Genomic DNA, 56,219 nt, shown 5'->3' on the forward strand with positions numbered 1-56,219 from the left:
CGCGATCGAGATCGCCTTGCCTTCGGCGGTGTATTTGGCGATGCGCGCCAGGGCGTCATCGAGATCTTTGGCCTGCTCGTCGACGTAGCGGCTTTTCAAGCGGAAATCGATGCTCACCTGCTGGCATTCGATGTTCAGCGAGCAGGCACCGGCCAGGGTGGCCGCCAGTGGCTGAGCACCGCCCATGCCGCCGAGGCCTGCGGTCAGCACCCACTTGCCCTTGAGGTTGTCGTTGTAGTGCTGACGACCGGCTTCGACGAAGGTTTCGTAGGTGCCCTGAACGATGCCCTGGCTGCCGATGTAGATCCAGCTGCCGGCGGTCATCTGGCCGTACATGGCCAGGCCCTTGGCGTCGAGTTCGTTGAAGTGTTCCCAACTCGCCCAGTGCGGCACCAGGTTGGAGTTGGCGATCAATACGCGCGGGGCGTTGCTGTGGGTCTTGAACACGCCGACCGGTTTGCCCGACTGCACCAGCAGGGTCTCGTCGTCGTTCAGATTGGTCAGGCTTTCGACGATCTTGTCGTAGCACTCCCAGTTACGCGCAGCGCGACCGATGCCACCGTAAACCACCAGCTCTTTCGGGTTCTCGGCCACTTCCGGGTCGAGGTTGTTCATCAGCATGCGCAGCGGCGCTTCGGTCAGCCAGCTCTTGGCGGTCAGCTTGTTGCCGCGTGCAGCGCGGATCTCGACGTCACGGTACTTAGTAGGTTTTGTGTCAGTCACGAAAAAGACTCCTCAGCGATCAATTCAAACCAACCCTGGCAGTGGGCAAGCAGCCTGTGCGCCTCAATGCGCGACAAGCGAATCAGTGGACGCTGCGGACTTATACGCATACGTCTTTACTTGTACATACAAGCATATGCAATCAAGCGGCCAACTCACTGAAGAGCTGTTCAAGAAAAATCGCGAACAGGGCTACAGAGCGCTGGAAACAAGGGTTGTGGCGCGGATGAAATTTTTTGCGGGGGAGAATTGAGGTCGCGGAAGATCGTTACGAACCCGTGGCTTTGCGCCACGCTGGGGCGTTCGGTAACAAGTTGGTGCGCTGAGGGAAACAGGAATTGAAATGCAATTGTGGTGAGGGGATTTATCCCCGATGGAGCGCGTAGCGGTCCCAAAAGGTCTGCTGCGCCGCCATCGGGGATAAATCCCCTCACCACAGGAGTGTTACCAAAGTTGGATCAGCGCGCGGTCAGCTCAATCACGCAGCAGCCCGCATTGACCGCGACTTCAAGCAGGCCGGTGTTACCGTCCAGCTGCAGGCAATCATGCCGACCCAGTTGCGCAGTGCTGTCACCGACCTGCACTTGCAGTAACTCACTGACACTGAACACCAGCACCGTCGTCGCCGAGCTGAAAAACCGCTGCTCGCCTTCCAGCCACTGCAACCGCGCGCTGTACCGCTGCGGCGCGTAGATCAGGTTGAAGTCGCGGATCGCGCCGCCGAGCAAGGTGCAGGACACCTGGCTTTCGCCGCTGAAGGCAAACGGGTCCAGCGGTAACAGCGGCCGCGTGTCATCACCATCGACGCACAGGGTCATGCCATCGCCCTGCAATACCGTGATCACCCGCTGGTAACCGGCAAAGGTCGAGAAACCACCGGACTCGGCGATGTCGGCAATCGACAGGCGCCAGCCGAAACCATCGAGGCCGGCACCCGCATCACGGGTAATCTCTTCGGTGCTGCCGCCGCCGTTTTTCCACGGCATGCGCGGGTAACCCTCGGCGCGTAAAACCTTCAAACCATTCATTTATGAAAGCGTCCTTCCAGACGATGACGGGAACCTGGGTGAATCAAACGCGCGGCGGTCACCGGCTGACGCCCCGACCACGTGCGGCGACGGATCAGCAGGCAAGGCTCGCCTTTTTCGATCTGCAGCAACTTGCACTCGGACGGCTCGGCGAGGATCGCCTCGACGACGTGCTCGCCTTCGGTCAGTGGCGCGACCTGATTGAGATAGGCGTAAGGCGTCTGCAAGGTGAAGTCCTGCTTGAGGTATTCCGGGGCGACCAGCGCGTTGACGAAGCGGTCTTCGATTTGCACCGGAATATCGTTTTCGTAATGCACGATCAGCGAGTGGAAGACCTTCTGCCCTTCGCGCATGTCCAGTGCCAGCGCACGCTCGGAGCCGGCGGCCTCTTCTTCGAGGGTGATCACCTGACAGGTGTGGCGATGGCCACGGGAGGCGATTTCGTCGGCGATGTTGTGCACTTCGAACAGAGCGGACTGGCTCTTCGGTTCAGCGACAAACGTGCCTACACCTTGCATGCGCACGAGCAGGCCGTCGGCGGTCATTTCACGCAGCGCGCGGTTGATGGTCATGCGGCTGAAACCGAGCTGGCTGACCAGTTCGCTTTCCGATGGCACGCGGTAGTGCGGTGGCCAGTTACCGCTGTCGATCTGCTGGGTGATCATCTGTTTGACGCGGGCGTACAAGGGCGCCGGACTGTCGCCCAGGTTCGCGGCCAACGGAGAGACTGGAGGCGGAGTCGGCACGGTTGATCCCTGTTCATTGGATGAAGGTTGCTAGCTTGCCGGAGTTTACCGGGCAGGCAAACGTCTGTATATGTATATACAAATAACACACGATGGGGTGCTGAACCATGTCCGCTTTCTTTGCCGAACGCGCGCTGCTGCCTAACGGATGGGCCAATAATGTACGTCTTGAGGTCAATGCCGATGGCGTGTTGACCCAAATCCTGGCCGATTCCACCGCAGACGGCGCCGAACGGCTGAGCGGTCCGCTGCTGCCGGGCATGCCCAATCTGCACTCCCACGCCTTCCAGCGCGCGATGGCCGGGCTGGCCGAAGTGGCCGGTAATCCCAACGACAGTTTCTGGACCTGGCGTGACCTGATGTATCGCCTCGTCGGAAAAATCAGCCCGGAGCAGCTCGGTGTGATCGCCCGTCAGCTGTACATCGAGATGCTCAAGGCCGGTTACACCTCAGTTGCTGAATTCCACTATGTGCACCACGACAACAACGGTCAGCCGTATACCGATCCGGCCGAGTTGGCACTGCGCATCAGTCAGGCAGCGAGCGAAAGCGGCATCGGTCTGACCCTGCTGCCGGTGCTGTACAGCCATTCCGGATTCGGCGGCCAAACGCCCAATGATGGGCAGCGCCGCTTTATCAACAGCACCGAAAACTACCTGAAGCTGCAATCGCGCCTGCAACCGCTGCTGGCTCAGCAAAAAGCGCAATCGCTGGGTCTGTGCTTCCACTCGTTGCGCGCGGTTACCCCGCAGCAGATCAGCGAAGTGCTGGCCGCCAGCGACAAGCAGTGCCCGGTGCACATTCACATCGCCGAACAGCAGAAGGAAGTCGATGACTGCCTGAGCTGGAGCGGTCGCCGTCCGCTGCAATGGCTCTACGAAAACACCGAGGTCGATCAGCGCTGGTGCCTGGTTCACGCGACCCACGCCAACCCGGAAGAAGTCACGCTGATTGCCAAAAGTCGCGCCATCGCCGGCCTGTGCCTGACCACCGAAGCGAATCTGGGCGACGGGATTTTCCCGGCGGTGGATTTCCTCGCTCAGGGTGGGCGCATGGGCATCGGTTCCGACAGCCATGTGTCGCTCAGCGTGGTCGAGGAATTGCGTTGGCTGGAATACGGCCAGCGTCTGCGTGATCAGCGGCGTAACCGTTTGTATGGCGCGGATCAACCGATGGTCGGGCGCACGTTGTATGACGCGGCGCTGGACGGCGGTGCCCAGGCTTTGGGACAGCCGATTGGTGCGCTGCAAGTCGGCAAACGTGCCGACTGGATCGTGCTCGATGGCAATGATCCGTATCTGGCCACGGCCAGTGGTGACGGGATTTTGAATCGCTGGCTGTTCGCTGGCGGCGATCGCCAGGTGCGCGACGTGTTGGTCAATGGCCAATGGGTGGTGCGCGATGGCCGGCATGCGGGCGAAGAGGAAAGCGCACGCGCCTTCACCCAGGTTCTGCGCGAACTTTTAGGCTGATACAAAACAAAATGTGGGAGCGGGCTTGCTCGCGAAAGCGGCGTATCAGTCAATATTTCAATCGACTGACACGCCCTCTTCGCGAGCAAGCCCGCTCCCACATTTGATCTTCGAAGACTTAGTTCGAAGTCTTCGCCATCTGCCGATCCGACGCCCGCCAGATCAGTCGCGTGGTGTCGTAACCCTGCTGACGGGCCTTGCTCAGCAGCTCCTCACGCACCACACCGTTGACGGTCGGCGTGCGCGACAGCAACCACATGTACTTGCGACTCGGGTCGCCGACGATGGCGGTCTTGTAGTCGTCGCTGACGTACAACACCCAGTATTCGCCTTTCGCCACACCCGGAATCAAGCGCGAGAACCAGGTATCGAACTCGACCCACAACTTGTCGGTCTTGCCCGGCACCTGTGGATAAGCCTTGCCTTTGGCTTCTTCCCACTGCCAGTCGGAGGTCAGGCAGCGATTGAGCACATCGACATTGCCGTCGGGTCTGAGCGAGTAGTGGGCTTCGGACTGCGCGCAGTTGCGCTGGAAGTACATCGGCAGGCGCGCCAGTTCATACCAGGTGCCCTGATAACGCTTGAGATTGACACTGTGAGCCGTCTTGGGCGCCAGCGGATCTTCACCGTGGGTGGCGCAGCCGGCCAGTACCAGGCCGGCAAAAAGGACGAACAATAACCGCTTCATTATTTTTCTCCCGTGGGCGCATAGCCCCGGTTTACTTCAGGCCTTGGCCGGAAAACATCAGCACTTTGTCACCGGCGTACTGCACGCTGATAAAGCTGTTTTTATCGCCCCAGGTGCAACTGGACATGCCGAGCGCACCCGAACAGTCGGTGGGTTTGCCGAGCAGCGTCTCAACCTCGGCCTTGGCCATGCCGGCCGAAAGCTTGGAATAGTTTTCCTGATTGACCTTGCTGCACGCGGCCAACAGCACGCAAAAAGTCAGAAGGGCGATAGATCGCAGCGACATGAAGTAACTCCTGGAGCGGAAGGGGGATGGCATGGTGCCAACCAGAAGCTTAGAAGAGAAAACCCTCATCTGGTTCCCTTCAGAAAGGGCTATTTATCGCTCCGCTCGTCTGGCATTTACCGGTAAATCAGACACTTTATGCGGCTATTGAGCATTTCGTCGCATTTCATCAAAGACGCCTAATCTTTGGCGCGCGGCGGTCGAAATAAGAGCAGCGCAAAGCCCCCGAGTGTGGCAAATTGCCGCCCTTTCTCGACCAGCCCCTTCGCGGTAGTTCATTCGATGACCAGAAACATGAAATTCAGCCACAAGATCTTGTTGGCTGCCGCCCTAGTGGTGGCCGTTGCGTTCGCCTGTTTCATTTTGTTCAACGACTATCGACAACGCGAAGCCCTGAACAGCAGTACCGAAGCCTCGATGCAGGAACTGGGCAGCCTGACCACCAGCAACATCCAGACCTGGCTGGAAAGCCGCATCCAGTTGCTGCAATCGCTGTCGCAGCAGGTCGCCGCCGACGGCAGCGCCCCGGCCAGCCTGAAGCGCATCATCGACCTGCCCGCCTACACCGGCAATTTCCAGCTCAGCTACTTCGGCGGCGCTGACGGTGTGATGTTCTCGGTACCCGCCGGCAATCGCGCGCCGGACTACGACCCGCGCGCCCGAGGCTGGTACAAGGCAGCCAACAGCGCCCAACAGACCATCGTCACCGAACCCTACATCGCCGCCTCGTCGGGCAAACTGGTGATCACCGTCGCCACCCCGGTGCAGCGTCAGGGTCAGATGATCGGTGTGGCCGGCGCGGACATCGACCTGACCAGCGTCAGCGCGATCATCAACTCGCTCAACTTTGGTGGCCACGGCCATGCGTTCATCGTCAGCGCCGATGGCAAGATTCTGATTCACCCGGACAGCAAACTGGTTCTGAAAACCCTCGCCGAGGCTTATCCAAACGGCGCACCGAAAGTCAGCCCGGGCCTGAAAGAAGTCGAATTCGACGGCAAGACCCAACTGATCTCCTTCACCCGCGTCAACGGCGTGCCATCGGCAGACTGGTATGTGGCGCTGGTGCTGGACAAGGACACCGCGTTCTCGATGCTCAGCGAATTCCGCACCTCGGCGCTGATCGCCATGATCATCGCCGTGGTGATCATCATCGCCCTGCTTGGGGTGCTGATCCGCGTGCTGATGCAACCGCTGCTGACCATGGGCCGCGCCATGCACGACATCGCCGAAGGTGAAGGCGACCTGACCAAACGCCTGGTGATCCACGGCCACGATGAGTTCGGCGCACTGGGCCTGTCGTTCAACCGCTTTGTCGAGCGTATTCACACCTCGATCCGTGAGGTGTCCTCGGCCACCGGGCAGGTCAACGAAGTCGCCCTGCGCGTGGTCGCGGCGTCGAACTCGTCGATGTACAACTCCGACCAGCAAGCAACCCGCACCAACAGCGTGGCTGCGGCGATCAACCAGCTCGGCGCCGCCGCCCAAGAAATCGCCCAGAACGCCGCCCTCGCCTCGCAACACTCCAGCGATGCGCGCAGCCTGGCGGTCGATGGTCAGCAGGTTGTGGATAAAACCATCCACGCCATGCAGCAGCTGTCGGCAAAAATCAGCGACTCCTGCGGCAACATCGAAACCCTCAACAGCAACACGGTGAACATCGGGCAGATTCTGGAAGTGATCACCAGCATCTCGCAGCAGACCAACCTGCTGGCGCTAAACGCTGCCATCGAAGCGGCCCGCGCCGGTGAGGCTGGCCGTGGTTTCGCCGTGGTCGCTGACGAGGTGCGCAACCTCGCCCACCGCACTCAGGATTCGGCGCAGCAAGTGCAGAAGATGATCGAAGAACTGCAAGTCGGCGCGCGTCAGGCCGTGAGCATCATGACCGAGAGCCAGCGCGAGAGCGAAAGCAGCGTCGGCATCGCCAACCAGGCCGGCGAACGTCTGGGCAGCGTGACCCAACGCATCGGCGAGATCGACGGGATGAACCAGTCGGTGGCTACCGCGACCGAAGAGCAGACCGCCGTGGTCGAGTCGATCAACGTCGACATCAACGAGATCAACACGCTGAACCAGGAAGGTGTCGAGAACCTGCAGGCAACCTTGCGCGCTTGTTCGGATCTGGAGCAGCAGGCGGCGCGGTTGAAGCAGCTGGTAGGCAGCTTCAGGATCTAAGGCGCGGCCACTGGCGTCTTCGCGAGCAAGCCCGCTCCCACAGGTTTTTGTGAACGACACAGATCCCCTTTGGGAGGCAGCCTGCTGGCGATGACGGCGTTAGCGACGATTGAATTTTGAGTTGAAATACGCTGGTCAGCTCGCAATGACGCTGGACTGAATTAAGACTAAACTCAGTCCTGTTCAATTTGGCGAGACTCAACCATGAAGCTTTCATCGCAAATCAAACCGATCAGTTACCTCAAAAGTCATACAGCGGAGATCGTCAAGTCGATCACTGAAAGCCGTGAGCCATTGGTCATCACCCAAAATGGTGAAGCCAAGCTTGTAGTTATGGACGTGAAAAGCTTTGAGGAGCAGGAAGACACAATGGCTTTGCTGAAGCTATTGGCAATGGGCAATCGGGAGATTGAGGAAGGCAAGTATCGAGACGCTGAGGATGTTTTCGCGGATTTGGACAGGGCCGACCATCAATGAGTTTAAAGGTCGTTATTCTTCAGTCCGCACAGACAGATCTCAAAGAACTCCGTACCTACCTTATCAAACAGTTCTCGAGTCAGACGTGGCAGAGTACCTACGCTGATCTCAAGACCGCCATTCTTGGTCTCGCAGACCTTCCTTATTCCGGTTCAATCCCCGAGGAAATCGAGAAGCTCAATCTTGGTCAATACCGACAAATCATTTCCGGGATGAACCGAGTCATTTATGAAGTCAGAGAAAAAAATGTCTTCGTTCATATCATTGTCGACTCAAGAAAAAGCCTGCCTTCACTTTTGATGAAGAGACTGTTGAACGGCAATCCTTGAACTCAACAAATCAGAACCGCGACCCAGGCTGACTGAGAAACGCCAACTCCTCAGCCGTAGACTCCCGCCCCAACACCGCATTGCGATGCGGAAACCGTCCAAACCGTGCAATCACTTTACGATGCCGCTCGGCATAGTCCAGATTGTCGGCAAACACCGTCCGCTCGGCTTCCGGCTGTTCAGCTACCAGATCGATAAAACGCGAAACGGCTTCGTTCTGCACCGCGAGGTTTTCGCAGTGTTCGAACACCAGATAAATGAACACCCGCTGAATCGGCTTCAGTTGCCGGTCGAAGTCCGCTGCAATGCCTTGGGCGACGAGTTTTTGCGCGCGCAGATCACCGGAAAAAGCTTTGGGAGAGTCGCGAAAAATCATTCGCGGCAGTTGATCGAGCAGCAGCACCACGGCCAGCCAACCTTCGGGACGTTGCGTCCACTCGGTCAGTTCCCCAGCCAGAGCCTGATCGACAAAGACCCCGAAACGCTCACGCGCTTCGAGGTCTTGGCTGTCTTTCTTGCCGAACCACAACTTGCCCTTGTCAGCCGCAATCTCGTCCGGTGATTCGGCGTGTCCGAACCACCAATCGAGCAACGGCTGCCAGGGCGCGCTCATGGCTTATTCCTTGTGGTAAGCCGTGGCGCGGGCGACTTCTTCTTTCGAGCCGAGGAACACCGCTACGCGCTGGTGCAGGCCTTCCGGCTGAATGTCGAGGATGCGTTGGTGACCGTCGGTGGACGCGCCGCCGGCCTGTTCCACCAGGAACGACATCGGGTTGGCTTCGTACATCAGACGCAGTTTGCCGGGCTTGGATGGTTCACGGCTGTCGCGTGGGTACATGAACAGACCGCCACGGGTCAGGATGCGATGCACGTCGGCCACCATCGCGGCGACCCAGCGCATGTTGTAGTTCTTCTTCAGCGGGCCTTCTTCGCCGGCCAGCAGTTCGCTGACGTAGCGTTGTACCGGGGCTTCCCAGTGGCGCTGGTTGGACATGTTGATCGCGAATTCCTGGGTGGTTTCAGGAATGGTGATGTCTTCGTGGGTCAGCACGAAGCTGCCCATTTCGCGATCCAGGGTGAAGCCTTTGACGCCGTCGCCCAGAGTCAGTACCAGCATGGTCTGCGGGCCGTAGATCGCGTAACCGGCAGCAACCTGCTGGGTGCCTGGCTGCAGGAAGGCTTTTTCGTTCAGCGGCTCGTTCTGGCTCAGGTATTCGTTCGGGCAACGCAGTACCGAGAAGATGGTGCCGACCGGAGCGTTGATGTCGATGTTCGACGAGCCGTCCAGTGGGTCGAATACCAGCAGGTAGGCGCCTTTCGGGTATTTGCCCGGGATCTGGTAGGCATTGTCCATTTCTTCGGACGCCATGCCGGCCAGATGACCGCCCCATTCGTTGGCTTCGAGCAGGATCTCGTTCGACAGCACGTCGAGCTTCTTCTGCACTTCGCCTTGGACGTTTTCAGTGCCCATGCTGCCCAGAACACCACCCAGGGCGCCTTTGGACACGGCGTGGCTGATCTCTTTGCAGGCACGCGCCACCACTTCGATCAGGAAGCGCAGATCGGCAGGAGTGTTATTGCTGCGGGTCTGCTCAATCAAATAGCGACTCAGGGTAACGCGGGACATGGACGGCTCCGGTGGAATGGGGGGCTAAAAACCCGCGCAGTTTACAGGGAGTCTGAAAACGTAGCGAGCGATGACGCCCGGTAACGTGCATTGGGGCGCAATTGCTTGTATCAGACGTGATCGGGTCGAGAGAGTTCAGGTACCGGATTGAGCGTAGTTCGAAACGGGACGGGTGGTGCGTGCGCAACCGCGGCCGATCTGAAATTCTCGTTGGCCGATCAGCCGCCTTCGCGAGCAAGCCCGCTCCCACATTGATCGCGTCCATCGAGGCTACTCGGTCAACTGTGGGAGCGAGCCTGCTCGCGAATGGCCCGCAGCGCCAGCCATGCTCAGGAATTGGTTGGTGGCTTGCGCAACAGACTCGCCGCCATCGCCCCGAGGAACACCACACTCACCAGCAACACCGCCCACAGGCCGATTTTCTTCCAGTTGGTCTCGGCTACTGCCGCCGTAGTCGCCGGCGCAGCCTGAGTGGCAACCACCTCACCCTGCACCGAGGCCTTGCCCAGCGCCGCGAGTTTTTCCGCTTTGAAATCCGGAATCAGCGTGCTCAGTGGCAGGTTCGCGGTTTTCACCGTCGGATTGCCCAGCGCCAGGCTGTAAGGCCCGTCACCCCGTGCGAGGAAAATCACCTGGGTCGCCCGCACCGCGTACTTCAGGCTCGGTGCCTGTTCACCCAGACCGCCGCCACGCTCATCCACGCTCAGTTTCAGCTGCTGCACAGTCTGCCCGTACAACTGCAATTCGTTTTGCACCACGTCCTGACCGTTCTGGGTCAGGCGATACAGCAAACCGTTGCTCAATGTCTGCCACGGCAGGCTGCTTTCGCGGCGGCCCGCGAGTGTGACCGGAGCCAGACTGTTCGGTTGTTTCAGCTCGACTTGCACCCGCTCGACATTCAGGCCCATCGGCAACTGCCAGGTGTACTCACCGGACTTGGTGCTGCTACCCGCCAGCGCTTGCGACCAGACCAACGGCAGCGGCACGTTGCGTGGATCGCTGCTTTTCAGTTGCGCCGACGTGAGGATGGGCGCCGAGGTTGGCGCATCCCACAGCAGACGCAGATAGCGTGCGGATTGCCCCGGCAGCGTCACTTCGTGCTGTTCGATGCGCTCGTCGGAAAAGGTCAGCCGCGCGACCTGCCCCTCGCCCCACGCCTGCCAATGCTGCAAGTCATCACTGGCCTCGATACTGAAACGCTGGAAGCCGTCACGCTCGCTGGTCCAGTCAAGAATCAGTTGCTGCAGCGGCGCCTTGATCGCACTGGCATCGAGCAGCCAACCACGCAGCACTTCTTCACCAGCCTCCAGCTGAGTCGACGGCTGCACTTCCACCAGTGTGCCGGTGGTGGTCGATTGCACGCGCACGTTCGGCGCCCGCTCGCTGGCATCGGCAGCGTTGTACAACGGAAACCACTTCACCTCATGCAACTGCCCGTCGTCGCGGGTCTGCGCCGATTCCCGGGCCAGGGCGTAGGCCTGCGGTTCGCCGGCGGCGTTGAATACGCGCAGGTCGCTGAGATCGGTCTGGCGGGCCTGCAATTGTGCGCTCAGCGGCAGGTCGAGGCGATACCAGGGGCCGTTGCCGCTCACCGTCAGCGGCACCTGCGTGGCGAAGTCCGCCGGTTTTTCCCGGGCGCCGGCAACCATCACCACGCCCAACGCCAACCACCCCAGATTCAGCATGCGACTCAAGATGAAACTCCTTCGGTATCCGGCACGGGTTTGTCCGCCACCGGTTCGGCTTCGACACGTTTCGGTGGCAGCGGTGCGAAATAGCCCACCACCAGCAGCAACACGCCGACGCCGATAAACGAGACGATCCGGGCCAGTCCGCCACGGTTGCTCAATTCGACAAAAATCAGTTTGGCCACCACCAGCGCAATCAACGCCGCGCCGATCAGCCACACTTCGCGCCGGTGACGCAGGTGTCCGCCGATCATCAGCCCCAACGCCATCAAGGTCCAGACGATGGACAACCCGGCCTGCACCAGCATCGATTCGAGCAGCAGATCCAGCTCGAACGGAATGCCCGCCCAATGGTGCGCAGCGCGGGTCACCAGCGCGGTGCAGAAAGCGAACAGCGAAACCCCGGCGACCAGTTGTGTGGCGTACTCGGCGTAATCCTTGCGCAGGGCAAACTGCGTCACCGCATGACGCGACCACACGTACACCCCGAACAAGGCGAACAGCAGGCCCAATTCCAACGGGTTGATCAGCGGCACGTACGGCAGCGGTTCGGCGTTACCGTCGCTGACACCGTTGGCCAGCCAGAACCACGCCAGCATCAGCACTGCCAGCGGCGCGGCAGCGTACAAACGATATTCCCGCGGGAATGCCGCCACAGGCCATGGCCAGTTGCGCGGAGCCGCCGCCAGCAACAGATACAGGCTCGGCAGGATCGCCCAGCCCAGCCAGCGCCACGCGTTGTATTGCTCGGACAACAGCAGCAAGCCGTAGCGCAACTCCAGCGCCAGCACGCCGATCAGCAGCCAGCAACCCAGCACGTGCGCCGCGCTCAAGGCCCGTGCCGGCAGCATCGGTGCCAGACGCCGCAGGCTGAAGAAATGCACGGCGAACACCAATACCCACGCCAGCCAACCAAAATTCGCCGCTGGGTGGTAACGCGCATGCCACGCCGCCAGCAGCACCAGCCCCGCCGCCGGAATCAGCAAGGTGCAGAGCAGGCCCAGCGCCGGCCATTTCAGGCGCAGCGCCAACAGCGTCCACAACGCCACACTCAGCGCAGCGACCAGCAGCAACAGCGACGCCTGCAGATTCAGCGGCGCAAAACGCAGCACCTCACTCACCCACGCCAACGCCCACCAACCGGCGCCCCACACCAGCAGCACTTCGGACAGGCGTTGCAAACTCAGCGCATCGAACGCCGAGGCATGATTGCCCAGTTGCAGACGCCAGGCACCGACCAGCGCGGCCAGCCCCAGTACCAGCGGCGTCCAGAAGCCGCCATGGACCAACGGCCGCAGACCTTCGCTGGACAGCGGCCCGAGCAACTCGGGGCCGGCCAACAAGAACGCCGCGCCACCGATCAACTGCAACAACAGCCCAAAGACAAAACTCACGCGCTGCTTGAGGTACAGGCTCAGCCAGATGATCAACAGACCGCTCGCCGCCCACACCGCACTCGCGGTTTGCCACGGCAGCACGAACAGCACCGCCAGATTGATCAGCACCAACCCCGCCAGCAACACCACCGACAACCCGCGCAGCAGCCGCACATCGCCGCGCACCATCTCGTCGCGCGCCGCCAGCAGCATCCCGCCGATCAACGCCAGACCGATCAGCGATGCGCTGAGCAAACCGCTCCACCCGGCGCTGAACACGGCCGCCGAATTCTCACCTGCACCTTGCAGGCGCAACAGGAACAACGCACCGCCGAGCAACTGCACGGCGAACGCGGTGAACAGGAACGTGCGCGATTGCAGGCGCAGGCCGACAAACAGGGTCACCAGTCCGGCCAAGGCCCAACTGATCGCCGTCGCCTGAACCAGGAAAAACAGCGGCGCCAACAGGTACAGGAAGGTCAGACCCAGTGCCGCCAGCACCGGCAAACCCTGGCGCTCCCACGGCGAAGCCTGTTCCGCCGAGGCTTTGCGCAATTGATAGAAACTGAACAGCAGCGCGATGCCGAGCATCAACGCCCCCAGCGGTGCGCCGTCGAGCAGGCTGCTTTCGCCAACCCGCAACTGACTGAGAAAGGCCAACGCCGACCCCAGTTGCAGCAGCAGGGCAAACGCTCGGGCGAACGGCCGATGCTGACGCAGGCCGAGCCAGAAAATCCCCGCGCCCTCCACTGCCCACGCCGCCGAAGTCCAGCGCGCATCGAGGCCCAGCGGGATCGCCAGACTGGCGAAAATCACCCCCAGCGCCAGACAGGTTTCACCCAGCAACAAGGCGCGGCCGCCCATCAACACCCGGGCCAGGCCCATGTAGATCACGCCCAGTGCGAGTGCGCTGAACGCGGCGGCGAACTCCAGGTGCTGCACCAGCGCAAACTGCAAGCCGAAGCCCACGATCGGCGGGCCAAACAGCATCGTGCCGTCGACGTAATCGCCCTTGCGCGCCGACCAGTGCAGCAGCGCCTCGCGATCGCCGTCTGCCGGCGCATCGGACATGTCGAGCAACTTGCGCCGGGCGAACAGCAGACCGATGCCCAGATACATCAGGAAGAACAGAATCAGGAACGGCTCGGTGCTCCACAGCAGCTCGGGCGCATAGGAGCGCAGGCCCCAGGCGAAGCCGATACCGAACGTGCCGACGAACCCGATCAGGTTAAGCAGGCGCCAGGCCTTGAACCAAGCAATGGTGAGAATGCCGGCATTGAGCAACGCGAAATAGCTGAACAGCGCGACGTGGTTGCCGGCCCCGGTCGAGGTCAGGATCGGCGCGGCGAAACCGCCCAATGCTGCAGCCGCTGCCAGCCCCAGCGCATCCTGAGTGATGGCGAGAATCGCCGAGAACACCGTGACCGCGACCAGCAACCCCAGCGCGGCGGACGGATCGAGCAACGGATGCAGACGCATCGCCGCAAACACCGTCAGGTACAGCACCGCGATCCCGGTGCCCTGCAGAATCAGCGCATAACTGCTGTTGCGTTTGCGTAGCCACCAGCCCAGCGCCAACAGGGCCAAGGCCGCTGCAGCGACGCCGGCGTAACGCAATTCGATCGGCACAACCATGCCTTCGGTGGCGTAGCGCAACAAAAAGGCCAGACCGAAGAACAACAGCACCACGCCGACCCGCAGCACGGTGTTGCCGCCGAACAGCCAGTTGCGAGCAGCATTGATGCCACGCTCGATCAGGTTCGGGCCACGGGGTTCGGCAGGCTGTGCCGGCGCTGCTGGCTCGTCGGTAACAGCATCCAGACGCCAGACATCCGCCGGCAGCGGCTGACTGGTTTCGCTGGCAACGGCAGAGATCGGTTCGAGTTCGGGTGGCAGTTCCCAGACCAGATCCGGCGTGTGGGAAGATGATTGTTCGGCGACGATGATCGGCTCAACGATGGCGTCCGGCATCGGCGCCACGCTCGGCGGTGTGGTGCGCACGCTGGCACCTTCAAGCAGAAACAGACGCTGCTCGACGGCTTGCAGGGCGACCTTGGCCTGCTCCAGTTGGCGCCGTTGTTCGGAGGCCTGCGAGCCAAGCCGGGCAAGGCGCAGCGTTTGCCCGATCGCCAGCCCGAGCAGTGCACCAAGCAGCGCGGCACTGAACGACTCATCGAGCAGCCAGCCGAGCAGCAGCCCGATCAACATGAACATCCATTGCATGGTCGATATCCCTAAGCAGCCCCAAGGCGGGGCAATCCCGACAGTTGCTTCAGTCTAGGCACAAACCCTTGTAGGAGTGAGCCTGCTCGCGATAGCGATTTGTCAGTCAACGAAGCTGTTGAATGTGACGGCGCTATCGCGAGCAGGCTCACTCCTACATTGGATCAGTGGTGACTGAACAGCCCGGTAACCGGCGCTCAGTATATCGATCCGGCCCAACAATCGTTGGGCCTTACGCACATTTGTTGCAGAAAATCACTCCAGTGCCTTCCAGATATCCGTGGCGTACTCGCGAATCGTCCGGTCGGACGAGAACCAGCCCATCCGCGCCGTGTTGAGCACCGCCGAACGCCACCAGTTGTTGGCGTCGTGCCAGTGCGCATCGACGCGTTTTTGCGCTTCCCAATAGGAATCGAAGTCAGCGCAGACCAGGAAGCGATCGTAGTCCACCAGCGAATCGATCAGCCCGGTGTAGCGCGACGTGTCATCCGGCGAGAACACACCACTGCGGATCGCTTGCAGCACGTCGCTCAAACGATGCGACGCGGCGATGTCCGGTGCAGCGCTGAACTCGTGGTTCTGCTTGCGCGCTTCAACCTGCTGCGCGCTGAGGCCGAAGATGAACATGTGCTCGGCGCCGATGCGCTCGCACATTTCCACGTTGGCACCGTCGAGGGTGCCGATGGTCAGCGCACCGTTGAGGCCGAACTTCATGTTACTGGTGCCCGAGGCTTCGAACCCGGCCGTGGAAATCTGCTCGGACAAGTCCGCCGCAGGAATGATGCTTTCCGCCAAGCTGACGTTGTAGTTGGGCAGGAACACCACTTTCAGCAAACCACGCACGGTCGGGTCGTTGTTCACCACCCGGGCGATGTCGTTGGTCAGTTTGATGATCAGTTTGGCCTGGTGATAACTGGCCGCTGCTTTACCGGCGAAGATTTTCACCCGAGGTACCCAGTCGACTTCAGGCTCGGCGCGGATTGCCTGATACAGCGCCACGGTGTGCATCAGGTTGAGCAACTGGCGCTTGTATTCGTGGATCCGCTTGACCTGCACGTCGAACATCGCCGCCGGATTGACCGCGATCCCCAGCCGCTCGTGAATCAGATAGGCCAAGGCCTTTTTGCTGTGCAGGCGCTGTTCGGAGAAGGCTTTGCGGAAGGCGGTTTTTTCAGCGAACGGTTCGAGGTCGAGCAGGCGCTCTTCCGGGTTATCCAGCACCTCCGGGCCGAGGGAGTCGACCAGCATCGAGGTCAGTTCGGAGTTGGCCTGGAACAGCCAGCGGCGGAAGGTGATGCCGTTGGTTTTGTTGTTGATCCGCTCCGGGTAGAGCTTGTGCAATTCGGCGAACACGGTCTTGCGCATCAACTGCGTGTGCAGCCCGGACACGCCGTTGACGCTGTGCGAACCGAGGAACGCGAGGTTGCCCATGCGCACCCGGCGACCGTTGTCCTCTTCGATCAACGACACCGCGCGCAGCACGTCGAAATCATGAATGCCTTTGGCGCGCAGCGAGTCGATGTGCTGGGCGTTGATCAGATAAATGATCTGCATGTGCCGCGGCAGCATGCGTTCCATCAGGCCGACCGGCCAGGTTTCCAGCGCTTCGGGCAACAGCGTGTGGTTGGTGTACGACAGGGTGTCGACGGTGACTTGCCACGCCGCATCCCAGGCCACGTCGTAGACGTCGACCAGTTGCCGCATCAATTCAGCAACGGCAATCGAAGGGTGGGTGTCGTTGAGCTGGATCGCCGCGTGATCGCCCAGGGTCAGCACCGAGGTGTGCATGTTGCGATGACGACGCAGCAAATCCTGCAAGGAAGCGGCGACGAAGAAGTATTCCTGGCGCAGGCGCAGTTCCTGCCCGGCCTCAGTGCTGTCTGCCGGGTAAAGCACGCGGGAAATACTTTCAGCGCGGGCCACTTCGGCGACGGCACCCAGGTGGTCACCGGCGTTGAAGCGCTCCAGGTGCAGATCTTCCATGGCGCGTGCACGCCACAGGCGCAGGGTGTTGACGCTCGCCCCGCGCCAGCCGACCACCGGGGTGTCGTAGGCAATCGCGCGCACGGTTTCCGCAGGCGACCAGACCTGTTTGGTCTTGCCGCTGGCATCGGTCACGGTTTCGACACTGCCGCCGAAGCCGATCGAGTACACCACTTCCGGACGTTCGAACTCCCACGGGTTGCCGAAATCCAGCCAGTGCTCGGTCTGTTCCTGCTGCCAGCCATCGACGATGGCCTGCCGGAACAGCCCATGCTCGTAGCGAATGCCGTAGCCGTGTCCGGCGATGCCGAGGGTCGACATGCTTTCCATGAAGCACGCCGCCAGACGTCCAAGGCCGCCGTTGCCGAGTGCCGCGTCAGGTTCCAGCAGACGGATGCGTTCGAGATCGACGCCCAGCTCGGTCAGCGCTTCACGGGCGACGTCGAGCAGGCCGAGATTGCTCAGGCTGTCGTAGAGCAAACGGCCGATGAGAAATTCCAGCGAGAGGTAATACACCCGCTTCTGGCCTTTGCGGTAGATCTGCCGGGTGTGGTCCATCCAGTGTTCGACCATGTGGTCGCGCGCCGCCAGGGCAATGGCTTCGAACCAGTCATGGTCGAAAGCGTGATCCGGGTCTTTACCCACTGCATAGGTGAGCTTGGTCAGGACGGCATCGCGGAATGCGGCCACCTCTGCTTCGCGAACTAGTGGTTCTTGAGTCATCGATAGGACCTCGAGCGAGCGGGGAATTGTCTGAGCCTAGACGGTCTGACCGACGGTAGAGGCGCAGGTTCTGCAGTTTTTCCGAAGACGGTGAGATAGCCCGGCATTACCTTGGCGAGTGGGCTAATGAATGCAGGGGCCGTGCCGGACTGAATGGCATTTGCGCGGCATTTGCAAAAATCTGGCGAAAGGTTGTTCAAAAATCCACCAGTCCCGGTATGATCGCGCGCCCTGATGCACACACGCCTGGTAACCCCCGATGATGAAGCCCAACCTGATTGCCGCCGCCGAGATCGACCGTCTCGATACGTGGGCCAAATATTCGGCCCCGATGTGCGGCTCTTGTGTCTCCAGCTGCTGCACCCTGCCGGTCGAGGTCAAGATCAAGGACCTGGTACGCATCGGCGTGGTTGACGAGTTCGAACTGGGTGATCCGCCGAAGAACATCGCCAAGCGCCTGCAAAAGGAAGGGCTGGTCGAGCGCTTCAACCAGAAGTCGGGGATCTTTACTCTACAGCGCATGAGCAACAACGATTGCTACTACCTGGATCGTAAGAGCCGCCTGTGCACCATTTATGACAAGCGCCCGGACACTTGCCGCAACCACCCGAAAATCGGTCCGCGGCCGGGGTATTGCGCGTACAAGCCGAAAGAAGTCGAGCGGGTGCAGAATTCGCGGTCGATCGAGAAGTTTTGATCTTTCCTGAAATTTGCGGCGGCTGATCCGCCGCCTTCGCGAGCAGGCTCGCTTCCACATTGGAATGCGTTCCCCTGTGGGAGCGAGCCTGCTCGCGAAGGGGCCGGCACAAACAACGCGTAAACCCCAGACAAACAAAAACGCCCCCGGTCTCGCGACCGGGGGCGTTTTTTCAAGCTCGGGCTAAATTATGCCTTGGCTTTCTTGGCAGCGCGGGTACGCTCGCTTTCGTCCAGGATCTTCTTGCGAAGACGGATGGACTTAGGCGTGACTTCGCACAGCTCGTCTTCCTGGATGTATTCCAGAGCCTGTTCCAGAGTGAAGCGAACAGGTGGTACCAGAGCGATGGTTTCGTCTTTACCCGAAGCACGCATGTTGTCGAGCTTCTTGCCTTTGGTAGGGTTCACACCCAGGTCGTTGTCGCGGCTGTTCTGACCAACGATCTGACCGTTGTAGATCTCCTGACCGTGTTCTACGAACAGCTTGCCACGAGCCTGCAGGGTTTCCAGCGAGTAGGTCAGTGCCTTGCCGGTTTCAACCGAAACCAGAACGCCGTTCTGACGGCCGGACATGTGGCCCGACTTCACTGGAGCGTAACGATCGAAGATCGAGGTCAGGATGCCAGCACCGTTGGTCAGGGTCAGGAACTGGTTACGGAAACCGATCAGACCGCGAGCAGGGATGTTGTATTCCAGACGAACACGGCCCTTGCCATCCGGCACCATGTTGCTCAGGTCGCCCTTACGCAGACCCATCTCTTCCATGACCTTGCCCTGCGATTCTTCAGGGATGTCGATGGTGACGTTTTCGAACGGTTCCTGCTTCACGCCGTCAACTTCACGGATGATCACTTCAGGACGGCCCAGGGCCAGCTCGAAGCCTTCGCGACGCATGGTTTCGATCAGTACCGAGAGGTGCAGCTCACCACGGCCGGAAACCTTGAACTTGTCAGCCGAGTCGCCTTCTTCAACGCGCAGTGCAACGTTGTACAGCAGCTCTTTGTCCAGACGATCCTTGATGTTACGGGAGGTCACGAACTTGCCTTCTTTACCGCAGAATGGCGAGTCGTTTACCTGGAAGGTCATGGAAACGGTTGGCTCGTCAACGGTCAGCGGCTTCATCGCCTCGACGGTGTTGATATCGCACAGGGTGTCGGAGATGAACAGCTCGTCGAAGCCGCTGATGCAGACGATGTCGCCAGCCGCTGCTTCTTCAACGTCAATGCGGTGCAGACCGTGGTGACCCATCAGCTTCAGGATACGACCGTTGCGGCGCTTGCCGTCGGCGCTGATCGCGACAACCGGGGTGTTCGGCTTGACGCGACCACGAGCGATACGGCCAACACCGATAACACCCAGGAAGCTGTTGTAGTCCAGAGCGGAGATCTGCATCTGGAACGGACCGTCACGGTCAACGGCCGGAGGCGGAACGTGGTCGACAACTGCCTGGTACAGCGCAGTCATGTCTTCGCCCATGGCGGTGTGATCCAGACCGGCGATACCGTTCAGGGCCGAAGCGTAAACAACCTGGAAGTCCAGTTGTTCTTCGGTAGCACCGAGGTTGTCGAACAGGTCGAAGATCTGGTCCAGAACCCAGTCCGGACGCGCGCCTGGACGGTCAACCTTGTTGATGACCACGATTGGACGCAGGCCGGCTTCGAACGCCTTCTTGGTCACGAAACGGGTTTGCGGCATAGGGCCGTCTTGAGCGTCAACCAGCAGCAGAACGGAGTCAACCATCGACATTACGCGTTCTACTTCGCCGCCGAAGTCGGCGTGGCCCGGGGTGTCCACGATGTTGATGTGGTAGCCGTTCCAGTTGATGGCGGTGTTTTTCGCCAGAATGGTAATACCGCGCTCTTTTTCCTGGTCGTTGGAGTCCATCACGCGCTCGTCGTTGAGCTCGTTGCGCTCCAGAGTGCCGGATTGACGCAGGAGTTTGTCTACCAGGGTGGTCTTACCATGGTCAACGTGGGCAATGATGGCGATGTTACGTAGATTTTCGATCACTTGTGTATCTCGATCAGAGGATTCGGTTTGCTGACAAGTCTTGGCAGCGATTAACAGTAGTGTCCGGCATGGCCGTTACAGCTTGACGGCGGTGTCGGGGGGCCGGTGACGCAGGCCACAGGCAAACAGCCCCGGGCACTTAGCTCGGTCGATAAACGCGCACATTGGCATGCCCCTCACTGAGCAAATGGTGAGCATGCAGGCGACTCATCACGCCTTTGTCGCAATACAGCAGGTACTGGCGAGTCGGATCCAGCTCCTTGAAACGAGCGTTCACTGCGTAGAACGGCATCGTCTGTACTTCTATGCCGGCAAGTTCCAGCGGGTCATCCTCGGCCGCATCCGGGTGACGGATGTCGATAACGATCTGACCGGCCAGCGCTTCGCCGACTTCTTCGATCTGCAAGTCCTGGCCCAATTCGTCGATCACTCGATCGATCGGCACCAGTTTGGCGTTTTCGAGCGCACGCTCGAGAACCGCCATGTCGAATTCTTTCTCTTCGTGCTCAACACGGTGGCGCTTGGCGGCAGTCTTCGGATTGACCGAGATGACCCCGCAGTACTCCGGCATGTGCCGGGCGAAATCGGCGGTGCCGATCTCGTTGGCCGTGTCGATGATGTCCTGCTTGTGCGCAACGATCAGTGGGCGCAGGACCAGTTTGTCGGTCACGCAGTCGATCACCGACAGGTTCGGCAGCGTCTGGCTCGATACCTGGGAGATCGCTTCGCCGGTAACCAGCGCGTCGATGTGCAGCCGGTCGGCGATGGCCGACGATGCGCGCAACATCATACGCTTCAATACGACGCCCATATGACTGTTATCGACTTTGCCGAGAATTTCGCCCAACACTTCTTCGAACGGAACACTGACAAATAGCACGCGTTGCGAGCTGCCGTACTTCTTCCAGATGAAATGCGCGACTTCCATCACGCCCAATTCGTGGGCACGACCGCCCAGATTGAAGAAGCAGAAATGCGCCATCAGGCCGCGACGCATGATCTGGTACGCGGCAACCGTCGAGTCAAAGCCGCCGGACATCAGTACCAGCGTCTGCTCCAGGGCGCCGAGCGGGTAACCGCCGATGCCGTTGTGCTGGCTGTGAATGACAAACAACCGTTGGTCGCGAACTTCGATGCGAACTTCGATTTCCGGGTCTTTGAGGTCGATTCCGGCCGCACCGCACTCACGACGCAGCTTGCTGCCAACGTATTTTTCGACGTCCATCGAGCTGAACGGATGCTTGCCGGCACGCTTGCAGCGCACCGAGAAAATCTTCCCGGCCAGTACATCGCCGTAGTGCTGTTTGCACTTCTCGGTGATGTCATCGAAGTCGCCCAGTGGGTATTCGTCGATCTGCAGAAAGTGCGCGACACCCGGGGTGCAGACCAGGCGCTCACCCATCTCTTTCAAGGCTTTGGGGTCGGTAACGCGGGTTTCCAGCTCGAGATTGTCCCACACACCGTTCACCACCACGGCCGGGTCCAGATCGCGGAGCACGGCGCGGATGTTCTTGGCCAGCTGGCGGATGAAACGCATCCGGACAGGGCGGCTTTTGATGGTGATCTCGGGGAAGACTTTTACGATTAGTTTCATGAAAACAGCGCGCGCAGGGCCAGCCGAAAAAGGGGGGCGCGGATTATAGCGGAAATTGCTCAAGGTTTAACCAGTTAATATGCAGAAGGTTTCGCATGCACCAAAACGGGTCATTTCTGATTTGAAGCGCTACATTAAGGGGCGAGATTTTCGCCTTTATGGCGCTTTGCAGTGCTCAAAGCGTGAATTTGAGGCAAAAAACCCATGCTGGGGCACTGGCATGCAATTTGCTCCCTTGTGAGGCAGGTTGCCTTGGCAGAGTATCTGCGCCGGCATCACCCCTATTAAGGGCATCCACTACCAAGCCCTAAGCCACCCGGAGGACACTATGTCGAAGTCGGTTCAACTCATCAAAGATCATGACGTCAAGTGGATTGATCTGCGCTTCACGGACACCAAAGGCACTCAGCACCACGTGACCATGCCGGCTCGCGATGCGCTGGAAGACGACTTCTTCGAAGTCGGCAAGATGTTCGACGGTTCCTCCATCGCTGGCTGGAAAGGCATCGAAGCCTCCGACATGATCCTGCTGCCGGACGACGATACTGCCGTTCTCGACCCGTTCACCGAAGACGCAACCCTGATCCTGGTTTGCGACATCATCGAACCGTCGACCATGCAAGGTTACGATCGCGACCCGCGCGCCATCGCCCACCGTGCCGAGGAATACCTGAAGACCACCGGTATCGGTGACACCGTCTTCGCTGGCCCAGAACCAGAATTCTTCATCTTCGACGAAGTGAAGTTCAAGTCGGACATCTCCGGCTCGATGTTCAAGATCTACTCCGAACAAGGCTCGTGGATGTCCGACCAGGACATCGAAGGCGGCAACAAAGGCCACCGTCCTGGCATCAAAGGCGGCTATTTCCCGGTTCCGCCGTTCGACCACGACCACGAAATCCGTACTGCCATGTGCAACGCACTGGAAGAGATGGGCCAGACCGTTGAAGTTCACCACCACGAAGTGGCGACTGCCGGTCAGAACGAAATCGGTGTCAAGTTCAACACCCTGGTGAAGAAAGCTGACGAAGTTCAGACTCTGAAATACGTTGTCCACAACGTTGCCGACGCATACGGCCGCACCGCGACCTTCATGCCGAAGCCACTGTACGGCGACAACGGCTCGGGCATGCACGTGCACATGTCCATCGCCAAAGACGGCAAGAACACCTTCGCAGGTGAAGGCTATGCCGGCCTGTCCGAAACTGCCCTGTACTTCATCGGCGGTATCATCAAGCACGGTAAGGCCCTGAACGGCTTCACCAACCCGGCTACCAACTCCTACAAGCGTCTGGTGCCAGGTTTCGAAGCGCCGGTGATGCTGGCCTACTCGGCTCGCAACCGTTCCGCCTCGATCCGTATTCCTTACGTCAACAGCCCACGCGGCCGTCGTATCGAAGCACGCTTCCCGGATCCGGCTGCCAACCCGTACCTGGCTTTCGCAGCACTGCTGATGGCCGGTCTGGACGGTATCCAGAACAAGATCCACCCAGGCGATGCCGCTGACAAAAACCTGTACGACCTGCCCCCTGAAGAGGCGAAAGAGATCCCACAAGTTTGCGGCAGCCTGAAAGAAGCCCTGGAAGAGCTGGACAAGGGCCGTGCGTTCCTGACCAAGGGCGGCGTGTTCTCCGACGACTTCATCGACGCTTACATCGCGCTGAAATCCGAAGAAGAAATCAAGGTCCGCACCTTCGTACACCCACTGGAATATGAGCTGTACTACAGCTGCTGATCCGGTAGCGCCGCGCTACGCGGCGTGACAAAAAGAGGCCTCCTTCGGGAGGCCTTTTTTATTGCCCACGATTTATGAAACTACGCAAAACCCCTGTGGGAGCGGGCTTGCTCGCGAAGGCGGTGGGTCATTGACAGGGATGGCGACTGATACGCCGCCTTCGCGAGCAAGCCCACTCCCACAGGGATTTTTGGCGTCTGAATGATCTCCGGATATGTCCTGGGTTGGGCCAACCGCCGCACCTGGCCTATGCTGCACCCCATCGCTTTCTTTCCCGGTCGATTTCATGGGTCGCACCTTTCTCTACATCCTGCTGCTGATCGCCCTGCCCGCCGCCGCGCAGATCTACAAGTACACCGATGCCAATGGCAACACGGTTTACAGCGATCACTCGCCGGACGGTGTTCAGGCGCAGCCGGTCGAGTTGCCGCCACTCAACCGCGTCGAGCCACAGGCACCGAGCGCGCCAGCGCCTTCAAGCACCGACACACGCCCCGCGGCACGCAGTGCCTACGAGGTGTTGGAGCTGACCGGCCTGCCCAGCGAAGAAGCGCTGCGCGCCAACAACGGCACCTTCACTGTCAATGTGCTGATCAAGCCGCGCCTGCAGGCGCCGCACCAGTTAAGGCTGGTGCTGGACGACACACCTTATGGCCAGCCGAGCAACGTGCCGATCCTGCAATTGGTGAATGTCGATCGCGGCGAGCATCGTCTCGCGGTGCAGGTGATCGACGGCGAAGCGATCATCCAGCAGAGCCCGGCGGTGGTGTTCACCGTACAGCGGGTGCACAAGCCGTGAGAAATTTCTGGCTGATCCTGTGCCTGTTCGCCCTGCCCGTTTCGGCAGAGGTCTTCACCTATGTCGACGCGCAGGGCAATCGCGTCTACACCGACCAGCCGCGCGGCAACGCCAAGCGCGTGCCTATCGCCACCAGCAATCGCATGTCGGCCAACCCCACGGCTGCAGCACCGATCAGCGCTGTAAAAAAGGTCGCGGAACAACCACCGTTTCACTACGACATGCTGCGCATCCTGATCCCCGAGCCGGATGCGACCCTTCGCAGCAGCGCGGGCGAGGTGATCGTCAGCGTCACCAGCGAACCCGGTTTACAGCACGGCCATCGCTATCGCCTGCTGCTGGACGGCCAGGCCACTGGCGAGCCGGGACTGAGTCCGGTATTCCCGCTGAGCAACATCGACCGCGGCAGTCACAACCTGTCGGTGGAAATCCTTGATGAGCAGGGTCGCACCGTCGAGCGTACCGCCAACCAGCCGTTCCACATGCTGCGCATCTCGCTGGCGCAGAAACGCCAGGTCAAACCCTGCGTCAGCGAGGACTACGGCGTGCGCCCGGAATGTCCGCTGAAAGACAAACCCGCCGAAGAAAAAAATCCCTTCCTGCGCTTCTTCTAACGCCATTCAGCTTTACGCACTATATTGGTGCAATAGGCTGCACCGTACCCAGATTCCAACCCATTTTGGTTCGAAACTTCCCGTTCGAGCTGGCACCCTGCCACTCAAACGAGCGTCAAACGCCTGTTTCACGGGTTGAACGCTTCTTTTCGGAGCCTTGGTTTGGTTTTTGCATTTTCCGTTTAACGACGCCTGCTTCTTGCGCACGCTCCGCCCCCAAAAGAGGCTCCGATGACTATTAGCGACGCAATCCACCGTTTGCTGCTCGACAACCTGACCACCGCCACCATCCTGCTCGACGCCGAACTGCGCCTCGAATACATGAACCCGGCGGCCGAGATGCTGCTGGCCATCAGCGGTCAGCGCAGCCATGGGCAGTTCATCAGCGAGTTGTTCACCGAGTCCACCGAGGCGCTCAACTCGCTGCGTCAGGCGGTCGAACAGGCGCACCCTTTCACCAAGCGCGAAGCGATGCTCACCGCCCTCACCGGCCAGACTCTGACCGTGGACTACGCAGTGACGCCGATCCTCAGCAACGGCGCGACCATGCTTCTGCTTGAGGTGCACCCGCGTGATCGCCTGCTGCGGATCACCAAGGAAGAGGCGCAACTGTCCAAGCAGGAAACCAGCAAAATGCTGGTGCGCGGCCTCGCCCACGAGATCAAGAACCCGCTCGGCGGCATCCGGGGCGCCGCGCAGTTGCTGGCCCGCGAGTTGCCGGAAGACAGCCTGCGCGACTACACCAACGTGATCATTGAAGAGGCCGACCGCCTGCGCAATCTGGTCGACCGCATGCTCGGCTCGAACAAGCTGCCGTCGCTGGCGCTGTGCAACGTCCACGAAGTGCTGGAGCGCGTCTGCCAACTGGTCGAAGCGGAAAGCCAGGGTTGCATCACCTTGGTGCGCGACTACGACCCGAGCATTCCCGACGTATTGATCGACCGCGAACAAATGATTCAGGCCGTACTGAACATCGTGCGCAACGCGATGCAGGCGATCAGCAGCCAGAACGAGCTGCGTCTGGGCCGCATCAGCCTGCGCACCCGGACCATGCGCCAGTTCACCATCGGCCACGTCCGCCATCGCCTGGTGACCAAGATCGAGATCATCGACAACGGCCCGGGGATCCCTGCAGAACTTCAGGAAACCATCTTCTTTCCCATGGTCAGCGGCCGCCCGGACGGTACCGGGCTGGGCCTGGCCATCACCCAGAACATCATCAGCCAGCACCAGGGCCTGATCGAGTGTGACAGCCACCCCGGCCACACCACGTTCTCGATCTTTCTGCCACTGGAACAAGGAGCCACATCGACATGAGCCGTAGTGAAACCGTGTGGATCGTCGATGACGACCGTTCTATCCGTTGGGTTCTGGAAAAGGCCTTGCAGCAGGAAGGCATGACCACGCAGAGCTTCGACAGCGCCGACGGCGTGATGAGTCGTCTGGCCCGTCAGCAGCCTGATGTGATCATTTCCGACATCCGCATGCCGGGCGCCAGTGGCCTCGACCTGCTGGCACGTATCCGCGAACAGCACCCACGGCTGCCAGTGATCATCATGACCGCGCACTCCGACCTCGACAGCGCAGTGGCCTCCTATCAGGGCGGTGCTTTCGAATACTTGCCGAAGCCATTCGACGTTGACGAGGCGGTATCGCTGGTCAAGCGCGCCAATCAGCATGCGCAAGAGCAGCAAGGCCTGGAAGTGGTGCCGGCGCTGACCCGCACCCCGGAAATCATCGGCGAAGCGCCGGCGATGCAGGAGGTGTTTCGCGCCATCGGCCGCTTGAGCCACTCCAACATCACCGTGCTGATCAACGGCGAATCCGGTACCGGTAAAGAACTGGTGGCCCACGCCCTGCACCGCCACAGCCCGCGCGCGGCCTCGCCGTTCATCGCGCTGAACATGGCGGCGATCCCCAAGGACCTGATGGAATCCGAGCTGTTCGGCCACGAAAAAGGCGCATTCACCGGCGCGGCCAACCTGCGTCGCGGGCGCTTTGAACAGGCGGACGGCGGCACGCTGTTCCTCGACGAAATCGGCGACATGCCAGCCGATACCCAGACCCGTTTGCTGCGGGTGCTGGCGGACGGTGAGTTCTATCGCGTCGGCGGCCATGTGCCGGTCAAGGTCGACGTGCGGATCATTGCCGCGACTCACCAGAATCTGGAAACCCTGGTGCATGCCGGGAAATTCCGTGAGGACTTGTTCCACCGCCTCAACGTGATCCGCATCCACATCCCGCGTCTGTCGGACCGTCGCGAAGACATCCCGACCCTGGCCAAGCACTTCCTCAGCCGCGCCGCACAAGAACTGGCGGTGGAGCCGAAGCTGCTCAAGAGCGAGACCGAGGAATACCTGAAGAACCTGCCATGGCCGGGCAACGTGCGGCAGCTGGAGAACACCTGCCGCTGGATCACCGTGATGGCCTCCGGGCGCGAAGTGCACATCAGTGACCTGCCACCGGAATTGCTGAGCCTGCCGCAGGACTCGGCGCCAGTGACCAACTGGGAGCAGGCGCTGCGCCAGTGGGCCGATCAAGCGTTGGCCCGTGGCCAGTCGAGCCTGCTCGACAGCGCGGTGCCGGCGTTCGAGCGGATCATGATCGAGACCGCACTGAAGCACACGGCCGGTCGCCGGCGTGATGCGGCGGTATTGCTCGGCTGGGGGCGTAATACCCTGACGCGCAAGATCAAGGAATTGGGGATGAAAGTGGACGGTGGGGATGATGATGAGGGGGATGAGGGCTGATCAACCACGCCCTCTGTGAGAGTGGGCTTGCTCACGAAAGCGCTGTTCATGAAACGTATCAGTGACTGACGCGACGCCTTCGCGAGCAAGCCCGCTCCCACAGTGGCCCCACCGTGCACCAACCTAATGCACTTTGACCCGTGATCGGGCATCGCAGCCGGTGCAAAAACCATCCAGGCAAGACTGAAAAAACCGAACAGTAAAAACTCGAAAGCCCCGATTTGCGGGGCTTTCGCGCATCTGAATCTTTTTTCTGTTTCGAAATACTAAAACTGGCACGCCGCCTGCAATAACCCTCACAGGTGATTCGATTCACCACCCGTTTCGGGGACCTTGGTACAGGCAGGCCGGGGATTCCCCTCTTTACACCGGGTTCAAACCGCAACGCGGCGAACCCACCCTTTTGGGATCCTTGGTACAGGCAGGCCGGGGGTTCCCTCTTTACACCGGACCGACGCTCTCAGCGAAGTCCACCCCGTTTTGGGAACCCTGGTACAGGCAGGCCGGGGATTCCCGCTTTTATTGCTCCCGGAGATGGATCTCCAGCCGCCAGCGGTCATCGACCTTGCTCCCGGCCCACTCCCCTTGCAGCGGCCGCGCCGCCAGCACCGTCAGCAACAACCCACCGTCACTCACGCGCGTTCGCCAGTTCACGTCCTTGCCGTTGAGCTTGAGCTGACCCTTTTGCGCCTTGCCCTCTGCCTGAAACAACAGGGCCATCGTGCCATCGATGATTTCACCGTGCAGCTTCGGTTCGTTGCTGAACCACACCACCAGACCGTCAGCGCTCACCTCGACCTGCTGCAGCACGCTGGGGTCCGGCGTGGTCAGGCGACCGATCATCAAGCCGACCATCACGCCGACAATCGCCAGCGAACCGATCACCCGCGGGAATAGTTTCGAACGCGGGTCGGCTTGCGGCGTAGAATGCGCGTCATCTTTACCTTCGGAGCCGTGCATGTTTCACGTCATCCTTTTTCAACCAGAAATTCCGCCGAACACCGGCAACGTTATCAGGCTGTGCGCCAACAGCGGCTGCCACCTGCATTTGATCGAACCGCTGGGTTTCGAGATGGACGACAAGCGCTTGCGCCGGGCCGGTCTCGACTACCACGAATATGCCACGTTGCAGCGCCACGCCGACCTCGCCAGTTGTCTGGAAAGCCTCGGCAACCCACGGCTGTTCGCGTTCACCACCAAGGGCTCGCGGCCGTTTCACGACGCCGCGTTCGTCCCGGGCGATGCGTTCATCTTCGGCCCGGAAAGCCGTGGCCTGCCGCCGGAAGTGCTCGACGCCCTGCCCGCCGAACAGCGCCTGCGCCTGCCGATGCGTGAAGGCTGTCGCAGCCTGAACCTGTCCAACACCGTGGCGGTGGCCGTGTACGAAGCGTGGCGGCAGAACGACTTCAAATAACACCGAATAACAAATGTGGGAGCGGGCTTGCTCGCGAAGGCGTCGGATCAGATGACATTGATGTCGCCTGACACTGCGCTTTCGCGAGCAAGCCCGCTCCCACATTGGACTTGCGTCGTCGCTCAGATACTTACTGAACGGTCGGCGTCTCGCCAGCTTCCTGCATGCGCTGCAGCTCTTGCGCGTACAGGGCGTCGAAGTTCACCGGCGCCAGCATCAGGGCCGGGAACGAACCGCGGGTCACCAGGCTGTCCAGGGTTTCGCGAGCATACGGGAACAGGATGTTCGGGCAGAACGCACCCAGAGTATGGCTCATCGAAGCCGCGTCGAGGTTCTTGATCAGGAAGATACCGGCCTGTTGCACTTCAGCGATGAAAGCCACTTCGTCGCCGTTTTTCACGGTCACGGACAGGGTCAGTACCACTTCGTAGAAATCACCTTCCAGTTCTTTCTGACGGGTGTTCAGGTCCAGGCCGACGGTCGGGTCCCACTGCTGGCGGAAGATCGCCGGGCTTTTCGGGGCTTCGAAGGACAGATCGCGTACGTAGATGCGCTGCAAGGAGAATTGCGGTGCGGTTTCTTCTTCGCTGGCTGCAGTGTTCTGTTGGTCAGTCATCTCAGATCCTTTCTGATCTTGGGTCTTTTAGGGATTGCTGTACGTGGGTGCAGCCGTTCAGGCCTTGAGCAGCGCGTCGAGCTTGCCCGCGCGCTCCAGGGCATACAAATCATCACAACCGCCGATGTGCTTTTCGCCGATCCAGATCTGCGGCACGGACGTGCGTCCGGCCTTCTGGCTCATGGCAGCACGAATCTGCGGCTTGCCATCGACCTTGATCTCTTCGAAGGCCACACCTTTGTTCGCGAGCAATTGCTTGGCTCGCATGCAGTAAGGGCAGTAATCGCTGGAGTAGACGATGACTTCGCTCATATCACTTCACCAGCGGCAGGTTGTCGCCTTTCCAGCTGGAGATCCCACCGGACAGCTTGGCGGCAGTGAAGCCGGACTTCATCAGCTCGCGAGCGTGGGTGCCAGCGGTCTGGCCCAGGGCGTCGACCAGAATGATGGTCTTGGCCTTGTGCTTTTCCAGCTCGCCGGTACGTGCAGCCAGCTTGTCTTGAGGAATGTTGATCGCGCCAACGATATGACCGGCGGCGTAATCTTTCGCCGGACGGATGTCCACCACCACGCCTGCGTCCTTGTTGACCAGTGCGGTCAGTTCGCCGGTGCTCAGGCTTTTACCGCCGCCCTGCATCGTGTGCGCCAGCAGCAGAGCCAGCAGTACGACGAAGATACCGACAAGAATGTAGTGGTTAGTGGCAAATTCAATCAGGTGAGCAACCATCGAAGGAGGTTCCAGGGCGTTAAAATGTCGGCCAGTATACACAGCCACTATGGTGGGCCAAACCCCGTCCGGCGGTGACGTGGTCGGAACTAAGCATTAAACTCGCCACTCCCTTTTCCATCGCCCTCTTCTTTATTAGCCACGAGTGGATTCCATGACTACCACGCCTAAACCTTTGGTCCTGATGATTCTCGACGGCTTCGGTCACAGTGACAGCCACGAATCCAATGCCGTGTATGCGGCGAAGAAGCCTGTGCTCGATCGTCTGTGGGCCACGGTGCCGAACGGCCTGATCTCGGGCAGCGGCATGGACGTTGGTCTGCCGGACGGCCAGATGGGCAACTCCGAAGTCGGCCACATGAACCTCGGCGCCGGGCGCGTGGTGTATCAGGACTTCACGCGCGTGACCAAAGCGATCCGCGACGGTGAGTTCTTCGACAACCCGACCATCTGCGCTGCCGTGGATAAAGCCGTGGCCGCCGGCAAAGCCGTGCATTTCATGGGTCTGCTGTCCGATGGCGGCGTGCACAGCCACCAGGATCACCTGATCGCCATGGCCGAACTGGCCTTCAAGCGCGGCGCCGAGAAAATCTACCTGCACGCCTTCCTCGACGGTCGCGACACGCCGCCGAAAAGCGCCGCTTCGTCGATCGAACTGCTCGACGCGACCTTCCAGGCGCTCGGCAAGGGCCGCATCGCCAGCCTCATCGGTCGCTACTTCGCGATGGACCGTGACAACCGTTGGGACCGCGTATCTCAGGCCTACAACCTGATCGTTGACGGCAACGCCGAATTCAACGCCGCCACCGCTCAGGAAGGCCTCGACGCCGCCTACGCCCGTGGCGAGAGCGACGAATTCGTCAAAGCCACCACCATCGGCGAGCCGGTCAAGGTCGAAGACGGCGACGCCGTGGTGTTCATGAACTTCCGCGCCGATCGTGCCCGCGAGCTGAGCCGAGTATTTGTCGAAGACGATTTCAAGGAATTCGAGCGCGCGCGCCAGCCAAAAGTGCAGTACGTGGGCTTGACCCAATACGCCGCCAGCATTCCAGCCCCTGCAGCCTTTGCTCCGGGCAGCCTGGAAAACGTGCTTGGCGACTACCTGGCAAAAAACGGCAAGACTCAGCTGCGCATCGCCGAAACCGAAAAATACGCGCACGTGACCTTCTTCTTCTCCGGCGGCCGTGAAGAACCGTTCCCGGGTGAAGAGCGCATCCTCATCCCGTCGCCGAAAGTCGCCACCTACGACCTGCAACCGGAAATGAGCGCACCGGAAGTCACCGACCGCATCGTCGATGCGATCGAACACCAGCGTTACGACGTGATCGTGGTCAACTACGCCAACGGCGACATGGTCGGCCACAGCGGCGTGTTCGACGCTGCGGTAAAAGCCGTGGAATGCCTGGACACCTGCGTCGGCCGTATCGTCGAAGCTCTGGAAAAGGTGGGTGGCGAAGCGCTGATCACCGCTGACCATGGCAACGTCGAAAAAATGGCCGATGAAGAAACCCACCAGGCGCACACCGCGCACACCACCGAGCCGGTGCCGTTCATTTATGTCGGCAAGCGTGACCTCAAGGTCCGTGAAGGCGGCGTATTAGCGGACGTCGCGCCGACCATGCTGATGCTGCTGGGCCTGGAAAAACCGGCGGAGATGACTGGCACCTCGATTCTGGTTTAATTCGCCAGATCAAACACCGCCAAACCCTGTGGGAGCTGGCTTGCCAGCGATAGCAATCTGACAGCCAACAGCTATGTTGAATGTGCAGACGCCATCGCTGGCAAGCCAGCTCCCACAGTGGTTTATGGGGTTTTCGAAATGGAAATGGGCCTCTGCGCCGCTCCAGTTATCACACAAGCCCAATTGGGCGTTTTTTTTGCAGCCTCGGGCGGGCATACTAGGCCGTCCATTACCCTGGTGCCGCCCGCCTCTATGCTCCGCGTCCTGATCGCCCTCGCTCTGACCTGCCTGCTCCAACCGGCCTTCGCTGACGAGCGCGCGCAAACCCAACAGCAGCTGGATGCCACGCGTCAGGACATTGCCGAGCTGAAAAAGCTGCTGGGCAAGCTGCAGGAAGAAAAATCCGGTGTGCAGAAAGAGCTCAAGGGCACTGAAACCGAGATGGGCAAGCTCGAGAAGCAGGTCGATGCCCTGCAGAAAGAGCTGAAGAAAAGCGAATCCGAGCTGCAGCGGCTCGATGCGGAGAAAAAAAAACTCCAGAGCGCGCGCACTGAACAGCAGCGACTGATCGCCATCCAGGCCCGCGCGGCCTACCAGAATGGCCGTCAGGAATACCTCAAGCTGCTGCTCAACCAGCAGAATCCCGAGAAATTCGCCCGCACCCTCACCTATTACGATTACCTGAGCCAGGCCCGCCTGGAGCAGTTGAAGAACTTCAACGAAACCCTGCGCCAACTGGCCAATGTCGAAAAAGACATCGCCATGCAGCAGGCGCAATTGCTGGTACAGAAAAGCAGCCTCGACACCCAGCGCGACGAACTGGAAAAGGTCCGCAAGGAACGCCAGCAAGTCCTCGCCAAGCTCAACGATGACGTAAAGGCCCGCGACCAGAAACTGGCCGCCCGCGAGCAGGATCAGGCAGACCTGTCTAAAGTCCTTAAAACCATTGAAGAAACCCTGGCCCGTCAGGCCCGTGAGGCAGAAGAAGCGCGGCAGAAAGCGCTGATCGCCCAGCAGGAAGCGGAAAAAAAGCGTTTGCGTGAGGCGCAGGCTGAAAACAGCGACGCCCCACGAAAACCCGTCAAATCAACCCCCGGCGCGCTGGTGTCCAGCAGCGGTGAGACCTTCGGTGGCCCTTTTGCTGCAACCCGGGGAAAACTTCCGTGGCCGGTTGATGGTCGATTGCTGGCACGCTTCGGCGAAAGCCGTGGCGACGATGCCCGTACCAAGTGGGATGGCGTGATGATCAGCGCCGCCGCCGGCAGCCAAGTGCATGCCGTGCATGGCGGGCGCGTGGTGTTCGCCGACTGGTTGCGTGGCGCCGGGCTGCTGGTGATCCTTGATCACGGCAATGGCTATCTGAGTCTTTACGGTCACAACCAGACACTGCTCAAGTCGGCCGGTGACGTGGTAAAAGCCGGTGAGTCGATCTCCACTGTGGGTAACAGTGGCGGTCAGGACACACCAGCGCTGTATTTCGCAATTCGTCAGCAGGGTCACCCGAGTGATCCGGCGCAATGGTGTCACGCGCAAGGATAAGCGCGTCGCCTAATTCAGGAGTTCGTTCGACATGCTGCATTTGTCCCGCCTTACCTCGCTGGCCCTGACGATCGCTCTGGTGATCGGCGCGCCTCTGGCGTTCGCCGCTCAACCGGCCCCGGCCGTCGCTCCGGCAGGCACTGCCGCGACCGCCAAGGCCCCGTTGCCGCTGGAAGAGTTGCGCACCTTTGCCGAGGTCATGGACCGGATCAAGGCGGCGTATGTCGAGCCGGTGGATGACAAGACTCTGCTGGAAAACGCGATCAAGGGCATGCTCAGCAACCTCGATCCGCACTCCGCGTATCTCGGCCCTGAAGACTTCACCGAACTGCAGGAAAGCACCAGCGGCGAATTCGGCGGCCTGGGCATCGAAGTCGGCTCCGAAGACGGTTTCATCAAGGTCGTCTCGCCGATCGACGACACCCCGGCGTCGAAGGCCGGCATTCAGGCCGGTGACTTCATCGTCAAGATCAACGGTGCGCCGACTCGCGGCCAGACCATGACCGAAGCCGTGGACAAGATGCGCGGCAAGATCGGCCAGAAGATCACCCTGACCCTGGTCCGTGACGGTGGCACGCCGTTCGACGTGACCCTGGCGCGCGCCGTGATTCAGGTGAAGAGCGTCAAGGCACAGCTGCTGGAGTCGGGCTACGGCTACATCCGCATCACCCAGTTCCAGGTCAAGACTGGCGAAGAGGTTTCCAAGGCCCTGGCCAAGCTGCGCAAGGACAACGGCAAAAAGCTCAACGGCATCATCCTCGACCTGCGCAACAACCCGGGCGGCGTGTTGCAGGCGGCAGTGGAAGTGGTCGACCACTTCATCAAGAAAGGCCTGATCGTCTACACCAAAGGCCGGATCGCCAACTCCGAGCTGCGCTTCTCCGCCACCGGCAAAGACGAAAGCGAAGCGGTGCCGATGGTCGTGCTGATCAACGGTGGCAGCGCCTCGGCTTCGGAAATCGTCGCCGGCGCCCTGCAGGATCAGAAACGCGCGGTAGTCATGGGCACCACCAGTTTCGGCAAAGGCTCGGTGCAAACCGTGCTGCCGCTGAACAACGACCGCGCGCTGAAGATCACCACGGCACTGTACTTCACGCCGAACGGCCGCTCGATCCAGGCCCAGGGCATCGTCCCGGACATCGAAGTGCGCAAGGCCAAGATCACCAACGAAGCGGACGGCGATTACTTCAAGGAAGCCGACCTGCAAGGCCACCTGGGCAACGGCAACGGCGGCGCGGACAAGCCGACCGGTTCCGGCACCAAGGCCAAGGCCATGCCGCAGGATGACGATTACCAGTTGGCCCAGGCCCTGAGCCTGCTTAAGGGCTTGAGCATCACGTCCGGCCGTTGAGGATGTCTTTGCGTTTGCTCTTCGTCCTGCTGTGCTGTCTGGCGGGTGCTGCTCACGCAGAACCCGCCAGGACGCCACCGCCAAAAGCCTACCTGACGCTGATCATCGACGACCTGGGGCAGAGCCTGCCCCGGGATCGCCGTGTGCTGGCCCTGCCCGGCCCGGTGACCACGGCGATCATGCCCGACACCCCGCACGCCACCGAATTCGCCCGCGAAGCCCATCGCGCCGGCAAGATCGTGATCCTGCACATGCCGATGGATCCGGCCACCGGTCCGTACGCCTGGCACCCCGAACTGCCGCTCGAAGAGCTGCAAAAGCGCCTCGACGCCGCGTTCAAAATGGTCCCTTACACCGCGGGCATCAACAACCACATGGGCAGTCGCATGACCGCCCAGCCGGTGGCGATGGCGTGGCTGATGGGCGAGTTGCAGCGTCGGCACAAGTTCTTCGTCGACAGCCGCACCAGTGCGCAAACCGTGGCGGCGCGGCAAGCACAGAAGATCGATCTGGCGAGTGTTTCGCGCGATGTGTTTCTCGATGACGAACGCACCGAAGCCGCCATTTTCAACCAGCTGCAGACGGCGATCAGCCTGGCGCGCAAGCAGGGTTCGGCGGTGATGATCGGCCACCCTTACCCGCAGACGCTGGCGGTGCTGGAACGTGAATTGCCGAAGCTCAAGGCGCAAGGCATCGAGTGGATCGATATCAAGCAGATGATCAGCGTGCGGAGTAACAAAGCGACAGCTGCACACGGGAAAAATGGAATTTATCGTTAAGCTATAAACTTATTAAATTCTCATAAGCCTCTACGACCAAAATAAGCAGCAATAACTTATAGAACCGACTCAAACCTAACTGTCTTATTCTGCGCCAGTCTTGCACCCATATATTAGCCAAGGACTGGCCATGAACTTTAAATATATCCACCCAAGCTTTTTATTACTGACTGCCTTCTCACTTCCTGCCTGTTCCAGCCCTGTCGATTACGGCAAGGGCGCTGAAAACTTCTCACCGTCGCAACACCTGACTAACAAAGATGGCGAAAATAACCACTGGATGGGAATCGGCGAGTACAAAAGCCGCGAGCACGGTTCCTGCACCGCCTTCCTGATCGACACTAACAGCTCTAGACCGTCCGATTCCGCCTATGCACTGACCAGCGCCCACTGCGTGGGCAAGGAAAACGGGGTCATGCGAACAGATGACCCTATCGAAGCCAGCATTACCTTCAACAACTTCATCGATACGACTGCTGCCTCCAGGACCGTTTCTCTGCAGAAAGTAGCCTGGAGCAGTATTCAGGGTGTCGACCTGGCTCTGTTGGAGCTTGGAGTGTCACAGGGCGAACTTCTGGCTCAGGGCATCACGCCCATGAAACTGGCCCGGCAGGCGCCGGCAGAAGATAGCGACATTCTGATTGTGCACAAACCCGTTGGCTCTCCATTACAAATGTCCGCCTGCACCCACATGCCCTCCCCGGCGATTTTCGAAAAGCCCTGGGTTTGGCGGCATACCGTCAGCAACCAATGCAAAGATATTGCTTCCGGAAGCTCGGGGAGTCCGGTCATCGTTCGAGCGACCAACGAGGTCTATGGCGTCCTCGGGACCTTGGCTCACCATCTGACGCCGCTGCCTGGATACGGTCAGATGCCGAGCGGCAGTTACGGCAGTCCCACCTCGGTTTTCAACAACTGCTTTTTCGATGGCAAACTCAATACGGATCCGCAGGTGTGCGAATTATTTCCGGCAGCCTCTATCAGACTGCCTGCCCAACTGCCAACGCATGCAAAGATCAGCGTAAGCGCTCAGGGCAACTACGTTTATCCAGAATGGAACTTCGAAATAACCGCCAGCACCCGGTTTATCCGGACTAAACGGACGGCTGACCCGGTCGACTGCGAAGTTCCGCAAGGCTACAGCCAGCCAATCACCACCGGCACTGCGCCGACTCGATTAAATGTTCCGATGGGACCTGAAACCGGGCCTAGCAACCTTTGCATCATCGCCACAAACAGTACTGAGGACATATTACCCGCAGGCACTTATCGCAATGCCGTCACTGTTCCCACTTATCTGGTTGATGCGGGCCCGACGCCTGTTCCGACCATAGAGACTTCGTTTAACAAAGAGATAAACAGGGCACTGATTCTGTGGCCGGAACGCAAGAACGAGGGTCTTGATCGATACGAGGTAAAAGGCGGCCTTGCTGAAAAAGTCAGTTGCGAAGACCCGCAGGGTTATAGGCATGTGACCTCCAATTGGCTACGCCCGCAAAGCAACTTCCCCCTCAAACTCTGCGTTTACGCTGTCGACCCCAACAATCAGCGCTCAGAATTGAAGGAATACATCCTGGAATGGGAAGCGCTCGAAAACAGCGCCCCCTGAGCTGATCAGTGACGTCGGCCTTGTGCTTCTGCATCAATAGGCAAAACAGGAGCGCAAGGCTGCCCATGGCAAGGAACGGTTTTTTTGGAAATAACTGGTCACGACGTCATACATAGTTACCGCCAGAGACCGGTTGCGATTACCGATAGTGAGACCTGCAACGGGTCGCGACTCCCTTGAGTCGCCGTTCAACTATGAGGAGTGACCATGACCATTCATGACCAGGCCGCAGCGCCATCCAGGCAAATCGAGCCGATCCGACACGACAATCTGCTGATCCATTTCACCACGGAATTTCACCGGATCTGGGACAGCACCGGCTCACGGGCTAAACCCGCGGCCTTCTGGCGCCCGACTCCGGCGCCGGATGTATTGCCGGGCTATTTCCCGCTCGGCGACGTGTTCGTCGCCGGGCACGACAACATTAACGGCAGCACCGTGGTAGCTGTGGTTTGTGAAGCCGATGCACCCAGTGCAGATCCGGCCAGGGGCCCGGCATTAAGGCGCCCGGACGATTTCGAGCTGATCTGGAAAGATTCCGGCTCAGGCTCGAAGAAAGACGGGGCCGTATGGCGACCGATCGCCCCGCAAGGCTATGTGGCCATGGGCGCGGTCTGCTCCAATGATCACGAAAAACCTTCACTCAACGCGGTTCGCTGTGTACGCGCCGATCTGGTGATCGCCTCGGACGTTGGCGAACTGATCTGGAATGACAAGGGCAGCGGTGCCAGACAGAGTTTCAGCGCCTGGAGCGTCACGCCGACGAATGCGCCGCCGGGAGAGATTCATTTCGCACCAGGCACCTTTGTTGGGGCAAGCAGTTTCAACCGGCCAGAGAGCAATGTCGGTGCCTATTCACTACGGATGCAGATCGCGCCACTGATCCAGTCATCGCCACAGCTGCCGATGCTCTTGGCAGCGGATGCCCCCGAAACCAAGGGAGCGGCCACCCTCGCCCAAGTCATCGAGCTGCCATGGTTCGTGGTTAAGGATGACTTGTCGCCAATTGATCAATTACGCACCACGCCTTTTTATCGCCTGGAAAGAACCGACCAGTACTATTTGGTTGGGAGCGGACACAACACAGGCGAGGAGGCACGGGCTTTCAAGTGGACTGCGCAGCGGCTGCAGAATCCGAAGACGCTGCGTCTGTTCACTCAACTTACCGCGATCAGTTTTGTGAGTCCGTGGGCAACGAAGGCAGACGCTCATCCGTCACTCCCATTTTCGGCAAGACTGGACAGCCAGTTCACTCACAGCGAGACGTCAACCAGTGGTTGGCAGACTCCATTTGCTACCTATGTGATCGCCATGGCCGGCAAAGGCAAATTCGTCGCGGTGTATCAGCTGGAGAGTTTCTACGAGCTGCGTCGTGCTGACGGCTCGCAAGCGGGGATCAATCTGGCTTACACCCAGAACGATAACCTGAGTCTGCTGCAGTATCCGCCGCAAGAATGCACCCACCAGGCAACAGACAAGTCGTTGCCGACGGCTACAGATAGCGCCCCATGATCTCGTCGACAACCCCGTCCTTGCGCATCTGATCCAGCGCCGCCTGCAGCCTGGCGACCGTTGCGTCCGACACATCCTTGTTCAGCGCCAGATATAACTCGGCGCTGTTGAAGCGCAACACGGTCTTGAGTCCAGTGACCCCGTCCTGCCGCGCCAGATAACGCCCGGCAGGATCACCCGTGGCCCACAGGTCGATCTGGCCATTGACCAGTTTTTTCGCATTGTCCTGATCGCGCAGAACGACAGTAGGCTTCAAGCCCTGCTTGGCCAGCGTCTCGGCAATCGCGTCGCCCTTGTAGGCGCCGATCTTGTATTTGCGCGCATCGTTGAGGGTGTCGAGGGTGATCTTGCTGTCGGCCCTGGCCAACATGATCCAGTCGTCCGGACCGATCGGGCCGACCCATTTGAACAGGTTTTCGCGATCCGGCAGGCGGGCCATCACGAAGGCGCCATAACCGGGGTTTTCCAGCGCCAGTTTGTAGACGCGCTCCCATGGGAAGCGCAGGGTCAGGCTGTAGGTGAGCCCGGCGCGCTTGAACATTTCGCGGACGATGTCGGCGGCAATGCCGTTGATGTTCTCGCCCTTGGCGAAATTCTTGCCGTCTTTCGCCATGTTGTAGGGCGGAAAGTTTTCGGTGAGGAGCACCAGATCGGTGTCGGGACTGTTTTCGGCCCGCGCCGTGTTGAGCAGCAACACAGAGGCACTGGCGAGAACAAGAAGCAGGCGTTTGATCATGTCGGGCTACCGGAATCCATGGCGTGCCCAAGAGTGCCTTGGGTACGCCATGCTGTCCACTGGCCTGTACGGTTTAGCGCATCACGATGCCGCGTTTGGCCATGTACGCTTTCGCTTCCTGCACGGTGTATTCGCCGAAGTGGAAAATACTCGCCGCCAGCACCGCGCTGGCGTGGCCTTCAAGGATGCCGTCGGCCAGATGCTGCAGGTTGCCGACGCCGCCGGAAGCGATCACCGGAATGCCCAGCGCATCGCTGATCGCGCGAGTCACGCCGAGGTCGAAGCCGTTTTTCATGCCGTCCTGATCCATACTGGTCAGCAGGATTTCGCCGGCACCCAGGCCTTCCATCTTCTTCGCCCACTCGACCGCGTCGAGGCCGGTCGGCTTGCGCCCGCCGTGGGTGAAGATTTCCCAGCGCGGGGTTTCGCCCGGGCCGGAGACCTTCTTCGCGTCGATGGCTACGACGATGCACTGCGAGCCGAAATGCTGCGCCGCTTCGCCAACAAACTCCGGATTGAACACCGCTGCGGTGTTGATCGAAACCTTGTCCGCACCAGCGTTGAGCAGGTTGCGAATGTCCTGCACGGTGCGCACGCCACCGCCGACGGTCAACGGGATGAACACCTGGCTGGCCATGCGCTCGACGGTATGCAGCGTGGTGTCGCGGCCATCGACGCTGGCGGTGATGTCGAGAAAGGTAATCTCGTCGGCACCCTGCTCGTCATAACGACGGGCGATTTCCACCGGGTCGCCGGCATCGCGGATGTTCTCGAACTTCACACCTTTGACGACCCGGCCGTTGTCCACGTCCAGGCAAGGGATGATGCGTTTGGCCAGCGCCATGGTCAGTCCTCAGCCTTGGTACGCATCGCAGAAAGCTTGCGCTTCGGCGACGTCGAGGGTGCCTTCGTAGATCGCCCGGCCAGTGATTGCACCGATGATGCCCGGCGCCTTGGCGTCGAGCAGCGACTTGATGTCACCCAGATTGTGGATACCGCCGGACGCGATCACCGGGATCTTCGTCGCTGCCGCCAGTGCAGCGGTGAACGGTACGTTGCAGCCCTGCATCATGCCGTCTTTGGCGATGTCGGTATAAACGATCGAAGACACGCCGTCGGCTTCAAACTGCTTGGCCAGGTCGATGACCTGCACGGTGCTGATTTCAGCCCAGCCGTCGGTGGCGACGAACCCGTCTTTGGCATCCAGGCCGACAATGATCTTGCCCGGGAACGCGCGGCAGGCCTCAGCGACGAACGCCGGATCTTTAACGGCTTTGGTGCCGATGATCACGTAGCTGACGCCCGCCTTGACGTAGTGCTCGATGGTTTCCAGCGAGCGGATACCGCCACCGATCTGGATCGGCAGGTTCGGGTAGCGTTTGGCGATCGCGGTCACCACTTCACCGTTGACCGGCTGGCCTTCGAACGCGCCGTTCAGATCGACCAGATGCAGACGGCGGCAACCGCCCTCCACCCACTTGGCAGCCATGCTCACCGGGTCATCGGAGAACACTGTGGAATCTTCCATGCGGCCCTGGCGCAGACGTACGCAGGCACCGTCCTTGAGATCGATAGCGGGAATAATCAGCATCTGGCAAACCTTCAAATTTGAATGTTCAGCTTGGCTCGGAAATCAGTTTTTCTCGAGCGCCCACAGGTCGCTTTCGATGCTTTCAAACCGCTCTTTGAGGTGGGTCTGCACATCGAAAATCGCCCTGTTGTAATAGTGCGGAGCAATTTCGCGGGTAAACAGCTCAAGAATTTCCGCCGCTTCGAACGAACCCAGGTCAAGTTCGAACCGATCCTCCATGAACCGCTGGATCTTGCGGTTGGCCTCGTTCTCCTGTTCGGGAGTGAGGGTCAGGATCGGCGGTTTGGACTTCTTGGCAGCCATTTACCAGCGACCGTCCCACGCGGCGAAGTTCTGCAGCAATTGCAGGCCATGGGTATGGCTCTTCTCCGGGTGGAATTGCACGGCGAAACGCGAGCCTTCGGCCAGCGCGGCAGCGAAATCGACTCCGTAATGACCGCTACCGACTACCTGCCGCGCATTGGCGGCAGCGATGTAGTAGCTGTGCACGAAGTAGAAACGCGCCATGTCCGGAATGTCGTGCCACAGCGGGTGACTGACCTTCTGCTGCACTTCGTTCCAGCCCATGTGCGGGACTTTCAGGTGCTCGCCGTCTTCATGCAGGTCTTTGCCGAAGAACTTCACGGCGCCCGGGAACAGGCCGATGCAGTCGACGCCGTCGTTCTCTTCGCTGCTGTCGAGCAGGGCTTGCATGCCGACGCAGATGCCGAGGAACGGACGATCCTGGCTGACTTCACGCACCAGCGCGTCGAACCCGAGGCGACGGATCTCCGCCATGCAATCGCGAATCGCACCTACGCCGGGGAATACCACACGGTCGGCTTCGCGGATCACGTCGGCATCGCTGGTGATCAGCACCTTGCCGGCGCCAACGTGCTCGAGGGCCTTGGCCACCGAGTGCAGGTTGCCCATGCCGTAGTCGATAACTGCAACCGTCTGCATTACAGAACGCCTTTGGTCGATGGCATTTGCCCGGCCATGCGCTCATCCAGCTCAACGGCCATGCGCAGCGCGCGGCCGAAAGCCTTGAACACGGTTTCGATCTGGTGGTGGGTGTTGGTGCCACGCAGGTTGTCGATGTGCAGGCTGACCAAGGCGTGGTTGACGAAACCCTGGAAGAATTCCTGGAACAGGTCGACGTCGAAGCCGCCCACGGTGGCGCGGGTGTACGGCACGTGCATCTGCAGGCCTGGACGGCCGGAGAAGTCGATCACCACGCGCGACAGCGCTTCATCGAGCGGCACGTAGGCGTGGCCGTAGCGACGGATGCCTTTCTTGTCGCCGATGGCTTTGGCGAAGGCCTGGCCGAGGGTGATACCGACGTCTTCCACGGTATGGTGGTCGTCGATATGCAGATCGCCCTTGCATTCAATATCCAGGTCGATCAACCCGTGACGGGCGATCTGATCCAGCATGTGCTCAAGAAAAGGAACGCCGATATCGAATCGGGCCTTTCCGGTGCCATCAAGGTTGATCGAGGCTTTGATCTGGGTTTCCAGAGTGTCGCGCTCGACAGACGCCTTACGTTCGGCCATCACCAGCTCCGCAAAATCATTGGGCGAAAAAGGCAGCCATTATAGGCACGCGGGGCCGAAACAGAAACACGCGACGTGAGATGGCTGACGGATAGAAGCCCCGGCTGTCGCGGGTAGACATGTCCATACAAGCCATTACAGGCACCCCGAAAACAACTGTAGGAGTGAGCCTGCTCGCGATGAGGGCGTGACAGCCAACATTTCCGTGACTGTCAGACCGCTATCGCGAGCAGGGCTCACTCCTACAGGGGTACTAGGTTTTGTTTAGTGAAACAGTACCGCCGTCTTCTGCAGGGTCACCCACACACCCCACGCCAACGGAATACCCACCACTAGCCATGCAGCGATTGCCAGCGGCTTGCTGCCCGGTGCGGCTTTCCACTCCAGCACGGTGCTCGCATCAGCCCCTTTGTCGTGGCCCAGCGCCTGTTCGGCGGCCAGTTCGGCGTCGGTCATGAAGTACTTGTCGGCCACCGGACGCACCATCAGGTTGCACAGGAAACCCAGCACCAGCAGGCCGGCGAGGATGTACAGGGTGATGTCGTAAGCGGCAGCGCGTTCAACGCCGATGCTCAACTGATACTCACGCAGGTAGTTCACCAGCACCGGACCGAGCACGCCGGCGGCGGCCCAGGCAGTCAGCAGACGACCGTGGATCGCACCGACCATTTGCGTGCCGAACAGGTCGGCCAGATACGCCGGAACGGTCGCAAAACCACCGCCGTACATCGACAGGATGATGCAGAACGCCGCCACGAACAGCGCTACGTTGCCCAGATGGCCCATGTTCGGAATCAATGCGTACAGGGCAAAACCGAGGGCGAAGAACACGAAGTAGGTGTTTTTGCGACCCAGGTAGTCCGAGAACGAAGCCCAGAAGAAGCGGCCACCGATGTTGAACAGGCTCAGCAGACCGGTGAAGCCGGCAGCGATCGCAGCGATCGAAGCCAGTTGCCCGGCGTCCAGTTGACCGAACGGCACGTCGACGCCCAGCAGCTTGCCGCCGAACACTTCCTGCAGCAGTGGCGAAGCCATGCCGAGGATGCCGATACCGGCCGATACGTTCAGGCACAGCACCAGCCAAACCAGACGGAACTGCGGGGTTTTCCACGCCACATTCACGTGCACGTGACGGTGAGTGATCATCGCGTTCGAGGCTTTCTTTGCCGGAGCGGTCCAGCCTTCAGGCTTCCAGCCGGTTGGCGGCACGCGGTAGGCCAGGGCGCCACCGATCATGAACACGAAGTAGATCGCCGCCATGGCCACGAAGCTTTGCCACACGCCGACACCGGCAGGCGAAGCGAAGTGGCTCATCAGCGCAGTCGCCAACGGTGCACCGACCATCGCGCCGCCACCGAAACCCATGATCGCCATGCCGGTCGCCATGCCGCGTTTGTCCGGGAACCACTTGATCAGGGTCGATACCGGCGAAATGTAGCCCAGGCCCAGACCGATACCACCGATCACGCCAGAGCCGATCCACATCAGCCAGATCTGGTGGGTGTAGATACCCAGTGCAGAGATCAGCAGACCGCCGCACCAGCACAGTGCCGACACCACACCGGCCTTGCGTGGCCCGGCGTGTTCCAGCCAGCCACCCCAGATCGCTGCCGAGCAGCCGAGGAAAATGAAGAACAGGGTGTAGATCCAGCCGAGCATGGAGATCGGCCAGTCGCATTGCGAAGAGAAGACCTGAGCGATGAAGCTCATGTCCGGCGCGCAAGCCACAGGCGCGGTGACGCCCAATGCCTTGGACAGCGGCAGCCAGAACACCGAGAAACCGTAGGCCATGCCGATGCACAGGTGGATGGCCAGAGCGGCCGGTGGAACCAGCCAGCGGTTGAAACCGGGCTTGGCGATGATGCGTTCCTTGGACAGGAACGCAGGCTGGTCGGCGCGAAGGCCGTCCGCCGTGATGCTCGTGCTCATTGTGTATCCCCCAATTATTAGTATGGTTCGCCAGCCACTGCTCACCCTCGGCCTTTATGCACGCAGGCATGACCGTTTTTTCGGGTGAAGCTCCTTGAAGGCGCGACGTTAAGTCGCAGAAGGACGGACGAACCGGCGAAGGTTACCATTTGCACGTGACAGAAAAACCAAACTGATATCACCTTTTTCATGTCATCTGATCTCGTCCCCACAGGAAAAAGCCATGCCGATCGCTGTCCAAGCGCTGAACGATGCCAGTTACCAGGATCAACAGGACCTGCAAAAAATCTATCGTGACGCTCCGCAATGGCTGTTCGCACCGTATTCCGGGGACGCTCAACTGATCGAAAACAGCCTGGCTGACGGCTCTTTGATTGCAGGACGTTTCAACGATCGCCTGCTCGGTGCAGCACGCCTGACACGGCACGACAAGGTTTGGTACTTGTCACATTTGTGTATACGAAAAATCACCCGGCGCCGTGGGGTAGCCGAGAGACTGGTGAACCAAGCACAGAAAATGGCGTCGCAAGCGGGTGCCCAACTGCGCCTGCTGGCACCGGCCGGACACCTTGAAATCCAGGCGCTGGCCGCCAAATTGCAATTGCCGCTGGACCTCATTGCGACATGACAGCGCCCCGAACCGGGCGGATGCAGCGCTATACTCCCCGGCTAAATTACGAATTCGACTAACTACAAGGACTCGCCCATGAAAGCGTTCGGCAAAATCCTGGGTCTGGTACTTCTCGGGCTGTTGCTGATCATTGTGGCGGCGGGCTTCGCCCTGACCCACCTGTTTGATCCCAACGACTACAAAGACGAGATCCGCCAGATAGCCCGCGACAAGGCCCACATCGAGCTGACGCTCAATGGCGATATCGGCTGGAGCCTGTTCCCGTGGCTCGGCCTGGAACTGCATGAGGCCAGCATCGCCACCCTGATCAACCCGACCGAACCGTATGCCGACCTGCAGATGCTCGGCCTGTCCGTGCGCGTGCTGCCGCTGTTGCGCCGCGAAGTGCAGATGAGCGATGTGCGCGTCGAAGGCCTGAACCTGCGCCTCAAACGCGACAAGAACGGCCACGGCAACTGGGAAGACATCGGCAAGCTGCCACCTCCTGCCACGCCTGCCGGCAGCCCGACGCCTGCCAGCCCGCCTGTTGCAGAGGCCCCCGTCCAGCCGGAAAAACCGCCGCAGCCGATCCGCCTCGACATCGACAGCCTGACCGTCAACAACGCCCGGGTTGAATACACCGACGAGCAAACCGGCAAGCAGTACAGTGCCGAAAGCATCCAGCTGAGCACCGGTGCGGTACACGATTCGACCAACATTCCGCTGAAAGCCACGGCGTTCCTCAGCACCAATCAGCCTGTGCTGCGGGTGCGCACCGAGCTCAACGGCGAGCTGCGCATCGAACGCGCCCTGCAACGTTACAAGTTCGAAGACATGAAACTGTCCGGCGAACTGACCGGCGACCCACTACAAGGCAAGGCCATGACCTTCTCCGCCCAAGGCCAGATTTCCCTGGACAAGGCAGCGAACGTCGCCGAATGGACCGGGATCAAGATCTCCGCCAACCAGTTGCGTGCCCTCGGTGAGCTGAAAGCCAACGACCTCGACAAGACCCCGCAGATCACTGGCGGAATCTCGATCGCCCAGTTCGACCTGGCGAAATTTGTCGATAGCATCGGCCAGACGTTGCCAGCCATGGCGCCCGGCAGCCTGAGCAAGGTCGAACTGGTCAGCCGCGTGGCCGCTACGCCAACCAGCGTGGCCTTCGACAACATCAACCTGAAACTCGACGACAGCAGCTTCAGCGGGCGCATTGCCGTGGAAGATTTCGCCAAGCAGTCGCTGCGCGCGATCCTCAAGGCTGACACGTTCGACGTCGACCGCTACCTGCCGCCGAAATCGGAAAAAGCCAAAAACGCCACGCAAGTGCGTCAGGCCGAAGTCGCCAGCACCGAAGCCGATGCCATGGCCGGCGCCGGCAGCACACCGTTGCCGGACAAACCAAGCAAAAGCGCCTGGAGCACCGAGCGTCTGCTGCCGGTCGAGCGTCTGGCCAAACTCGACGTCGATGCCGACCTGACCTTCGGCCAGCTGACCCTCGACAAACTGCCGATTCAGAATGCCGCGCTCAAAGCCACTGGCCAGGGCGGCCTGCTGACGTTGGAAAATCTGCGTGGTGGCCTGTACAACGGCGACTTCGAAGCCAAGGGCACCCTCGACGTACGCCCAAGTGCGCCGGTGCTGAACCTGCAAACCAGGATCAACCGCGTACCGGCCGAGAAAATCCTCGAAAGCCAAGGCAAGAATCCGCCGGTCAAAGGCCTGGTCACACTGACCAGCAGCCTCACCGGCAGCGGCAACAGCCAGCAGGCGCTGATCGAAACCCTCAACGGCAACGCCAGTTTCGTGATCAACAACGGTGTGCTGCTCAACGCCAACCTTGAACAGCAACTGTGCAAAGGCATCGCCACCCTCAACCGCAAAACCCTCAGCGGCGAGCCACGGGGCAAGGACACGCCGTTCCAGGAACTCAAGGGCAACCTGACCTTCCGCAACGGCATCGCCAGCAACCCGGACCTGAAAGTGCGCATCCCCGGCATGACCGTCAACGGCGATGGCGACATCGACCTGCGGGTGCTGGGCATGGATTACCGCGTCGGCATCATCGTCGAAGGCGACACCAGCGCGATGCCGGATCCGGCCTGTCAGGTCGGCGAGAAATTCGTCGGCATCGAGTGGCCGCTGCGCTGCCGCGGCCCATTGGAACTGGGCGCCAAGGCCTGCCGTGTGGACAACGAACGCCTCGGCCAGGTCGCGACCAAAATGGCCGGTGACAAACTCAGCGAGAAGATCGATGAAAAACTTGGCGACAAGGTCAGCCCGGAATTGAAAAACGCATTGAAGGGGCTGTTCAAGCGATGACAGCGGAGCAGTTTTCCACGGCGGTGCTGGAATGGTTTGACCGCCACGGCCGCCACGATTTGCCTTGGCAGCAAGACATCAATCCGTACCGGGTGTGGGTCTCGGAGATCATGTTGCAGCAGACCCAGGTCAGCACCGTGCTCAATTACTTCGACCGCTTCATGACCGCGCTGCCGACGGTGCAAGCTTTGGCCGAAGCGCCGGAGGACGAAGTGCTGCATCTGTGGACCGGGCTCGGTTACTACACCCGCGCGCGCAATCTGCAAAAAACCGCGAAGATCGTCGTCAGCCAGTACGGCGGCGAATTTCCGCGGGACGTCGAAAAGCTGACGGATCTGCCGGGGATCGGCCTGTCCACCGCCGGCGCCATCGCCAGCATCAGCATGGGCCTGCGCGCGCCGATCCTCGATGGCAACGTCAAACGCGTTCTCGCGCGTTTCACTGCGCAAGAGGGTTACCCGGGTGAACCGAAGGTCGCCAAACAGCTGTGGGCCAACGCAGAGCGTTTCACGCCGCACGATCGGGTCAACGCCTACACCCAGGCGATGATGGATCTCGGTGCCACGCTGTGTACGCGCAGCAAACCGAGCTGCCTTCTGTGCCCGCTGGAAAAGGGCTGCGAGGCGCACATGCTCGGCCTGGAGACGCGCTACCCGATCCCCAAGCCGCGCAAGGCCATCCCGCAAAAACGCACGCTGATGCCGCTGCTGGCCAACGGCGAAGGCGCGATTCTGCTTTATCGCCGCCCGTCCACGGGGCTTTGGGGCGGTTTATGGAGCCTGCCGGAACTCGACGATCTCGACGACCTGCAACATCTGGCCGACCAGCACTCGCTGACCATGGGCGAGCAGCAGGCGCTGCCAAGCCTCATCCACACCTTCAGCCATTTCCAGCTGTCCATCGAACCCTGGCTGGTTCAGGTGCAGGAGGCCGGTCAGCACGTGGCCGAGGCCGACTGGCTCTGGTATAACCTCGCCACCCCGCCGCGCCTGGGCCTTGCCGCCCCGGTCAAAACCTTGCTCGAACGCGCGGCCGCCGTATTGAACGCAGGAGAGTCGTCATGACCCGCACCATCATGTGCCGCAAGTACAAAGAAGAACTGCCCGCGCTGGAACGCGCTCCTTTCCCGGGCGCCAAAGGTCAGGATATTTTTGACCACGTCTCGGCCAAAGCCTGGGCTGACTGGCAGAAACACCAGACCCTGCTGATCAACGAAAAGCGTCTGAACATGATGAACGCCGAAGACCGCAAATATCTGCAGGGCGAAATGGACAAGTACTTCTCCGGCGAGGATTACGCCAAGGCGGAAGGCTACGTTCCGCCTGCGGAGTAAACCCGCAAAATCGGGGGGCGGATCGTAAGCGACGGAATTAATTTAAGAAATTTTAAAAAAGTCGTTGACGTAAATCCGAAAAACCCTTTTAATGCGCCCCGTTGCCCAGATAGCTCAGTCGGTAGAGCAGGGGATTGAAAATCCCCGTGTCGGCGGTTCGATTCCGTCTCTGGGCACCAAATACCGAAAACCCTGAATCGCAAGATTCAGGGTTTTTTTATGCCTGCGATTTGATGGCGGCTCAATCCAGTCTTTTTTCTGGGCTGCGCAAATGCGCGACGGGTTTCGAACAAAGGCAATCCGCGCTACTTTGGCCGCACCTTATGGAAGAGGGTCATCCGCTCGATGAACCAGAAAAGAACCCGCATCCCCCTGCCCCATCCGCCACCCTATCGCCAGAGCCGGATTACATTCTGGCTGACGGTACTGGTCGGCGTATTGATCGCCTTCCTCATCGCCGCGTCGACTTATCTGATCATCCACAGCTTGATCAGCGGCTCCATCACCACCTGGAACCGATCGGGCCCACGCCATACCTACACCCTCGCGCTGCAACCCCGAATGTTCTGGTTCGAGATCGTGTCGCAGTGCGTTGGCACCCTGTTTCTCATAGCCGTGGGCTGGATCGGATTGTGGATTCACCGAATGGCGCAAGAGCCCACTGACAAGCAGAAGGGCAAGCGTACGCGGGGGTAAATGACGGTTGGCCCTCAGAGGGTGTTGACGTAGTCGACCGGCAACAAAACCGTGTCGAGCGCAGCGTCTACCGGCAGCGATACCACGGTAATCACCGGGCAAACGATCATCATGTAGCAGATGACCGCGGAGGGCATGCCGTCTCCCCCTCTCACGCCAAGCAAGTGCAGGTTGCCATCGACACCTTTGTAGTACGGTTCTGCAGAATCACCGTTCAGGCGCCCCATCATCGTTCCACAACCAGCCAACAGCAAAACCAGGCTCACCGCTGAGCCAATACGCACAATCCCTTTCAAACCAGCACTTCCTTGCATCACAGAAACATAAGGCGCGGGATTGTACCCGCGCCTCAACTTTCAATTGAACCCAACACTATCCAGCGTCATTCCAGTGGAACACCAGATTGCGGGCAGCGCCGCTGCCAATGTCTGTCACGTCACGCCGTGTTTCGCCATTGCGCGTGGCGACCACGGTGTACTTACCGGGTGGCAGTTGCACGTACACCAGCGGACCCGTTTGGGTGAGGGTCAGCACGGTTTGCCCCGGCGACTTTTCAATCATCACATCGACATCAGCGGTGTACTGGTCTTGCGCGCCCACCGCGAACGTCATGTGCAGGTTGTAACCGGTGGATTGTTGAATGGCTTTTGACTCGTCCAGGCCGATCCCGCCGGACAGGTAGTTGATGCCGTTTTGCTGTTGTTGCTGAACTTGCACACCGGCACTGTCGACCGGGTCCAGAGTGGCCGCCTGCAACATCGCCGGAAAGGCCAATGCCGCCACCGCCGCGATGGGCAGCAGGAATGAAAGAACGCGTTTCATGATGACGACTCCCGGGCTCTTGTAGAGCCCAACCGTTACTCCTTATTTGATCCGGCCAGGGAAGCACGTGTTTTAGAATGATTGGAACTTGGCCTGTGTACGAAATGGACTACGCCTGCAGGACTGCATTGATTTTGTGACGCAGTGCGTCACGAATTCTCGAAAGCGCACTGCCTGCGGATCTGAAACGCAGCGCGTTCCAAATCGTTGCATTTACGCCTTGATGAAGCTCATGCTCAGGAGATCCCGCAAAGACCGAGTCCTTATGAACTCATGCAGCACTGCGCTCACCCACAGCGCCGTTATCGTCAATGAGCTCTTCCATGAGGCCGCGGCCGACGACTTTGTCCTTGGCGGCTTCACCTGGCGGCACACCCTGCCTGACCCGCAACGCCCGGTGGTCATCATCAACGCTGCCACCTCGGTACGCTGCCGACACTACTCGCGCTTCGCCGATTACCTGTTCACCAACGGCTTCGACGTGATCACCTACGACTACCGAGGCATCGGCGAATCGCGTCCTGCAACCCTGAAAGGCCTTGAGGCTTCATGGACCGATTGGGGCGCGCTGGATTTCGAAGCGATGCTCAAGCGCGCTCAACGGGAATTCACCGGCCAGCCAATCGATGTGGTCGGCCACAGTTTCGGCGGTTGCGCGGCTGGGCTCGGCGAGTCCGGGCAGGTCATTCGTCGACTGGTGACAGTCGGCGCGCAGTTCGCTTACTGGCGCGACTATGCGCCGGCACAGCGCTGGCGCATGTTTGGTAAATGGCATTTGCTGATGCCGCTGCTGACGCGGCTCTGTGGCTATTTCCCGGGCAAACGCCTCGGCTGGCTCGAGGATACGCCAGCAGGCGTCGTACGCGACTGGAGCACGCCTGCCGCGCGCTACGAGCAGCGTCCGAGCGGCCGCCGACTGCTGAAAGCAAGCGGTCGCCTGCCCTTCGCCAATGTCCGCGCAAAGACCTTGGCGATCAGCATCAGCGACGACCCGTACGGCACGATCCCGGCCATCGAACGCCTGCTCGGCTACTTCAGTCATGCGCACAAAACCCACTTGCGCATCGAGCCGCAGGACATCGGCGAACAACAAGTCGGACATTTCGCCTTTTTTCGTAGCGCATACCAAGCCACACTATGGCCCATTGCTCTGACCTGGCTGCAAACCGGCGAGTTGGCCCCCGACACACCCGGGCGGCCAGTGCCACGCAGCTGAGCCCTTTCAACGCACGACGGAACACACCATGGCCTCCGCCAACAAGCAGCAAAAACGCGCCGCCCGGGCCAAGACCAAGGCCAAGCAAAACCGCAGCAAACGCGCCGAGGCGCCGGTCGCACTCGACCCGAACGATGACCGTATCGACTTCGAGTCGGTGGACCTGACCGAGCTGTTCAAGAAAATGATCGACGCCGAGAAGATCAGCCAGCAAGCCATGTGCACCGCGTTCCTCGAAGACCCTTTGCTGGGGCTGGTCTACGAGCAGGAAGGCGAAGAAGGCGCGATGGATTTCATCCTCGCCGCGCTGATCGAGTATCGCCAGTGGTCCCAGGAAACCGACGAAGCCGGCGCCCTGGCGTGGATCGAATCCCCGGCCTTCCGGGCCGACTATGTGGCGGCGTCCGACGCGATCGCCGCACAAACCCAACAGAAGAACTGAGTTCCCATGGCATCCCTGAACAAGCAACAGAAACGCGCCAAACGCGCCAAGGCCAAAGCCAAGCACATCCGCATGGTCGGCCGTAAGCCGCTGGACCAGGACGACAACCTCGGGCATCTGGACGAGCCGATCCCGGAATACACCCTCGCAATGTTCAGCAAAATGCGCGACGCCGAAGCCGTCAGTCGCAACGAAATGCTGCTGACCCTGCTGCGCGAACTGGCGTTCATCATCGTTGACCATCCAGAACTGCTGGACATGGAAAACGCCGAGAACGAAGGCATGGCCGCCACTCACCTGGCCGCCGACATGCTGATCGACTACCGCATGTGGGCCGACGGCATGGACATCGAAACCGCCCAGGCCTGGCTGACTGAGCCACAGTTCATCACCGATTTCGGGATTGCGCTGGATACTTACGGCAAGTCGCTGGACACCCAGGAAGACAAGGGCGAATAAACCCCGCGCACAAACAAAAACGGCCGCTCGTCATCACTGACAGCGGCCGTTTTGCATTACGCGTTGCGGATCAGTTCAGCACCACCGCACCACGGTTTTCCAGCTTGCGGCGGCGCGCCACCAGCAGGCCGGCGGCGACTACCATGAGGCTCAGCAGGCCGGTTGCGAGGATTTCCACGCGGTGGGCTTCCTGGAACAGCATGATGGTCAGGGCGGCGACGATGAAGATGATCACCGCGTAGGTCAGGCCCGGGAACAGCCACATGCTGAAGACGATTTTCTCGCCGCGGGCCATGCGTTGTTTACGCATGCGCAGTTGCGAGAACGCGATTACCAGGTACACCAGCAGCGCGATGGCGCCGGAGCTGGCCAGCAGGAATTCGAACACGGCAGCCGGGGCCACATAGTTGGCGAAGGTGCAGAGGAACGCCGCGCCGGTCGACAGCATGACGGCCCAGTAAGGTGTACCGCTTTTGTTGACCCGAGTCGACATCGCCGGTGCATCACCGCGCTTGCCGAGGGAGAACAGCATGCGCGACGAGGTGTACAGCGCCGAGTTCAGGCAACTGGTGACCGCGACCAGCACTACGATGTCGACGATCATTTTCGCGTTCGGAATGCCCATGCGCTCAAGCACGGTCTGGTAGGAACCGAGGTTGGCCAGCGTAGGATCGTTCCACGGTACCAGGGCCACAACGATGAAGATCGATACGAGGTAGAACAGGCCGATCCGCCAGATCACCGAGTTGGTGGCCTTGGAAATCTGCTTGCCCGGGTTCTTCGATTCCGCAGCCGCGATGGTCACGATTTCAGTACCCATGAACGAGAACATGGTGGTCAGGATTGCACCCAGCACCGCGCCCATGCCGTTTGGCAGGAAGCCGCCGGAATCAAACAGGTGCGAAACACCGCTGACCTGGCTGTTCGGCAGGAAGCCGAAAACGGCCGCAAGACCCAGCGCGATGAAGCCGATGATCGCCAGGACTTTGATCAAGGCAAACCAGAATTCGAATTCACCGTAGTTTTTCACGCTGAACAGATTGGTGACCGTCAGCAGCATGGTGATGATCAGTGCAAACGCCCAGATCTCGATCCCCGGGAACCAGGCATGGAGGATGGTCGCGGCGGCGTTGGCTTCCAACGGAATCACCAATACCCAGAACCACCAGTACAACCAGCCGATGGTGAAACCGGCCCAGTGCCCGATGGCGCGGTCGGCGTATGTCGAGAACGAGCCGGTGTCGGGCGAGGCGACAGCCATCTCACCGAGCATGCGCATCACCAGCACCACCAGGGTACCGGCGGCGGCGTAGGCCAGCAGCACGGCAGGGCCGGCGGCAGCGATCGCGTGGCCGGAGCCAACGAACAGACCTGCGCCGATAACACCGGCGATCGACAACATGGTCACATGACGCGGTTTGAGCCCCTGTTCGAGGCCATTGGAGCTTGGGGTACTGCTCATCGGAACTACCTTTGCGAGGAAAGCGATTGCGTCCGTCCTGTCTGGTTTTCCTTCTCGTAAAAAGAAACCAACAGGGCGTTCCAGATTCTGCACGCAATAAATGCGCCAAAATGTTTCAAACTCTTCTGGGCCGCGGTTTTCAGCGAGACCGGACAGTCATCGCAAGTCATTGGAATGAATGGCAATTCGCCAGAGCGTTACCCTGCGACTCACTTTTCAGACGATTCAGCGCACCAGAAACACACTGAAAAAGTGTGGGATGCACAATAAAAGGGCGATTCAGGAACGTTCGGCCGGATAGCGCTTCCAACACCCCGCCAAAGCTGGCAACATCGCGCCTTTTTTTACGCGACGCCCACGGGTTTGCACGATCAAACACCGTTCGGTTGTTGATGGGGCGACAGTCTGCTGTGCCGATGCGACAACCTGCCACACGCCATCCGCTTACCGCCCGTAGCGCTGTTGGCTGCCATTGAAACGCTATGCTAGCTTGGCCGCCTCGCCAGGAAGGCCCGCCAACAGCAGGAGCGCAACATATATGAGGAACGCACATGGCTGAGGCCACGCCCGCGCTTGAAATCCGCAACTTGCACAAACGCTACGGACAGCTTGAGGTGCTCAAAGGCATCTCGCTGACCGCCCGCGACGGCGATGTGATCTCGATCCTCGGTTCCTCCGGTTCCGGCAAGTCCACGTTCCTGCGTTGCATCAACCTGTTGGAAAACCCGCACCAGGGCCAGATTCTGGTGGCCGGTGAGGAACTCAAGCTCAAGCCCGCCAAGAATGGCGAACTGGTTGCCGCTGATGGTAAACAGATCAACCGTCTGCGTTCCGAGATTGGTTTTGTATTTCAAAACTTTAATCTGTGGCCGCACATGAGCGTGCTCGACAACATCATCGAAGCCCCGCGCCGCGTGCTCGGCCAGAGCAAGGCCGAGGCGATCGAAGTCGCCGAAGCGCTGCTGGCCAAGGTCGGCATCGCCGACAAGCGCCACGCCTATCCGTCGCAACTGTCCGGTGGTCAGCAACAACGCGCGGCGATTGCCCGCACGCTGGCGATGCAGCCGAAGGTGATTCTGTTCGACGAGCCCACCTCCGCGCTTGACCCGGAAATGGTTCAGGAAGTACTTAGTGTCATCCGCGCACTGGCCGAAGAAGGCCGCACCATGCTGTTGGTGACCCACGAAATGGGCTTTGCCCGTCAGGTCTCCAGCGAAGTGGTGTTCCTCCACCAGGGGCTGGTGGAAGAGCAAGGATCGCCTCAGCAGGTGTTCGAAAACCCGCTTTCGGCGCGCTGCAAACAATTCATGTCCAGCAACCGCTAACGGAGCAACATGCATGCAGAATTTTAAAAAGGTCTTCCTGGCCGCCGCCGTCACCCTCGCGTTCAGCGCCGGTGCCATGGCCGAGACCCTGAAGATGGGCATCGAAGCGGCGTACCCGCCGTTCAACAACAAAGACGCCAGCGGCAACGTGGTCGGCTTCGACAAAGACATCGGCGACGCCCTGTGCGCCAAGATGAAAGTCGAGTGCAGCGTGGTTACCTCCGACTGGGACGGCATCATTCCTGCGCTGAACGCCAAGAAGTTCGACTTCCTGGTCTCCTCGCTGTCGATCACCGAAGAGCGCAAGGGCGCGGTGGATTTCACCGACCCGTACTACTCGAACAAACTGCAGTTCATCGCACCAAAAGATAAAGACTTCAAAACCGACAAGGATTCGCTCAAAGGCAAGATCATCGGCACCCAGCGCGCAACGCTCGCCGGTACCTGGCTGGAGGACACCTACGGCAGCGATATCGAAGTCAAACTCTACGACACCCAGGAAAACGCCTACCTGGACCTGACCTCCGGTCGTGTCGACGCCATCCTGGCCGACAAGTACGCCAACTACGACTGGCTGAAAAGCGACGCCGGCAAGAACTATGAGTTCAAGGGCGATGCTGTTGTGGAAAGCGACAAAATCGGCATCGCGGTGCGTAAAGGTGATCCGCTGCGTGAGAAGCTGAACGCCGCACTGAAGGAAATCGTCGCTGACGGTACCTACAAGAAGATCAACGACAAGTACTTCCCGTTCAGCATCTATTGATCTGACCT

General features: G+C 60.1%; 53 protein-coding genes, 1 tRNA gene and 1 pseudogene (1 of these 55 cut by a window edge). 29 read left to right on the forward strand and 26 right to left on the reverse strand.

The genetic code is table 11. From position 1 onward, the window contains the following. From hutU to hutC, 3 genes are all read right to left on the reverse strand, one after another. Window positions 1-723, reverse strand: partial view of a urocanate hydratase gene (hutU, locus tag QRN61_RS02240; protein WP_285373109.1) — the start only. Its footprint begins 963 nt before the window's first position; 723 of the gene's 1,686 nt are visible here — the first part of the coding sequence; the start codon lies at window positions 721-723; its stop codon lies off the left edge, out of view. 458 nt (window positions 724-1,181) lie between these two features. Continuing rightward, complete coding sequence (locus QRN61_RS02245) at window positions 1,182-1,751, reverse strand: HutD/Ves family protein (RefSeq protein ID WP_285373110.1); 570 nt, start codon at window positions 1,749-1,751, stop codon at window positions 1,182-1,184. Beyond that, window positions 1,748-2,416, reverse strand: a complete 669-nt coding sequence (hutC, locus tag QRN61_RS02250) for a histidine utilization transcriptional repressor HutC (RefSeq protein ID WP_230679353.1) — start codon at window positions 2,414-2,416, stop codon at window positions 1,748-1,750. Before hutC ends, QRN61_RS02245 begins: the two co-directional genes overlap by 4 nt. A 188-nt stretch (window positions 2,417-2,604) precedes the next feature. On the opposite strand from hutC, the gene QRN61_RS02255 reads away from it, so the two are divergent. Then, entirely contained in the window at window positions 2,605-3,969 is a 1,365-nt protein-coding gene (locus tag QRN61_RS02255) for a formimidoylglutamate deiminase (protein ID WP_285373112.1), read from the forward strand. Window positions 3,970-4,087: 118 nt separating this feature from the next. Here the strand turns inward: QRN61_RS02255 and QRN61_RS02260 are convergent, their stop codons facing one another. Both QRN61_RS02260 and QRN61_RS02265 read right to left on the reverse strand, forming a co-directional pair. Continuing rightward, on the reverse strand, window positions 4,088-4,657 hold the full coding sequence (locus QRN61_RS02260; RefSeq protein ID WP_096794672.1) for a lipocalin family protein: 570 nt from the start codon (window positions 4,655-4,657) through the stop codon (window positions 4,088-4,090). Window positions 4,658-4,688: 31 nt separating this feature from the next. Next, entirely contained in the window at window positions 4,689-4,943 is a 255-nt protein-coding gene (locus QRN61_RS02265) for a hypothetical protein (protein WP_003220802.1), read from the reverse strand. A 294-nt stretch (window positions 4,944-5,237) separates the two neighbouring features. Between QRN61_RS02265 and QRN61_RS27675 the strand changes: the two are divergent. The 4 genes and pseudogenes from QRN61_RS27675 to QRN61_RS02280 all read left to right on the forward strand — a co-directional run. Beyond that, window positions 5,238-6,260 (forward strand): annotated as a pseudogene (locus QRN61_RS27675) (HAMP domain-containing protein); the annotation flags it as partial. A gap of 93 nt (window positions 6,261-6,353) precedes the next feature. After that, on the forward strand, window positions 6,354-7,118 hold the full coding sequence (locus tag QRN61_RS27680; protein WP_371917810.1) for a methyl-accepting chemotaxis protein: 765 nt from the start codon (window positions 6,354-6,356) through the stop codon (window positions 7,116-7,118). A 204-nt stretch (window positions 7,119-7,322) separates the two neighbouring features. Continuing rightward, window positions 7,323-7,595, forward strand: coding sequence for a type II toxin-antitoxin system Phd/YefM family antitoxin (locus QRN61_RS02275; protein ID WP_047290864.1), 273 nt, complete (start codon window positions 7,323-7,325; stop codon window positions 7,593-7,595). After that, window positions 7,592-7,924 carry a type II toxin-antitoxin system RelE/ParE family toxin gene (locus QRN61_RS02280; RefSeq protein WP_103368319.1) on the forward strand — a complete coding sequence of 111 codons (333 nt, stop codon included), beginning with the start codon at window positions 7,592-7,594 and terminating at the stop codon, window positions 7,922-7,924. Before QRN61_RS02275 ends, QRN61_RS02280 begins: the two co-directional genes overlap by 4 nt. Window positions 7,925-7,934: 10 nt before the next feature. Here QRN61_RS02280 and QRN61_RS02285 read toward each other — a convergent pair whose 3' ends face one another. The 5 genes from QRN61_RS02285 to QRN61_RS02305 form a co-directional block, all read right to left on the reverse strand. Next, window positions 7,935-8,537 carry a DUF924 family protein gene (locus QRN61_RS02285; RefSeq protein WP_285373118.1) on the reverse strand — a complete coding sequence of 201 codons (603 nt, stop codon included), beginning with the start codon at window positions 8,535-8,537 and terminating at the stop codon, window positions 7,935-7,937. A 3-nt stretch (window positions 8,538-8,540) separates the two neighbouring features. Continuing rightward, window positions 8,541-9,551, reverse strand: coding sequence for a class 1 fructose-bisphosphatase (locus tag QRN61_RS02290; RefSeq protein WP_007961744.1), 1,011 nt, complete (start codon window positions 9,549-9,551; stop codon window positions 8,541-8,543). Window positions 9,552-9,880: 329 nt separating this feature from the next. After that, window positions 9,881-11,245, reverse strand: a complete 1,365-nt coding sequence (locus tag QRN61_RS02295) for a DUF3999 domain-containing protein (RefSeq protein WP_285373119.1) — start codon at window positions 11,243-11,245, stop codon at window positions 9,881-9,883. Further along, on the reverse strand, window positions 11,242-14,838 hold the full coding sequence (locus QRN61_RS02300; protein WP_285373120.1) for a DUF2339 domain-containing protein: 3,597 nt from the start codon (window positions 14,836-14,838) through the stop codon (window positions 11,242-11,244). The genes QRN61_RS02295 and QRN61_RS02300 overlap by 4 nt, the downstream gene beginning before the upstream one ends. A 255-nt stretch (window positions 14,839-15,093) precedes the next feature. Continuing rightward, a complete protein-coding gene (locus QRN61_RS02305) occupies window positions 15,094-17,544 on the reverse strand; it encodes a glycogen/starch/alpha-glucan phosphorylase (protein ID WP_285373121.1) in 2,451 nt (816 codons plus the stop codon). A gap of 259 nt (window positions 17,545-17,803) precedes the next feature. Between QRN61_RS02305 and QRN61_RS02310 the strand changes: the two genes are divergently transcribed. Next, on the forward strand, window positions 17,804-18,241 hold the full coding sequence (locus QRN61_RS02310) for a YkgJ family cysteine cluster protein (protein WP_007961740.1): 438 nt from the start codon (window positions 17,804-17,806) through the stop codon (window positions 18,239-18,241). 188 nt (window positions 18,242-18,429) lie between these two features. On the opposite strand, the gene typA is transcribed toward QRN61_RS02310, so the two are convergent. Both typA and thiI read right to left on the reverse strand, forming a co-directional pair. Beyond that, entirely contained in the window at window positions 18,430-20,250 is a 1,821-nt protein-coding gene (gene typA, locus QRN61_RS02315) for a translational GTPase TypA (RefSeq protein WP_007961739.1), read from the reverse strand. 139 nt (window positions 20,251-20,389) lie between these two features. Then, a complete protein-coding gene (gene thiI, locus QRN61_RS02320) occupies window positions 20,390-21,844 on the reverse strand; it encodes a tRNA uracil 4-sulfurtransferase ThiI (protein WP_047600876.1) in 1,455 nt (484 codons plus the stop codon). Window positions 21,845-22,172: 328 nt separating this feature from the next. Here thiI and glnA point away from each other — a divergent pair, with 328 nt between their 5' ends. The 5 genes from glnA to ntrC all read left to right on the forward strand — a co-directional run bounded on the left by glnA (window position 22,173) and on the right by ntrC (window position 27,742). Beyond that, a complete protein-coding gene (gene glnA, locus QRN61_RS02325) occupies window positions 22,173-23,579 on the forward strand; it encodes a glutamate--ammonia ligase (RefSeq protein ID WP_003220788.1) in 1,407 nt (468 codons plus the stop codon). A 286-nt stretch (window positions 23,580-23,865) separates the two neighbouring features. Then, entirely contained in the window at window positions 23,866-24,378 is a 513-nt protein-coding gene (locus tag QRN61_RS02330) for a DUF4124 domain-containing protein (RefSeq protein WP_096796685.1), read from the forward strand. Continuing rightward, window positions 24,375-24,992 (forward strand): DUF4124 domain-containing protein, encoded by a 618-nt coding sequence (locus QRN61_RS02335; protein WP_285373122.1) that lies wholly within the window; start codon window positions 24,375-24,377, stop codon window positions 24,990-24,992. Before QRN61_RS02330 ends, QRN61_RS02335 begins: the two co-directional genes overlap by 4 nt. Window positions 24,993-25,223: 231 nt before the next feature. Continuing rightward, window positions 25,224-26,309 carry a nitrogen regulation protein NR(II) gene (gene glnL, locus QRN61_RS02340; RefSeq protein WP_007961730.1) on the forward strand — a complete coding sequence of 362 codons (1,086 nt, stop codon included), beginning with the start codon at window positions 25,224-25,226 and terminating at the stop codon, window positions 26,307-26,309. After that, the gene (ntrC, locus tag QRN61_RS02345) at window positions 26,306-27,742 is read left to right on the forward strand and encodes a nitrogen regulation protein NR(I) (RefSeq protein ID WP_007961729.1); all 1,437 of its coding nucleotides are present in this window, start codon (window positions 26,306-26,308) and stop codon (window positions 27,740-27,742) included. The genes glnL and ntrC overlap by 4 nt, the downstream gene beginning before the upstream one ends. 519 nt (window positions 27,743-28,261) lie before the next feature. On the opposite strand, the gene QRN61_RS02350 is transcribed toward ntrC, so the two are convergent. Beyond that, complete coding sequence (locus tag QRN61_RS02350; RefSeq protein WP_285373123.1) at window positions 28,262-28,702, reverse strand: hypothetical protein; 441 nt, start codon at window positions 28,700-28,702, stop codon at window positions 28,262-28,264. Between QRN61_RS02350 and QRN61_RS02355 the strand changes: the two genes are divergently transcribed. Then, window positions 28,701-29,156 (forward strand): tRNA (cytidine(34)-2'-O)-methyltransferase, encoded by a 456-nt coding sequence (locus QRN61_RS02355; protein WP_003220777.1) that lies wholly within the window; start codon window positions 28,701-28,703, stop codon window positions 29,154-29,156. The two genes, QRN61_RS02350 and QRN61_RS02355, sit on opposite strands and share 2 nt — an antisense overlap. A gap of 130 nt (window positions 29,157-29,286) precedes the next feature. On the opposite strand, the gene secB is transcribed toward QRN61_RS02355, so the two are convergent. Genes secB through QRN61_RS02370 form a run of 3 tightly spaced genes read right to left on the reverse strand, consistent with a single transcriptional unit; the run spans window position 29,287 to window position 30,499 of the window. Then, window positions 29,287-29,772 (reverse strand): protein-export chaperone SecB, encoded by a 486-nt coding sequence (gene secB, locus QRN61_RS02360; protein ID WP_027611264.1) that lies wholly within the window; start codon window positions 29,770-29,772, stop codon window positions 29,287-29,289. A 57-nt stretch (window positions 29,773-29,829) separates the two neighbouring features. Next, the gene (grxC, locus tag QRN61_RS02365; RefSeq protein ID WP_003220774.1) at window positions 29,830-30,084 is read right to left on the reverse strand and encodes a glutaredoxin 3; all 255 of its coding nucleotides are present in this window, start codon (window positions 30,082-30,084) and stop codon (window positions 29,830-29,832) included. Window position 30,085: 1 nt separating this feature from the next. Then, window positions 30,086-30,499, reverse strand: a complete 414-nt coding sequence (locus QRN61_RS02370; protein WP_007961724.1) for a rhodanese-like domain-containing protein — start codon at window positions 30,497-30,499, stop codon at window positions 30,086-30,088. A gap of 154 nt (window positions 30,500-30,653) precedes the next feature. Between QRN61_RS02370 and gpmI the strand changes: the two genes are divergently transcribed. The 6 genes from gpmI (at window position 30,654) to QRN61_RS02400 (ending at window position 38,970) form a co-directional block, all read left to right on the forward strand. Beyond that, window positions 30,654-32,180 (forward strand): 2,3-bisphosphoglycerate-independent phosphoglycerate mutase, encoded by a 1,527-nt coding sequence (gpmI, locus tag QRN61_RS02375; protein WP_202370820.1) that lies wholly within the window; start codon window positions 30,654-30,656, stop codon window positions 32,178-32,180. A gap of 252 nt (window positions 32,181-32,432) precedes the next feature. Next, the gene (locus tag QRN61_RS02380; protein ID WP_225137135.1) at window positions 32,433-33,719 is read left to right on the forward strand and encodes a murein hydrolase activator EnvC family protein; all 1,287 of its coding nucleotides are present in this window, start codon (window positions 32,433-32,435) and stop codon (window positions 33,717-33,719) included. Between the two features lie 31 nt (window positions 33,720-33,750). Further along, complete coding sequence (locus QRN61_RS02385) at window positions 33,751-35,070, forward strand: S41 family peptidase (RefSeq protein ID WP_027611261.1); 1,320 nt, start codon at window positions 33,751-33,753, stop codon at window positions 35,068-35,070. Between the two features lie 2 nt (window positions 35,071-35,072). Further along, entirely contained in the window at window positions 35,073-35,849 is a 777-nt protein-coding gene (locus QRN61_RS02390; RefSeq protein ID WP_285373124.1) for a divergent polysaccharide deacetylase family protein, read from the forward strand. A gap of 130 nt (window positions 35,850-35,979) precedes the next feature. After that, window positions 35,980-37,458 carry a S1 family peptidase gene (locus tag QRN61_RS02395; RefSeq protein ID WP_285373125.1) on the forward strand — a complete coding sequence of 493 codons (1,479 nt, stop codon included), beginning with the start codon at window positions 35,980-35,982 and terminating at the stop codon, window positions 37,456-37,458. A gap of 207 nt (window positions 37,459-37,665) precedes the next feature. Next, window positions 37,666-38,970, forward strand: coding sequence for a Vps62-related protein (locus QRN61_RS02400; RefSeq protein ID WP_285373126.1), 1,305 nt, complete (start codon window positions 37,666-37,668; stop codon window positions 38,968-38,970). Here QRN61_RS02400 and QRN61_RS02405 read toward each other — a convergent pair. From QRN61_RS02405 to QRN61_RS02435, 7 genes are all read right to left on the reverse strand, one after another. Next, window positions 38,951-39,706, reverse strand: a complete 756-nt coding sequence (locus QRN61_RS02405; protein WP_098966748.1) for a substrate-binding periplasmic protein — start codon at window positions 39,704-39,706, stop codon at window positions 38,951-38,953. The genes QRN61_RS02400 and QRN61_RS02405 overlap by 20 nt on opposite strands. Window positions 39,707-39,779: 73 nt before the next feature. Continuing rightward, the gene (gene hisF / locus QRN61_RS02410) at window positions 39,780-40,550 is read right to left on the reverse strand and encodes an imidazole glycerol phosphate synthase subunit HisF (protein ID WP_007909211.1); all 771 of its coding nucleotides are present in this window, start codon (window positions 40,548-40,550) and stop codon (window positions 39,780-39,782) included. Window positions 40,551-40,559: 9 nt separating this feature from the next. Beyond that, window positions 40,560-41,297 (reverse strand): 1-(5-phosphoribosyl)-5-[(5-phosphoribosylamino)methylideneamino]imidazole-4-carboxamide isomerase, encoded by a 738-nt coding sequence (gene hisA / locus QRN61_RS02415; protein ID WP_097086957.1) that lies wholly within the window; start codon window positions 41,295-41,297, stop codon window positions 40,560-40,562. A gap of 42 nt (window positions 41,298-41,339) precedes the next feature. Beyond that, window positions 41,340-41,600 carry a DUF2164 domain-containing protein gene (locus QRN61_RS02420; RefSeq protein WP_003220751.1) on the reverse strand — a complete coding sequence of 87 codons (261 nt, stop codon included), beginning with the start codon at window positions 41,598-41,600 and terminating at the stop codon, window positions 41,340-41,342. Next, window positions 41,601-42,239, reverse strand: a complete 639-nt coding sequence (hisH, locus tag QRN61_RS02425) for an imidazole glycerol phosphate synthase subunit HisH (RefSeq protein WP_027611254.1) — start codon at window positions 42,237-42,239, stop codon at window positions 41,601-41,603. Continuing rightward, the gene (hisB, locus tag QRN61_RS02430; RefSeq protein WP_007909204.1) at window positions 42,239-42,832 is read right to left on the reverse strand and encodes an imidazoleglycerol-phosphate dehydratase HisB; all 594 of its coding nucleotides are present in this window, start codon (window positions 42,830-42,832) and stop codon (window positions 42,239-42,241) included. The genes hisH and hisB overlap by 1 nt, the downstream gene beginning before the upstream one ends. A 264-nt stretch (window positions 42,833-43,096) precedes the next feature. Next, window positions 43,097-44,761, reverse strand: coding sequence for an OFA family MFS transporter (locus QRN61_RS02435; protein WP_096796694.1), 1,665 nt, complete (start codon window positions 44,759-44,761; stop codon window positions 43,097-43,099). 223 nt (window positions 44,762-44,984) lie between these two features. Between QRN61_RS02435 and QRN61_RS02440 the strand changes: the two genes are divergently transcribed. The 6 genes from QRN61_RS02440 to QRN61_RS02465 all read left to right on the forward strand — a co-directional run bounded on the left by QRN61_RS02440 (window position 44,985) and on the right by QRN61_RS02465 (window position 49,722). After that, window positions 44,985-45,389 (forward strand): acetyl-CoA sensor PanZ family protein, encoded by a 405-nt coding sequence (locus tag QRN61_RS02440; RefSeq protein WP_285373130.1) that lies wholly within the window; start codon window positions 44,985-44,987, stop codon window positions 45,387-45,389. A gap of 78 nt (window positions 45,390-45,467) precedes the next feature. Then, the gene (locus QRN61_RS02445; RefSeq protein WP_223008810.1) at window positions 45,468-47,693 is read left to right on the forward strand and encodes an AsmA family protein; all 2,226 of its coding nucleotides are present in this window, start codon (window positions 45,468-45,470) and stop codon (window positions 47,691-47,693) included. Then, complete coding sequence (gene mutY, locus QRN61_RS02450; RefSeq protein ID WP_247268372.1) at window positions 47,690-48,757, forward strand: A/G-specific adenine glycosylase; 1,068 nt, start codon at window positions 47,690-47,692, stop codon at window positions 48,755-48,757. The genes QRN61_RS02445 and mutY overlap by 4 nt, the downstream gene beginning before the upstream one ends. After that, window positions 48,754-49,026 (forward strand): oxidative damage protection protein, encoded by a 273-nt coding sequence (locus QRN61_RS02455; protein ID WP_003220737.1) that lies wholly within the window; start codon window positions 48,754-48,756, stop codon window positions 49,024-49,026. The genes mutY and QRN61_RS02455 overlap by 4 nt, the downstream gene beginning before the upstream one ends. Before the next feature lie 103 nt (window positions 49,027-49,129). Further along, window positions 49,130-49,205, forward strand: a tRNA-Phe gene (locus QRN61_RS02460). A gap of 166 nt (window positions 49,206-49,371) precedes the next feature. After that, complete coding sequence (locus tag QRN61_RS02465) at window positions 49,372-49,722, forward strand: hypothetical protein (protein ID WP_285373133.1); 351 nt, start codon at window positions 49,372-49,374, stop codon at window positions 49,720-49,722. A 14-nt stretch (window positions 49,723-49,736) separates the two neighbouring features. On the opposite strand, the gene QRN61_RS02470 is transcribed toward QRN61_RS02465, so the two are convergent. Then, entirely contained in the window at window positions 49,737-50,018 is a 282-nt protein-coding gene (locus QRN61_RS02470) for a YceK/YidQ family lipoprotein (RefSeq protein WP_098966737.1), read from the reverse strand. 76 nt (window positions 50,019-50,094) lie between these two features. Further along, window positions 50,095-50,544 (reverse strand): carboxypeptidase regulatory-like domain-containing protein, encoded by a 450-nt coding sequence (locus QRN61_RS02475; RefSeq protein ID WP_285373134.1) that lies wholly within the window; start codon window positions 50,542-50,544, stop codon window positions 50,095-50,097. Window positions 50,545-50,809: 265 nt separating this feature from the next. Here QRN61_RS02475 and QRN61_RS02480 point away from each other — a divergent pair, with 265 nt between their 5' ends. The 3 genes from QRN61_RS02480 to QRN61_RS02490 are packed head-to-tail and all read left to right on the forward strand — an operon-like array spanning window position 50,810 to window position 52,661. Further along, window positions 50,810-51,760: an alpha/beta hydrolase family protein gene (locus QRN61_RS02480; protein WP_285373135.1), complete on the forward strand. Its 951-nt coding sequence runs from the start codon at window positions 50,810-50,812 to the stop codon at window positions 51,758-51,760. Between the two features lie 28 nt (window positions 51,761-51,788). Then, window positions 51,789-52,202 (forward strand): hypothetical protein, encoded by a 414-nt coding sequence (locus tag QRN61_RS02485; protein ID WP_285373136.1) that lies wholly within the window; start codon window positions 51,789-51,791, stop codon window positions 52,200-52,202. 6 nt (window positions 52,203-52,208) lie between these two features. Next, on the forward strand, window positions 52,209-52,661 hold the full coding sequence (locus QRN61_RS02490) for a hypothetical protein (protein ID WP_027611244.1): 453 nt from the start codon (window positions 52,209-52,211) through the stop codon (window positions 52,659-52,661). Between the two features lie 70 nt (window positions 52,662-52,731). Here QRN61_RS02490 and gabP read toward each other — a convergent pair whose 3' ends face one another. Further along, a complete protein-coding gene (gabP, locus tag QRN61_RS02495) occupies window positions 52,732-54,123 on the reverse strand; it encodes a GABA permease (RefSeq protein ID WP_027611243.1) in 1,392 nt (463 codons plus the stop codon). A gap of 551 nt (window positions 54,124-54,674) precedes the next feature. Between gabP and QRN61_RS02500 the strand changes: the two genes are divergently transcribed. Together QRN61_RS02500 and QRN61_RS02505 are read left to right on the forward strand one after the other, a co-directional pair. After that, the gene (locus QRN61_RS02500; RefSeq protein ID WP_041071351.1) at window positions 54,675-55,448 is read left to right on the forward strand and encodes an ABC transporter ATP-binding protein; all 774 of its coding nucleotides are present in this window, start codon (window positions 54,675-54,677) and stop codon (window positions 55,446-55,448) included. 13 nt (window positions 55,449-55,461) lie between these two features. Beyond that, a complete protein-coding gene (locus QRN61_RS02505) occupies window positions 55,462-56,211 on the forward strand; it encodes an ABC transporter substrate-binding protein (protein WP_027611242.1) in 750 nt (249 codons plus the stop codon). Window positions 56,212-56,219: the final 8 nt, after the last annotated feature.

Origin of the sequence: Pseudomonas sp. lyk4-TYG-107 (assembly GCF_030209055.1) — a bacterium.
GTDB lineage: Bacteria > Pseudomonadota > Gammaproteobacteria > Pseudomonadales > Pseudomonadaceae > Aquipseudomonas > Aquipseudomonas putida_A.

Excerpts from the sequence above, each read along its gene's own strand:
- QRN61_RS02245 (WP_285373110.1), bottom strand. The coding sequence starts at position 1,751 with ATGAATGGTTTGAAGGTTTTACGCGCCGAGGGTTACCCGCGCATGCCG.
- hutC (WP_230679353.1), bottom strand. The coding sequence starts at position 2,416 with ATGATCACCCAGCAGATCGACAGCGGTAACTGGCCACCGCACTACCGC.
- QRN61_RS02255 (WP_285373112.1), top strand. The coding sequence starts at position 2,605 with ATGTCCGCTTTCTTTGCCGAACGCGCGCTGCTGCCTAACGGATGGGCC.
- QRN61_RS02260 (WP_096794672.1), bottom strand. The coding sequence starts at position 4,657 with ATGAAGCGGTTATTGTTCGTCCTTTTTGCCGGCCTGGTACTGGCCGGC.
- QRN61_RS02265 (WP_003220802.1), bottom strand. The coding sequence starts at position 4,943 with ATGTCGCTGCGATCTATCGCCCTTCTGACTTTTTGCGTGCTGTTGGCC.
- QRN61_RS27680 (WP_371917810.1), top strand. The coding sequence starts at position 6,354 with ATGTACAACTCCGACCAGCAAGCAACCCGCACCAACAGCGTGGCTGCG.
- QRN61_RS02275 (WP_047290864.1), top strand. The coding sequence starts at position 7,323 with ATGAAGCTTTCATCGCAAATCAAACCGATCAGTTACCTCAAAAGTCAT.
- QRN61_RS02280 (WP_103368319.1), top strand. The coding sequence starts at position 7,592 with ATGAGTTTAAAGGTCGTTATTCTTCAGTCCGCACAGACAGATCTCAAA.
- QRN61_RS02285 (WP_285373118.1), bottom strand. The coding sequence starts at position 8,537 with ATGAGCGCGCCCTGGCAGCCGTTGCTCGATTGGTGGTTCGGACACGCC.
- QRN61_RS02290 (WP_007961744.1), bottom strand. The coding sequence starts at position 9,551 with ATGTCCCGCGTTACCCTGAGTCGCTATTTGATTGAGCAGACCCGCAGC.
- QRN61_RS02300 (WP_285373120.1), bottom strand. The coding sequence starts at position 14,838 with ATGCAATGGATGTTCATGTTGATCGGGCTGCTGCTCGGCTGGCTGCTC.
- QRN61_RS02305 (WP_285373121.1), bottom strand. The coding sequence starts at position 17,544 with ATGACTCAAGAACCACTAGTTCGCGAAGCAGAGGTGGCCGCATTCCGC.
- QRN61_RS02310 (WP_007961740.1), top strand. The coding sequence starts at position 17,804 with ATGATGAAGCCCAACCTGATTGCCGCCGCCGAGATCGACCGTCTCGAT.
- thiI (WP_047600876.1), bottom strand. The coding sequence starts at position 21,844 with ATGAAACTAATCGTAAAAGTCTTCCCCGAGATCACCATCAAAAGCCGC.
- glnA (WP_003220788.1), top strand. The coding sequence starts at position 22,173 with ATGTCGAAGTCGGTTCAACTCATCAAAGATCATGACGTCAAGTGGATT.
- QRN61_RS02330 (WP_096796685.1), top strand. The coding sequence starts at position 23,866 with ATGGGTCGCACCTTTCTCTACATCCTGCTGCTGATCGCCCTGCCCGCC.
- glnL (WP_007961730.1), top strand. The coding sequence starts at position 25,224 with ATGACTATTAGCGACGCAATCCACCGTTTGCTGCTCGACAACCTGACC.
- ntrC (WP_007961729.1), top strand. The coding sequence starts at position 26,306 with ATGAGCCGTAGTGAAACCGTGTGGATCGTCGATGACGACCGTTCTATC.
- QRN61_RS02355 (WP_003220777.1), top strand. The coding sequence starts at position 28,701 with ATGTTTCACGTCATCCTTTTTCAACCAGAAATTCCGCCGAACACCGGC.
- QRN61_RS02350 (WP_285373123.1), bottom strand. The coding sequence starts at position 28,702 with ATGCACGGCTCCGAAGGTAAAGATGACGCGCATTCTACGCCGCAAGCC.
- secB (WP_027611264.1), bottom strand. The coding sequence starts at position 29,772 with ATGACTGACCAACAGAACACTGCAGCCAGCGAAGAAGAAACCGCACCG.
- grxC (WP_003220774.1), bottom strand. The coding sequence starts at position 30,084 with ATGAGCGAAGTCATCGTCTACTCCAGCGATTACTGCCCTTACTGCATG.
- QRN61_RS02370 (WP_007961724.1), bottom strand. The coding sequence starts at position 30,499 with ATGGTTGCTCACCTGATTGAATTTGCCACTAACCACTACATTCTTGTC.
- gpmI (WP_202370820.1), top strand. The coding sequence starts at position 30,654 with ATGACTACCACGCCTAAACCTTTGGTCCTGATGATTCTCGACGGCTTC.
- QRN61_RS02380 (WP_225137135.1), top strand. The coding sequence starts at position 32,433 with ATGCTCCGCGTCCTGATCGCCCTCGCTCTGACCTGCCTGCTCCAACCG.
- QRN61_RS02385 (WP_027611261.1), top strand. The coding sequence starts at position 33,751 with ATGCTGCATTTGTCCCGCCTTACCTCGCTGGCCCTGACGATCGCTCTG.
- QRN61_RS02390 (WP_285373124.1), top strand. The coding sequence starts at position 35,073 with ATGTCTTTGCGTTTGCTCTTCGTCCTGCTGTGCTGTCTGGCGGGTGCT.
- QRN61_RS02395 (WP_285373125.1), top strand. The coding sequence starts at position 35,980 with ATGAACTTTAAATATATCCACCCAAGCTTTTTATTACTGACTGCCTTC.
- QRN61_RS02400 (WP_285373126.1), top strand. The coding sequence starts at position 37,666 with ATGACCATTCATGACCAGGCCGCAGCGCCATCCAGGCAAATCGAGCCG.
- QRN61_RS02405 (WP_098966748.1), bottom strand. The coding sequence starts at position 39,706 with ATGATCAAACGCCTGCTTCTTGTTCTCGCCAGTGCCTCTGTGTTGCTG.
- hisF (WP_007909211.1), bottom strand. The coding sequence starts at position 40,550 with ATGGCGCTGGCCAAACGCATCATCCCTTGCCTGGACGTGGACAACGGC.
- hisA (WP_097086957.1), bottom strand. The coding sequence starts at position 41,297 with ATGCTGATTATTCCCGCTATCGATCTCAAGGACGGTGCCTGCGTACGT.
- QRN61_RS02420 (WP_003220751.1), bottom strand. The coding sequence starts at position 41,600 with ATGGCTGCCAAGAAGTCCAAACCGCCGATCCTGACCCTCACTCCCGAA.
- hisH (WP_027611254.1), bottom strand. The coding sequence starts at position 42,239 with ATGCAGACGGTTGCAGTTATCGACTACGGCATGGGCAACCTGCACTCG.
- hisB (WP_007909204.1), bottom strand. The coding sequence starts at position 42,832 with ATGGCCGAACGTAAGGCGTCTGTCGAGCGCGACACTCTGGAAACCCAG.
- QRN61_RS02435 (WP_096796694.1), bottom strand. The coding sequence starts at position 44,761 with ATGAGCACGAGCATCACGGCGGACGGCCTTCGCGCCGACCAGCCTGCG.
- QRN61_RS02440 (WP_285373130.1), top strand. The coding sequence starts at position 44,985 with ATGCCGATCGCTGTCCAAGCGCTGAACGATGCCAGTTACCAGGATCAA.
- QRN61_RS02445 (WP_223008810.1), top strand. The coding sequence starts at position 45,468 with ATGAAAGCGTTCGGCAAAATCCTGGGTCTGGTACTTCTCGGGCTGTTG.
- mutY (WP_247268372.1), top strand. The coding sequence starts at position 47,690 with ATGACAGCGGAGCAGTTTTCCACGGCGGTGCTGGAATGGTTTGACCGC.
- QRN61_RS02455 (WP_003220737.1), top strand. The coding sequence starts at position 48,754 with ATGACCCGCACCATCATGTGCCGCAAGTACAAAGAAGAACTGCCCGCG.
- QRN61_RS02465 (WP_285373133.1), top strand. The coding sequence starts at position 49,372 with ATGAACCAGAAAAGAACCCGCATCCCCCTGCCCCATCCGCCACCCTAT.
- QRN61_RS02475 (WP_285373134.1), bottom strand. The coding sequence starts at position 50,544 with ATGAAACGCGTTCTTTCATTCCTGCTGCCCATCGCGGCGGTGGCGGCA.
- QRN61_RS02480 (WP_285373135.1), top strand. The coding sequence starts at position 50,810 with ATGAACTCATGCAGCACTGCGCTCACCCACAGCGCCGTTATCGTCAAT.
- QRN61_RS02485 (WP_285373136.1), top strand. The coding sequence starts at position 51,789 with ATGGCCTCCGCCAACAAGCAGCAAAAACGCGCCGCCCGGGCCAAGACC.
- QRN61_RS02490 (WP_027611244.1), top strand. The coding sequence starts at position 52,209 with ATGGCATCCCTGAACAAGCAACAGAAACGCGCCAAACGCGCCAAGGCC.
- gabP (WP_027611243.1), bottom strand. The coding sequence starts at position 54,123 with ATGAGCAGTACCCCAAGCTCCAATGGCCTCGAACAGGGGCTCAAACCG.
- QRN61_RS02500 (WP_041071351.1), top strand. The coding sequence starts at position 54,675 with ATGGCTGAGGCCACGCCCGCGCTTGAAATCCGCAACTTGCACAAACGC.
- QRN61_RS02505 (WP_027611242.1), top strand. The coding sequence starts at position 55,462 with ATGCAGAATTTTAAAAAGGTCTTCCTGGCCGCCGCCGTCACCCTCGCG.